The following is a 45956-nucleotide window of genomic DNA, read 5'->3' on the forward strand; positions in this document are numbered from 1 at the left end:
CTAGTAGAAAAAGGAGCTGATGTAAATATAGAAGATGACCATGGAGATACTGCTTTAGATATGGCAGAGAATCTTAAACTTAGAAAAATTGCAGGTATTCTAAAAAAAGCTCAAAGAAATAGAAACTAAATTTTGATGATTAAACTTGTAACTTTATGGTTAATTTAGTATAATAAAGTTATGAGAAATATTAATGTTTTAAATGACTATTTTATACGCTATTTATTTTTGCATGCAGTTAATTAAAATATAGATTTAAATTTCATTAATTTTGCAGTATTTAGATGTTTAAACTTTGAAACTTTTGAGAAAATAGAAATAATTAATTCTTTGCCAAATGCGGACAGATGTCGCAGTCGCCTTAACATATCAGCAAACTATGATGAAAAAGAATAAATAGCACAAAAGATATAAAAGCAACAACATAAACAGGTATAACCATCTTAATAGAAATAAAATCTATAGAAAGTGAAGAGATATAATAAATATTCTTGAAAAATAGTATATTGTATAAAAAATTTAATCTATTTTTGAAAAAGTTTATCACTAAAAATACTACAAAATTATTATTTTTTAGTATACTTTATTATCTTTCCATTACCAGATGCTTCGCAAGAGGAAGAATCATTAAAAGTTAAATTTATGCTTCCTATTCCAGATCCTATAAACCCCACACTAAATAATTCTCTTTCATCATTGCCGTCCCAACCGAGAACCAAAGTTCTTGCTCCAATTTCATCAGAATAAACTTCTCCATTAGAAGTTACTACAAAAGTTTTAAAATCAGCATTAAGATCACTAGTTTCCCAAGTACCAACTAATTCTGAAAGTTTAAAAGTTTTAGGATTTTGATTAGCATTGCAGCTGACAAAAATCAAAGAAACTGAAAATAATAATACAATTAAATTTTTTCTTGATTTAAACATAAAATCTCCATTTTTTAATAAATATATTTTATTAGTTTAATATAATACAATATTTATTTCAAATAAAAAATATTATTATTGTTTTTTAATAATCTTGATCCATCATTAAAGCATCTTGCATGTAAATCTATAATAGCAAATATTATTTAAATATAAGAGTAATTTAATATATTGACTTTTTTTATATTTTTATATAATCTACTTCAATGATTAAATACTATATTTTTTTAACAATAATGATAGCAGTAAATACACTATACCCTATAGTTATAGTAGAAGAAAAAGTGAATAAGAAAAGCATGTATCTATGGCAGAATTTAGAGTATACTCTAATATATACAGGAGATGCAGATAAATTTAAAGCAGAGGGTATAAATACAAATGCCATAAGCGATTTTGAAGTTCTTAATGAAAGAGTGGAAATAGAAACTATACATAAAGATAATGAAATCCCAACTATGAATTATAAAATAATATACACTATGAAGCCTTTAAGAAATGGAAAATTGAAAATACCTGAGTTGGAAGCTAGATATTATAATGTAGAAAGAGGAAATAGTTTAGTACCTAAAGAGCAGATGATAAATGAATATAATATAAGAGTATTCAGTTCATGGTTCTTATTAATAATGATAGGACAATGGGTTGTAATAATTCTTATAGCACTTTTAATTTATAAGTTTATAAGAGATCAGTATAAATTAAATAAAAAAAACTTTGAAAATAAAAAAAATCATAATCAAAATATATAATAGAACTATGAGGGATAATATATGACAGATAATTTAAATAACAGCGAAAATGGTATAAGTAATGAAGTAGCTAATGCCAGCAGGGATTTACAGGCCATATCGGAAGCCTCTAAAATGGCCCTTGATGTAGTAAATGCTATAAAAAATGAAATAAAAAAAGTAATAATCGGTCAGGAAAACATGCTCGATAAACTTCTATTAGGAATTATATGCGATGGGCATGTATTATTAGAAGGAGTACCCGGACTTGCAAAAACATTAACTGTAAAATCATTGGCAAGTACAATAGATGCAAGCTATAAAAGAATACAGTTTACACCGGATTTGCTTCCTGCAGATATAGTAGGTACTGAAATTTATGATATAAAAAATTCAGTATTTCTTCCTAAACAAGGACCTATATTTTCTAATATAATATTAGCAGATGAAATAAACCGTTCGCCTGCTAAAGTACAGTCAGCACTTTTAGAGGCTATGGGAGAACATCAGGTTACTATAGGAGATAAAACATATAAACTTCCTGATGTATTTTTGGTATTGGCAACTCAGAACCCTATAGAACAGGAGGGAACATATCCTCTTCCTGAAGCTCAGGTTGACAGATTTATGCTTAAAGTCATAGTAAAATACCCTACTAAAAGCGAAGAAAAAACCATAATAAAAAACATGTCATCTTCCAAACCTGCAGAATTAAAGCCTATAACAACTATAGAAACTATAGAAAAATTAAGAAAATTAGCCAATCAAATTCATATAGAAGAAAGGCTGATTGATTATATAGTGAACATTATAGATGCGACAAGAAATCCTAAAGATTATAAACTTCAAAGCGAATACATAGAATACGGAGCTTCACCAAGAGCAGGAATATATTTGACTAAAGCGGCAAAAGCAAATGCTATGATGCAGGGCAGAGGATTTGTAATGCCTGAAGATATAAGAGCTGTTGCCTATGAGATATTAAGACACAGAATAAGCGTAAGCTATGAGGCACAGGCTGAAAATGTAACAAGCGATATGATAATAGAAAGCCTGCTTGCCAATATAAATGTACCTTAAAATATTAGTTTATAAAAATGAGTGATTATTAAAGCCTGATTATTAAGTTAATCTGGCTTTTTTATTGTATATGATTAATATAATATAAAAATTGTGAGCGTCTGCTAAGTTTACTTTGCAGACATTTTCAGCGAACAATTTTTATTAGCAATAATAGAAAGCCTGCTTGCAAATATAAATGTCCCTTAAAATATTAGTTTATAAAGAATGATTGATTATTAAAGCCTGATTATTAACTTAATCCGGCTTTTTTTATTGATATGATTAATTGTAATGATAAAAATTGTGAGCGTCTGCTAAGTTTACTTTGCAGACATTTTCAGCGAACAATTTTTATTAGCAATAATAAAAAGCCTGCTTGCAAATATAAATGTACCTTAAAATATTAATTTATAAAAAAATGATTGATTGTTAAAAAGCCTGATTATTAAGTTAATCGGGCTTTTTTATTATAAAAATCTTTATTAAATAATAATTTCATTATTGTAAGTTATATCATGCTTTATAATATCTAGAGCATCAAAATTAAATGGATAGATTTTTAAAAGTACATTATTAATTATTCTATTTTGTTTAAATAATCTTCTTAGATTTGTATTGTCTTTTATCTTATTTGTACTGTTATCTTGTTTTAAATTATTATTAGAATTAATATTATTTTTATATACTAGATAAAACTTTATATTTTCTATATCATTAGAATAGGCTAAAAAAATAGACCTTATTCTTAAATATGCACCTAAAAACTGTTTATGAAGTTCTTTTAAATCTTCATCATGAATATCATTTTTTAATTCTATTATATGCAAATCAAACTTACCATTTTTATTTTTATTTATAATCACTGCATCAGCACATTTATTCATTCTTAAATGATTAAATTTTTTATTACCTTCTATATCCGAACTGCAAATAGATTTAGAGCTTAATTTTATACGGCATTCCATTTCTGATTTTTCATCTTTTATAGTAAAAATATCTTCTATCACATCAATTTTGCACATATTATTATCAAATAAATATCTTTGATTATCTATAAAAGCTGTATTATAAAGTTTATCAAAATCGTCCATAATCATTAATCTTCATTTATTGCATCATATTCTAAAGAAGCATTATTTATATATTTATGAAATGTTTCTATATAAAATCCTGTTTCTCTGTCGCCTTTCAATTCCTTTATAGTTGTAATATCATTATCATCAGTATCAAATTGATATATCCTAATTTTGCCTATATCTATAGTGTCATCTTCTGTATATGAATACTCTTTTAATATTTGATTTTTTTTATTATCATCTTTCATACTATGAAGAACTGCCATATTATTTATATGTTCCAATATTGTGTCGCTATGAGTGGATATGATGACATTTCTTTTTTTATTAACTAAGTTTATTAATACACGAGCTAATTGTTTCTGCAATTTTAAATGCAATGATAATTCAGGCTCCTCAATAAATAAATCACCAAATATATTGTAATATTTCAAAAATAAATATAATGGTGCTACTTCTGTAATAACAGCAGAACATAAATGCATAGGCACTTTCAAATCGCTATTACTAGGCTGATAATACATAGCATTTGTTTCTTTATTGATATTAATTTTGCCTTTTAATATATTGTTTTCAAGTATTTCTATTATATCTTTAAAGTCTTCGTTTTCCTCATAATTATAAGATAAATCTATTAAACTATTAATAAAATCTATAATAGGTTTCTGAAATAGAGTTTTTTCTTTTTTCTCTCCAATGCTGAATTGCTGCATATTTGATATTTTTGATAATTCTTTATAAGTTAATAAAAAACCAGTTCTTGATGTTGGTAAAAATTTTAATGCAAAAGAAGAAGAATTATTTTCTAATATATTAGAAAATATATTTCTCATTATAAAAATATGATCAATACTATCATCATTCTCTATTTCTGATATAGAAAAAGAATGTAATTTACGAATAAATAGAGATTTTTTAGTAATAAAAATATTAAATAAATAATTTGAATAATCAAAATATATACTTTCTAAATTTATTACATGCTCATTATCATTAAAAATAAATTTTAAAATTTCTGTTTTATATTTATCTAATAATTTATTTGAAATATTATAGAATATATTAAGTTCATTTTTTGATAGTAAATGATTATTTTCAGTATCTGAAAAAATCTTAAATATATCTTTACCACGATTTATATTCTTATTAATTAAGATATACTTTTCTATTATATCATGCATTTCTCTATATTCTTCCAAGCTGTAAATGAATTCTTTATCTTGAAACATAATATCTGCAATATCTTTACTATATTTCATCAATCCGTATATCAATGTCATCAAATAGCTTTTTCCGCTGTTATTATCACCTACAAAAAGTATAAAATTAGAAAGTTCTATTTCTGCCTCTTTTATCTTACCGAAATTTTTAATTATTAGCTTGGAATATGACATTTTCAAAATACCTTTTTTAATTTGTATTATTTTATAACAGAATTTTATCTTTAACAAGTATTTTAGTATCAAAACAGCATTAAACAACTTAACATAATATTTTTTATATAAATTCTATAAAGCAATTTTTGTAATTACCGAATATATAGTATCAATAAATTTATAAAATTAGGGAGTGTATTATATGGTACGTTCTTTATGGACAGCAGCAAGCGGTATGAACGGTATGCAATTTAAAACTGACACTATCGCAAATAACCTTGCCAATGTTAACACTATAGGATATAAAAAAGTAAGAGCTGATTTTGAAGATTTAATATATCAAAACTTAAAAATACAAGGCACACCAGCTACAGAAGATACAGTAAGACCTGTAGGGCTTCAAACAGGTTTGGGAGTAAAAAGTGCTTCTACACAAAAAATGTTTGATCAAGGTTCTTTACAGGCAACAGGAAATAAACTTGATTTGGCATTGGAAGGAGAAGGTTTCTTTCAAGTATTAATGCCGGACGGAAGCGTTTCATATACTAGAGACGGATCTTTCAAAATTGATGCTAATGGTCAAATGGTTACTTCAAACGGATACAGACTAGTTCCAGAAATAGTATTCCCAGAAAACTTTTTGGTAGAGCAAATATCTATATCAAGAGAAGGTGTTGTATCTGTAAAAATAGGCGATGAAAATGATCCTGTAGAAATAGGACAAATCACACTTCATAGATTTATCAATCAGCCAGGACTTCTTTCTATAGGCGATAACTTATATAAAGAAACCATAGCAAGCGGACCTGCTTTTGAAGGTGAGCCCGGTGCTAACGGATTTCCTAGAATACATCAAGGCTTCGTAGAAATGTCTAATGTTAAAGTTGTTGATGAAATGGTTGATATGATAGTAGCACAAAGAGCTTATGAGATGAACTCTAAAGCAGTACAAACTAGCGATAATTTGCTTGCTACTGTTGTAAACTTAAAAAGATAATTAAAATAATATAACATAACTAGTAATATATAAGAGGCTTTAAAAGGCCTCTTTTCTGTATATAGCACCATAAGAACTTTCATCTTTCACATAAAGGCTAACCATAGTATTATATTCATATTTTATCTTCTCAGCATAAGATTCACCATATACATCATAAGCATTTCCGGCATTATAATATCTAAGGGACTTTACTATATCTCCGTCAAATTTATCCAAAATTTTATTTATAAATCTTACTCCAAGTATAATATTATCTCTTGGATCATATCTATTTAAACTAGGATCAACATCCTCATTTGCAATAGGAGTTATTTGACAGTATCCATAAGCATTCTTCCTTGAAAGTGCTGTAGGTATGAAGCTGCTTTCCACTTTAATTAAAGCAACCATTAACAAAGGATCAACATCATAGTTACTGCAAACATCAAAAACATCTTTTATAAACCAAAAATCCTGATTATAATGATTAGATACATTTTTAATTAATGTTACCCAATCATTAGAAGGAAAAGAGTAATCATTGATATTGAAACTATGTGTCTCCAAATTTAGATTGCAAATAAATAAAACTAATATTATAACCGTTCTCTTCATAAACCTCCTGTTAAATTAAAACATCCTATTTTTAATTATAAATTAGCTAATAATCAAAAAACATAAACTATATTTTAAATATTAACATTTTTTTTTAAAATGTCAGTTAAAAAACATATTTTTTTTACATTGCAAAATATTAAAATATATATAATATAACCTATATATTCCTATAATGTAACACAGCCTTCAAAAGAATATCTAGCCTCACCTTTCATAAATACGGTATTATTTTCATATCTTAATATTAAATCACCTCCTAAAAGATGATTAAGTATAATATTATCAGTTCTTTTGCTTATAAATCCGGCAGCACATACGGCTGAAGCACCTGTACCGCAAGCTAGAGTTTCTCCGCTTCCTCTCTCCCAAGTTCTCTGCTTAACCTCTCCCCTATTTATTATCTCTACAAATTCAACATTAGTTCTGTTAGGGAATATACTATTATTTTCTATATAACTTCCTACAGAATGTATATCTAAATTATCAATGTCGTCTATAAATATTACTGCATGAGGATTTCCCATAGATACAGCAGTAAAATAATATGTTTTACCATTAAATATTATAGGCTCATCAATAATAGGATTTTTATCTATAGTTGTAGGTATTTTAAGCCCATCAAATATAGGAGAACTCATATTAATTTCAACTTTATCAACTTCATCATTTTTTATAAATAATTCAGCATCCAATATTCCTCTTAATGTTTCTATTTTAAGAGGATTATTTTTGCTTATACCCTTATCATAAACATATTTAGCTACACATCTTATACCATTACCGCACATCTCAGATTCACTTCCATCAGCATTAAACATTCTCATTTTAGCATCAGCTTTATCGCTTGGCATTATAAGTATTATACCATCAGCCCCTATAGAATAATGTCTATTGCTTAGTATAGGAGAATATTTAGAAGCATCTTCAGTAGTAAATTTCTCTTTAAAGCAATCTACATAAATATAATCATTTCCTATTCCATGCATTTTAGTAAAAGATAAAGTCATAATAAACCCTTAAAACATTTTTTATATTATTTTTATATTCTATAATATAATTTAAATTAAGTAAACATTTCATAAAAAATACAGCTAATACCTTCATAATAGAGATATTAGCTGCAGGGATTAAAATTTGATAATTTATTTTATATTTATTTATATATGCAAAGTTTTATATTTATTTTATGTCTTTCTCATCAAAGCCCAATGCCTTAAGAACCCCAAGTCCGTAAGCTTTATCAACATTCATACAATTTTTTATATGTCTTAATTGTACTTCCTTAGTAACTCCGTTCATATCTCTTGCAGTATTTTCAAATAATACTTGCTTTTGAGCATCTGTCATAAGATTGAATAAAGCTCTAGCATCAGTGTAATAATCATCATCATCTTCTCTATGATCATATCTATATGCATCGCCGTAAATTTTTAGAGGAGGCTCAGAATATTCTCTCTGTTCCTTCCATTCTCCCTGAGAGTTTGGCTCATATTCTACTTTAGAACCATTAGACTCTACACGCATATATCCATCTCTATGATAAGTGTTAGGCTTAAATTTTGGAGCATTTACAGGTATGCTTGAATAGTTAACTCCAAGTCTATATCTTTGTGTATCAGTATATGAGAATAATCTTCCTTGAAGCATTCTGTCTGGTGAAAACCCTATACCCGGAACTATTGTAGAAGGACTAAATGCTGACTGTTCTACCTCGGCAAAATAATTTTCAGGATTTCTATTTAATTCTAAAACTCCAACATCAATTAAAGGATATTCTTTTTGAGACCAAGTTTTTGTCAAGTCAAACGGATTTCTTTTACTTGCATTAGCCTGCTCTTCTGTCATTATCTGAATTTTCATATTCCATCTAGGAAAATCTCCTCTTTCTATAGCTTCAAATAAATCTTTCTGAGAACTTTCTCTGTCTTTTGCTATTATTGCTTCAGCTTCAGCATCTGTTAAATTTTTAATGCCCTGCTGAGTTTTGAAATGAAATTTTACCCAATATCTCTTACCTTCTTTATTTATAAAACTATAAGCATGACTGCTGAAACCATGCATATATCTGTAACTATAAGGTATGCCTCTGTCGCTCATATCTATAGTTATTTGGTGAATAGCTTCAGGTAAAGAAGTAAGAAAATCCCATTTATTCTGAGCACTTCTCATATTAGTTTTTGGATCTCTCTTTACAGCATGGTTTAAATCCGGAAATTTTAAAGGATCTCTGAAATAAAATACAGGAGTGTTATTTCCAACTAAATCCCAGTTTCCTTCTTCAGTATAAAATTTAATAGCAAAACCTCTTATATCCCTTTCAGCATCTGCAGCCCCTCTCTCCCCTGCCACTGTAGAAAATCTTACAAATAAATCAGTTTTCTTTCCAACTTCAGAAAATATTTTTGCTTTGGTATATTTAGTTATGTCATGAGTTACAGTAAATGTACCATAAGCACCTGAACCTTTAGCATGCATTCTTCTTTCAGGTATAACTTCTCTGTCAAAATGTGCCATCTTTTCCATAAACCATACATCTTGTAAAAGCATAGGACCTCTTGCACCTGCTGTAATAGAATTCTGATTATTTTCAACTGGAGCACCGAATTCAGTTGTTAATTTTTTATCAGACATATTAAAAACTCCTTAATAGTATTTATTATCAATAAATATATTATACTAAATAATATATTTTATTTCAAGTCTATTTATAAAAATTATTATAAAATATTGATAAAAAATATTAAATAATAAAAAATTTTAATAAGTATTGACTAATAATTAATAAAAATATATACTTAATAATAAATATTATTAATAAGGATTATATATTATGAACAATGATAAAAAAGAAACAGTTATACTTTTTAATATGGGAGGAGCTAACAGCATAAAAGATGTAGATACATTTTTAATCAATATGTTTAATGATTATCATATATTAAATATAAAAAATAGTTTTATGAGAAGCATTATAGCAAAAAAGATAGTAAATAGGATTAAGCCCAATGTAATAAAACACTATGAAGCAATAGGAGGAAAATCACCAATAAATGAATATACAGAAAAACTAGTTAATAAACTCAATGAATTGGACAGTTCAAAAGACTATAAATATGCTATGAATTACAGCAGCCCTTTATCTTATGATGTATTAAAAGAATTAAAACATAATAATGTTACAGAAATCACATTACTTAGCATGTATCCTCAGTATTCAGAAGTTACTGTAAAATCATCATTAGAAAGTATTTATAAGGCTATGAAAAAATTAAAATATAATCCCAAAATAAATATAATAGACAGATACTATGACAATGAATATTATAATAATGCTATAGTAGAATTAATAAAAAAAAGCATGATAGGAAAAGATATTAACGAATATATATTAATATTTTCTGCTCATTCAATACCTAAAATGTATATTGATAAAGGAGATCCCTATAGATATGAATGCAATTGCAATGCAGAAATATTAAAAGAGAAACTTTATAAAGAAGGATTACATTTTAAAGATATTGTACTTTCTTATCAGTCAAAGATAGGAAAATTAGAATGGCTTTCTCCTGCTACAATAGATACGATAAAAAAATACAGCGGTGAAAAATTAATAATATACCCTTTGGCATTTACTATAGACAATTCCGAGACAATTTATGAGATAGATATAGAATACAGAAAAGATGCTATCAACAAATACAATATTAAAGATTTTATATTATGCCCTTGTTTAAATGACAGCACATACTTTGCCAAAATGATTATTGAATTATCAAATATTAACAAAGAAGTTAATATGTATGATAAAATTATTTAATAACATAGCACTTTTTTATATTTTTTTAGTTTTATATAATAGACTTGTTTCAAAACTAATTTTTTATAATTTTGTGGGGACTAGCCCTGCGAATCACACAGTCGTGCCACACCCCCACTTCTTTTGCCGACGCTCTGCGTGCCGTAGGCAAGGCACCTACTCGGTGGTGACACATACGAAGTACGCCTCGCTGTGCGTGCCGACGAAGTCCACCTCGCGAAGCGTGCCTAAGGCAGGTGTCGGCAGGCGAGAAGCAGGCAAAGCCCGCCTACGGCGAAAGACTGCATATTTACATACTAAAATAATAAGTTATAAAACATGTAAAACATTATTTTATAATTGATAATTACTAATTTTTTTATATATAATTTTGTCAAGTAGTTTTGAAACAAGTCTAATGATATGTAATTTTATAGTAAATAAAAATATTATAATATAATTATAGATAAAACATTTTTACTTTTAAATTATATATGGTATAATTTCATAAAATTAAAAATATAGTTCGTTGGAGAAGTTTATGTTAAAATTGAAAACAATTTATTATGCTGCTATTATGTTATTTATAATGGGGGTAAGTATGTTTGCTGCTGTTGCTATTGATAGAACTAGTCCTATAGGAGAAAACACAAGCAGATATAATTATGAAGCAATAACAATAACATTCAATCAGCAGATGGTTGCTTTGCAGTCTATAAAAGAAGTAACCAATGAATATTTCAGTTTTAATGTAGATGTTAAAGGAAGTTATAGATGGCTTTCTATTAATACTTTGGCTTTTTATCCTAGTGAGCCTTTGCCTGATAATACGGCTATTGAAGTTACATTAAAAAGAGGAATAAAAAGCGAACTTACAGGAGAAGTATTAGAAAATGATTATACTTGGAGTTTTAATACTTTAAGACCTATAATGCAGAAAAGTTCTCCTTATGATAGGCAGTCAGATTTGGCTACTGATGTCAATATAGTTGTTTATTATAATATGCCCATATATCTTGAAAGTGCCAAAGAAAATATAGAATTAATTTCAAGCAATACCTACAGAAATATAGATTTTGATGTAAGATATGCAAGACTAGAAGATTTAAGAGAATGGGAAACTAATTCATACGAACTTGAACAGGTACTAGTTATAAAGCCTAAAACTGCTTTGGATAAAAACGATAAAATAACAGTATATATAGATAAAGGGCTTTCCGCAATTAATGGAAATTTGGGAACAGCAAATAATGACAGTTTTACTTTTTCTACACATGATGAATTCTATTTTAACGGAGATAGTGAACAGACAATAACAGCCTCATACTCTCCAGACGCACCTATAATTAATTTCTCTACAAGAGTTGAATGGGCAGATTTAATAAGAAATATTGAAATCACTCCAGCAATTCAGCTTCCTACAGAAGAAGATATACAGCAAAACTCTTGGAGTGCTAAAACCTTTTCACTTTATTCTTTAAGGTTTAATCCTAATGTTACATATAACATAAAAATAAACGGAAGTCTTAAAGATGCTTACGGACAAACTCTAGGAGAAGAGCAAAATATCACATTAAATGTTACAGACTATAACCCAAGCCTTTCTATACCTTCTGGAATGGGGGTTGTAGAATCTTATGAAGGAATAAAACTTCCAGTACAGGTAATGAACCCTAATACTATTAATATACAAAGCAGATATGTTGATAAAGAAAATATTATACCATTTTTATTTGTAAATAAAGAAGTATACAGATATGATGAAAGTGCTGAGTTTAGAAATTATACAAATCAATATAAAAACTTATTAGGATATAATAACACTACAGAGTACACTCCAGATGTTGAAAGAAACAGATACATCACAACAGCACTTTATTTAACTAATTATATGAATAATAAACAGTATGGACTTTTATCAATAGAGTTTAAAAGTAAGACTGGATATCAAAGTCAGTATGACTATTCATCATCTTCACAGATACAAATTACATCTATGGGAGTAACAGGAAAATTCTCAGGTGATTCAAATACAATATTCGTAACAGATTTAAAAACAGGAATGCCTATTGAAGGAGCTACTGTAGAAATAAGAGATGACTTTAATAGAGTATTAGAAAAAGCAATTACCGATGAAAATGGAATAGCTACTACTAAAGGATTTAGAACTTTAGGTATAAACAGAGTAAGCAGATGGTCATCACCAAGACAATGGGCTATAGTTACAAAAGGAGATGATGTATCTTTCATAAATAGTGATTGGGGTACAGGTGTTTCACCTTGGAGAATGGATATAAGCTATAATGATGCTCCTCCTACTAAAGATTATAACGGATCTATGTTTACAGAAAGAGGTATTTATAAACCTGGTGAAGAAGTACATATAAAAGGTGTTATAAGAGAAAATAAAACAGGCAGTTGGCAGATACCTAATGATTTAAAAAACGGAACATTTACAATAAACAATTCAAGAGGGGAAGAGATACATAAAGGAACAATTACTTTAAATGAATATGGTTCTTATTTGATAGATTTCACACTTCCAGCCGATGCTCCTACTGGTTATTATAATGTAAATGCTGAGTTTAAAAGCGAATCAAATAATGACAGAGAAGAAAATACTTCGTACAGTTTATCTCAAAGTTTCAGAGTAGAAGAGTTTAAAGCTTTAGAATATGAAAGCAGATTATGGGTTGAAGATAAAAATTATTATTTAGGTGATACTATGCCTATAAAAATGTCTGGCTGGTATTTATTCGGTGAGCCTATGATATCAAATCAGGTAGACTATAATATATCTATGAATGAAACTTTCTTCACTCCGCCTAATAATGCAGGATTCAGATTTACAAAATTAAGCTGGTTTGAAGATGAGTATTATAATAATTATTATTCTATGATAGCAAACGGCACCGCTTCATTAGATGAAAACGGAGAATATGCTTATGCTCCTACTGTAGATGCAAGCCGTTCAATACATGCAGCTTATGTTACTATAGAGTCAACCGTATCAGGAGAGGATTCTCAAAGAGTAAGCACAACTAAAAGCGTATTAGTTCATGGAAGCGATTATTATATAGGTATAAAAAGACAAGGCTATTTCTTAGAAACTGACAAGCCTACACAATTAGAGTTTATAGCAGCAGACCCAGAAGGCAGCAGACTTGAAGGCAAACAAATAGAAGTACAAGTTATAAGAAGACATTGGGAATCAGTAAGAAAGGCTATAACAGGCGGAAGATTTGAATGGGAATCTAAACAAATTGATGATGTTGTTGAAACTACTACAGTTACAACAGCTAAAGATCCTGTTGCTTTTAGTTTTACTCCTGCAAACTCCGGACTTTATATAGTATTAGCAAGGGCAAAAGATTCTAAAAACAGAGAAGTAGCTTCTGATGAATATATGTATGTTATAGGTAAGGATTATGCTCCTTGGGCTATGTTTGATGATGATTTGCTAGAGCTTATAACAGAAAAAGAAGAGTATCAGCCTTATGAAACAGCTAGAATAATGGTAAAATCTCCTTATGAATCTGCTACGGCTTTGGTAACAGTTGAAAGGGAATATGTAATAGATTCTTTTGTAACAAATATAGAAGGCTCTACTGCTTTAATAGAAGTACCTATAAAACCAGAATATTTGCCTAATATTTATGTAGGTGTTTCACTTGTTAAAGGAAGAGTTGAAAATGAGGCTTATACTAATTATGCAACTGATGAAGGAAAACCATCATTTAAAATAGGTTATGCAGGACTTTCAGTTTCTCCGCGTGAAAAAGAGCTTAATGTAAAAATAACAAAATCTGCTGACAGTTTAGAGCCTCGCGATGAGATGACAGTTGATTTATATGTTGAAACAAAAGAAAGTAAGCCTATGGAAACAGAGATAATGTTAAGCGTTGTTGATGTTGGAGTATTAAATTTAATAGGATACAAAACTCCTAATTGGTTTAATACATTCTACGGAAAAAGACCTTTGAGTGTTGCAAGTGCCGATACAAGAATACATTTGATAGGTCAGCGTAACTATGGAGAGAAAGGAGATACACCGGGCGGAGACGGTATGAGAGCTAATGCTGCACTTATGGCTAAAGCTGAAGCTATGGGTATGGACGTATTCAGCATAAGAAAAAATTTCCTTACTACTGCATTCTATCAAGGAAGAGTAAAAACCGATGCTGAGGGTAAAGCTACCGTTACATTTAATTTACCAGATAATATTACATCATTTAGAATAATGGCTTCTGCTATAAATAAAGACGGTTATTTCGGAGCTTCTGATGATGTTGTTGTAGTTAAGAAAAATATTATGCTTATGCCTACACTTCCAGAGTTCGCTTATGTTGAAGATAAATTAAAAGCTGGTACTTTGGTTTATAACTATTCTGATAAAGATTTAGAAATAGAAGTTCAGGCTGTTGCTTCTAATGCTATGATAGAAAATGATGTTCAGAAAATAACAGTTCCTAAAGGCGGAAATGCTGATGTAAGATTTGATATTATAGCTACAAACAGAGGAGAGGCTAAAGTTACAATACTTGCTAAAGGCGGAGAATATACTGATGCTGTAGAGAAATCATTTGAAGTTAATGTACCTATGACTACAGAGTCAGTTGCCGTATTCTCAAGCACTACAAACAATAATACTGACTTGATGATAAGAGTACCTAATATTACAGAAGCGTATAAAGGTGCTGGAAGTTTGGAAGTTTATATGTCGCCTAGTGCATTTAGTGAGCTTTCTGGAGGAATTAATTATCTTATTAATTATCCTTATCTTTGTTTGGAGCAGCAGTTATCAAGAGTTTATCCTATAATAACTAGCAAAAGATTATTAGTAGACATGAAACTTACTGATATAGCAGAGGCAGAATTAGATAAAACAGTAACTGATTTCTTGAAAACTATGCCTACATATCAAAGTCCTAATGGAGGATTCTCATACTGGCCTAGCAAAACTTGGATATCACCATGGCTTACTGCTTATGCTGCTGATGCTATGATTAAGGCTAAAAAAGAGGGGTACACTGTTGATGAAAACTCTTTACAGATAGCATTAGAATATATAAACAATTATGCTAAAAGCGGAAATGCTGAAAAACCTAGCTTCTGGAATGATGAATACATTAATTTATCTTCTATAGCTTATATTGCTGCAGTTCTTGCTGAGGGTGGATACAATAATAATGATGTAAAAGCCATAATAGACAGAATATATCCACAAGTTAATAATATACCTTTCTATGGACAGGTGCAGTTAATGAGGGCTATGTATTATAACAAATACGACAATAATGCATTTACTAATGTAAGGCAGTATATACTTAATACTATTAAAGAAGACCCTACTACTGCACATTATGAGCTTGAAGTAAGATATGCTAATCTTTATTGGATACACTCTTCATCAGTGAGAGATACTTCCGTTGCTTTATATGCATTAATAGAAACAGGATATGATAATGCTATTAATGAGAAAGTGGTTCGATGGCTTGTTCAGTCAAGAAAAAACGGCAGATATTTAAATACTCAGGATAATGTTTCAGTATTTGCCGCTATGAATATGTATTATAAAAAATATGAAAATGTCAGTCCTAATTTCAAAGCAGAGTTTATATATCAGGGACAAACTTTACTTGCAGAAACATTCGGTTCAAGAACTCAGCCTAGCCTAACAAAAAATTATGCCTTAGATGAGTTTATGAATGACAGATTAAGCAATTTAAATACTAGAAGTGCTTTAGCAAATATTAAAAGAAACGGAGACGGAAGACTTTATTACGGAGTAAGACTTACTTATGCACCTCGTGATTTGGCTATCAATAGAGATGCTGGAATAAAAGTTGTAAGAGAGTATCAAACTAAAGACGGTAAAGTATTAGATCTTACAAAAGATAGATTCAAACAAGGCGAGGAATATGTTGTTGTAGTAAAAGTTACAGTTCCTTATGAGAGACATTTTGTAGTAGTTGACACTCCTATTGCTTCTGGTATGAGAATATTAAACTCTTCATTTGCTACAGAAAGCAGCGAAGTTAAAAACATTACAGGCAATCAAGGTACAAGCTGGTGGGGCGGATTTAATCATACAGAAAACTATAATGACAAAATATTATTATTTGCTGATATTCTTGACAAGGGAGAGCATGTATACAAATATGTAGTTAGAGCAGCCACACCTGGAGAATATTTACTTCCCGCTACTAAAGCCGAAGAGATGTACAATCCAGAAGTATTTGGTTATGACGGACAGTATAAAGTAATAATTGAGGCTAAATAATTTAATATCTTAAATTGTTAGAATAAAATTTTAAAGGCAATATCTTTTTTAAGGTATTGCCTTTTATTTATTTTTAGCATAATATAAATAATATATTTTGTATAAATATAATTTTAATATTTAAATTTTTATAAAAATAAATATATAATGTTAAATATTATTTATTGGGGATTAAATGGAATTAAAAAAAGGTAAAAAAGAAATTTTATATTGATTATAATATTAATAACATTTACTTTTGGTATATATTATTTATATTGGGTTTATCAAGTTACTTATGAAATAAAAGATATTACAAACGATGAAAATTTAAATTCCGAAAAAGAAACACTTTTAAATATAATACCTTTTTATCCTATATTTTGGCTTAATAAAATCGGAAAAATTGTATATATAAAAATACCTAATATAATCGGGGAAAAAATATAGAAGATAAAACAAATATATTAGTAATATTGGGGTTATTAAATCCAATATTACTTATTATAAATCCAATATCTCTTATACTCATAGTTTGGACTATTGGGGTTTTAATATTTCCTACAATATCAGTTATAATATTACAAAATAGATTAAATAGTATATGGAATAAAATAGAAGTTAAAAATGAGGATAATAATGGTATTATACCTATTAATAGAATAATATTTTCTCATATAATAACTTTGGGGATTTATAATTTATACTGGATATACTGTACAGTAAAAAATATAAGAGAATTTACTAATATTAATAGACTTTCTCCGGGATTAGAGGTAATATTAAATATATTTATACAATTTTATCGTATTTTTTGGCTTTATCGTTACGGGACAATTATTTATAAAGATCTTCCTTCTAAAGTAAATATGGATGGACTGATAATCAAACAAATTTCTTATTAATTATTAACTTGATAGAATTAATATTTATATTTATAGTTGGTGCATTATCTTCTGGGTATTATATTGCTTTATTACCAATTATGATAATAAGTATTATAATATCTATAATTACTGCTGCTACTTTACAGAAAAAACTAAATTCTATATTTCTTAAACAAGATACTAAATCTTTTGTTGAATATATATAAATATATTATATTATTTAAAATTTTTAGTATGCGGTAAATTTATTTAGGCTTATAATCTGTTAAACGCGCGCAGAATGAAATTATAAATATATATTTAATTTTGAACTCTAATTTTTATTATATTATAAATTTGGTTAACCGTGCGTGCAGTAAAGTTTTAAATTTTAAAAAAACTTGGGTGGGTGCTGTAAATTACTGAATCAATCCTAAATATAATAAACATTATAATATCAAAGTAAAATTATAAACATATATTGATTATGAATTCTAATTTTTATTATATTTTAAATTTAGTTAACCGTGCGTGCAGTAAAGTTTTAAATTTTAAAAAAACTTGGGTGGGTGCTGTAAATTACTGAATCAATCCTAAATATAATAAACATTATAATATCAAAGTAAAATTATAAAAAATAAAGGGTGGGATATGTAAATAATTTTTTGAGCTTAATTACATTTCCCGCCCTATATATTTAAAACTTTTATCAGTCATTTTTACTTTTTATTTCTTTAAAATCTTTACTGTGATTACAAAGCCCTCCCAAGTTCTATTTAAGTTTATAGTATATTAAACGCACGCAGAATGAAATTATAAATATATATTTAATTTTGAACTCTAATTTTTATTATATTATAAAATTTGCTTAACCGTGCGTGAAGAGATTTTTTAAATTCAAAAAATTATATCATAATTCATAAAAAATTCCTTGATTAATATATAATTAGCTATATAATATTTGCATCTAAAAATTAATATTGAGTATTTTCCAAAGGCTGCAATATGATAACAGAAAATAATATTACATTAAATGATCATAATAATCACTTTATAATAAGCGGAGAATTAGCACTAATTTTAGTTGTCATTATGAATAGTTTTGGGGTCGTTTTGATGCTTTACTCAGGCTCTGGAATATCTGCTATATCAAGTGTTCCTTATGCATTTTCTGAAGTTATAAAAAATATATCGCTTGGAACTTTTACTTATATTTTTCAAACTCTACTCGTATTAGTACTTATGATCTTAAGAAAAAAATTTGTAGGTGAATATTTATTTAGTTTTGCCGTAGGATTCTTTTTCGGTAAATTTATAGATATACATAGTTTATGGATAAATCATTTACCTTTGAGTTTAACATATAGAATTATATATTTTATAATAAGTTATATCATACTCAGTTTTGGCATAGCTCTATCTAATAGATGCGGACTTCCCATAATACCTACAGATCTATTTCCAAGAGAATTATCAAATATAATAAAAGTGCCTTATTCTAAAATAAAAATAATATTTGATGTAAGCTCTCTTTTAACAACAGCATTAATAACATTCATTTTTTTAGGTCATATAAAAGGACTTGGAATAGGTACTGTGCTTGCAGCTTTTACAATGGGTAAATCAATATCTTTTATAGGAAGCCTCATTGATAAAAAGATAGAATTTGTACCATATATAAAAAAATTATTACATAAATAAAATATGTAATAATTTTATGTTAAATTTTAAAATTTTTCATTTTCATCATTAGATATGATTTTAACTTCAGCATTCAAAGTAATACCTTTGTGATTATAAACTTCTTCTCTTACCTTTCTCATAAGATTTAAAATATCTCTTCCTGAAGCATTGTTGTAATTAATTATAAAATTGGCATGATAAGGTGAAACCATAGCCCCTCCTACCCTAACATTTCGCATATTAATAGAATCTATAACCTTACCCGCTATCATATTAGTTTCATAATCATTTAAAAATGTACTTCCGGCAGAAGGATATTTAAATTGATTCTTATTTTTTCTGTCATTATAAAATTTTTTCATTTCAGGCTTAATTATTTTTTTTGCTCCCTTATTCAATTTAAATCTTACATCAATAATTATATAGTTTTTATACTGAAAAACACTTTTTTTATAAGCATATTTACAATCATCAATACCAATATGCATATATTCTATATTATCATCTATTATTCCCACACTATCTATAAACTCAGATACAGAATGCTCATAACATCTGGCATTCATATAAGCAGCACCGCCTATAGTACCGGGAAGTCCGTATAAAAACTCTAAACCTGTAAATGCATTTTTATAAGCATATTTAACAACATCAAAAACTTTAGCTCCAGAATATGCTAAAATATTATGAGATGTATGCTCTATACGAGAGAAAAATCCGGTATAAATAATAGGAAACTCTATAACTTTATCCAAAAATAGTATATTGCTTCCGCCTCCTAAAATCATATACCTTTTATTATTATCATTAAGATATTTAATCAAATCTATAAAACCATTAATAGTTTCAGGTATATAAAATTCTAAAGCCTTAGCATTAACCCTAAAAGTATTAAATTTTTTTAAAGAAACATTTTTTTTACTTAAAACACCATTAAAAGATTTAGCCATTAAATCAACCTCTAATATAATTATAACATATTAATAAAAATTAATAAAAATATAAAAAATAATTTTTATAAAATATACCAAATAGGTTTTGAATCAATTTTTGTATTAAAAAACATATCTTTGATATCCGCATCCTTATTTATATTCCAAGCATTCAAATCCTGATTAAAATTCAAAGCATTCTTAAACATACAAGCCATATATCTAGCATTAGAAACATTCCAATTATTTAAAGGCTGATTAAAATTCTCTGCCCCATAAAACATATAAGATAAATCAATAACTTTAGAAACATTCCAATCATTAATATTTATGTTGAAATTTTTTATATTATGAAACATAGATTTCATTGTTACAACATTAGAAGTATTCCACTTTTCTATGCCAGAAAAATCTATCCTCACATTATAATTCTCATATTCGCTATATGAACCATCAAAACATGCATAATTAGGCTTATCAAAAAGCATAGACATGTCCGTTATTAATGAAGTGTCTATATCTCCTAAATAGATATTATTATTTTCTATTAAACTTCTTAATTCTATTTTATTCTTTGGTTTATATTTACTCATAACTTAATTATTATCATCATTTCCTGAAGAATTATTTTCAGTATTTTCATTAACTTCTTCTACACTTTCTTTATTATTAGCAGATTCTTTGGCATTATTATTTTCTTCTTTTGAACTATCTTCATTATTTTGATGCATAAAACTCTCATCTCTTTTGAACACATAAATCTCTCTGAACTTCATCTCTTGTTTAAGAAGAATTTCTTTTTCTTTAACAAGTTCAAGCATAGCCAAAAAAAATGTAACAAGCTGCCTTTTAGTAACTCCGTCTTTAAATAAAGTAATGAAAGGAAAAAAAGCCGTCTCAGATAATTTTATTCTTATCATATCAATAGCATTATCTATATGGAAATTAGACATTCCGGAAAGAACAGCCAAATCCGTTTCCGGTACAAACTGCACTTTTGTGAATGCATAAACCAAATCATAAAGCGTAATATCCTTCCAAGCTATTTCATTGTCATCAGTATTCACAGTTTTAAAGAATTTCACTCTTTCGGTATCTTTCCTTTCAAATATAGAATCCGATGTATCTTGCATTTTATCAAGCTCTTCTGAAACCATTTTATATCTTTGAAATTCCAGCATCTGCTCAACTATTTCAAATTTAAGTCTGTCTGTAAACTTGTCATCATCCATATCATGAGGAAGAAGCATTTTTGATTTATAAAGATGAAACTCTGAAGCAACAACCAAAAAGTCCCCCGTAGAATCCAAATTTAAAGCAGCCTGAGCTTTCAAATATTCTACAAACTGATCTATAATTTCAAGTATAGACACTTCATATATACTTTTCTCGCTTCTTTTAAGCATATCAAAAAGTATAGACAAAGGTCCTTCATAATCTATACTAGATAATGAAACGGTAAACTCTTTATAATCAGTCTTACTGTTTTCTGATTCTTCACTAGCTGAAGCATTTGTGTTTATATTATTATTATTTTCTTGCTTTGTTTCGTTTATATTCTCTTCCATAATGAATTATAATATATTATAAAAATATAAAAATTCAAGTATATAATTTTCAATTAACATACTTGTTTCAAAAGTAAAGGTGAGTTTGTATGCCAAAAAGTCGTGGTATAGGGTTTGCAGACTAGTACTCTCAATTATAAATAAAATTAGTTTTTTAACAACTCTATTGACAATAAATGAAATTCTAATATTATTTAAATGTATTAAAATAATTTATAAGGGGTAACATAATGAAAAAAATTAATATAGGTTTTATAGGTGCAGGAAATATTGCCAAAAAAATGGCTCAAACTATTTCAAAAATTAAAGAAGCACAATCTTATGCAGTAAGTGCAAGAGATATAAAAAGAAGCAAGGCTTTTGCCAAAAAATACGGATTCAAAAAATTTTACGGCTCTTATGAAGAAATGTTAAAAGATGAAAATGTAGATTTGGTATATATAGCTACTCCCCATTCTCATCATTATGAACATATAAAATTATGCTTAGAAAATAATAAACATGTTATATGTGAAAAGGCTTTTACTGTTAATGTTAAACAGGCAAGAGAAGTTTTAATACTTGCTAAAAAGAAAAAACTTTTACTTGCTGAAGCTATTTGGACTAGATATATGCCTAGCAGACAAATAATCAATGATACTATAAAAAGCGGAATTATAGGGAAAGTAACTTCATTAACTGCGAATCTAGGTTATGTTATAAACAAAGTACCTAGATTAATAGAGCCTGAACTTGCAGGCGGTGCTTTGCTTGATGTGGGTGTTTATACTATTAATTTTGCTTTGATGGTATTTGGCAATAAAATAAAAAAAATAGATTCTTCATGCATAAAAACTAAAAAAGGAGTAGATGAGCAGAACGCTATTACATTAACTTTTGAAGATGATAAAATGGCTATACTAAACTCTACAATGTCAGCATTAACTAATAGAGAAGGTGTTATTAATGGAGATAAAGGCTATATAGTTGTAAAAAATATAAATAATCCTGAAAGCATAACAGTTTATTCTCTTGATAGAAAAGCTATAAAAACTATTAAAGTTCCTAAACAAATAACAGGCTATGAATATCAAATAATTTCCTGTATCAATGCTATTAATAATAAAAAATTAGAATGCCCAGAAATGCCTCATGAAGATATTTTAAGAGTGATGAATATAATGGATACTTTGAGAAGAAGCTGGAAAATAAAATACCCTTTTGAAAAATAAATTATAAAATAAAAGCCGCTAATATTTGTATATTAACGGCTTATATATATTTCTTTAATTAATATCATAAACATATACGCTTTCTGCTATATCTTCATCATCTATTTTTAAAGTGTTTTTTGTACCGGAATCTTTAAAACCATTTTTCTCATAAAATTTTTTAGCTTCTTCATTTTTATCAAAAACACAAAGACATATATTAGTGTATCCAGACTCTTTCATATATTTTACAGCCTGCTCTAATAATAACTTACCTATTCCGGAGCCTTGATATATAGGGTGAACATATAATGATATTATCTCTCCATACCCTTCCATACTGCATCTGCTCTTTCCATGTGATATAACCGCTATAGGCTTTCCATCAATATATGCTAAATGTGCCTCTCTTGTTTTATTATTAATACCGTCTTCAAACTCCTCGCACCAATCATCTAAATATATTCTTTTAAGATATGAATCAGGTATAATATTTTTATAAGCATCTTTCCAGCATATAGCATGAAGCTTACTTATATCAAAAACATCTTCTAATCCGGCTTTCTTTATAGTTATATCCATTTAATTATACCTCAGCATTTTAATAATAATTATTACTATTAAATAAATTATATATCTATAATAAGTTATTTTCAATTATTTATTATTATTTTTAATAAAAAATTATAAACTGCTGAGATTCCTTAAAGCATTACTTATCAAATCTTCTGTAGTCATATTATCTTTATTTTCTATTGCCGACAAAGCCTTAACAGCTTCATTATTTGAAAAACCTAATGATATCAAAGCCTTTATAACATCGCTTTCATTATCATTACTAATAACAGATGATGAAATATTAATATCGATCTTTTCTATTTTATCCCTAAGCTCAAATAAAAGTTTTTCTGCCTTCTTAACTCCCATACCCGATACTTTTTTAAGTAAATTTATATCCTTATTAAAAAGTATATGCATCAAATCATTTATGGAATAAGTAGAAAGAACTTCCATAGCCAATTTAGGACCTACTCCTGAAGCAGACATCAGAGTAGTAAACATATTTTTTTCTTCTCTAGTCAAAAAACCATAAAGTATCATAGCATCTTCTCTGTGTATGAGTTTGGTATAAAGTCTTATATTATCATCATTTTTTACATCTAATTTTTTTGATACTATAATCTCATAACCAACACCATTACAAAGAAGAGCTATGACACCTTCAGATATTATTTGAACTTTACCTTCTATAAAAGCGAACATTATAAACTAGGTTCGTATTCCAATTCTTTTATAGCTTCAAACATTTTATCAGTACCTACTTTAGACTCATCATATTCCACTTCAGCACAAGCATTTTCTAAACTTACATTAACTTTGCTTATACCGTCTAAAGCACTTAATTCCTCTGTAACTGCCTTAACACAATTCTGACAGCCCATACCTTTTATTTTTATAGTAATATTTTTCATTTACTACTCCTTTGTTATAATTATCTAACAATTATATACTACGCAAGGGTATTTTTCAATTATTTTTTCATTTTTTTTCAATTTTTTTAACATCTTCTTCTTTATATAAATTAAATACAACTGTCATCTCTGTACCGACATTCTCTTCACTTTTAATATGTATATCCGCATTGTAATAATTGCATATATTTTTTACTATTGTAAGTCCAAGACCTGTACCATGAACTTTTAAATATTTATTGTTTTTAACTCTGAAAAATCTCTCAAAAACTCTATTCAAATACTGCGGAGCTATGCCGCATCCCGTATCCTTCACTGAAAATATAGCTTTATCTGCATTCTTCTTTAGATATATCTTTACTTTACCTTCATCATCAGTATATTTTATAGCATTATCAACTAAATTATTAACAACTTCAGTAATTTTTTCTTTATTAGCCATTATAACAGCTGATTCTATATCTAATTGTACATCTATATTTCTCTGTTCTGCTTTTATTCTATTGCTCTCAAATACATCAAGAACAATATCCTTAATATCTATTTCTTCATCAATAGTCTCTTTCCAATTAGCCTCTATACGGCTTAATGTAAGCATATCAATAACAAGGTCTTTCATTCTTAAAGCCTCATTATTAATCCTTTTAATAAAATCAGCCTGATTCTTTCCTCCGCCTGTAGCAATAAGAAGTTCAGAATATCCTATTATAGAAGTAAGAGGGGTTTTTAATTCATGAGAAGCATTTATAAAGAAATCCTGCTTTTCTATCTCAACCTTTCTTATATCTGTAACATCTTCAAATTTTATTAATGCCGATATATTTTCATTGTTCCTTATGGGGATAATACTTATTTCTATATCCATAGTATGTTCTTTGACATCAAATTTTGAAAATCTACTGAACTCTATGGCATTGTCTATTTTTTCTATTACATAATCATCTTTTATAATCTCATTAAGTTTTTTTATATTACTGTCAGAAATTTCAAGCAAATCCAATGCATATTGATTAATAAAAAATATCTCTTTATTTTTATTAACAGCAATAATACCCTGTGCTATATTCTCAAGTACATAATTAAGTTTTTCTCTCTCTGTCTGATACCCTGTAATATTTTCATTCAAACTCACAGCTAATTCATTTATATCATAAAGAATAGTATTTATATCATTATATCCCGTTAAATTTTTAGGCGTTGTTGATTTATTATTGTATATATTATCAAGAGTTTCTTTTATCATATAGAAAGGAATCATAATATTACGGCTCATCAAAGGAAGAACCAAAGCCATAACTATAATAACTACACCTATAACCATAACAGCTGTAAATAAAAAACTTATTAAATATTTATTAACAGACTCTATAGGAATAGAAACCCTAAGTATATAATCTCTCTTGTCATCAGCTTTAATTTTTTTGGACACATACATATAAGGAGTTTTCTGACTAATAGAAGTATTAATAGAAAAAGCCGGTTTATTTTCTATGCTATGCAATGCCGCTATAACATCGCTTCTATTGGTATGATTTCCCATAGGATTTTTGGAAGTATCTGTCATAGTATCAGCTATTACAACTCCATTTGTAGATATTATACTGATCCTTAATTCTTCTTTATCCGACTGCAGTACAAATTTTCTAAAAGCATCTTCAGTTTGTACATCGTATAAATCAATTTCTTTTTCAAGCATTTCAATAATATTTACTATCATAACCTGACTGTATACGATATTATTATACTGCACAGTAAACAGTATACCTATAAACATTAAAGCACTTGAAAGTATCAAAATGAGTAATGATTTATAAAATATATTCTTGATCATCTTTTATTAAAATTATTGTACATCTGTTAATTTATATCCCATACCTCTAATGGTTATAATGTTTTCTTTAGTTAAATCAAGTTTTTGCCTTATTGACTTTATATGCATATCAATGGTTCTTGTTTCCATAGTATGATCAACGCCCCATACTTCTTCAAGCATAGTTTCTCTATCAACTACATTATTAGCATTTTCCATCAATAGCTTAAGCAAATCGAATTCTTTCTGCGTTAAAATAACCTGCCTGTCTCCTACAAAAACATTTCTCTTCTTAACAACAAGTTTTATATCACCAAAAGTAAGCTCTTCTGCATCCAATCTTACATCTTTCTTTCTTAAATTTGCCTTAATTCTTGCAAGAAGCTCAAGTACAGAAAAAGGTTTAGGCATATAATCATCTGCACCCAAATTTAGACCTGTAACAATGTTTATTTCGCTGGTTTTAGCTGTAAGCATTATTACTTTAATAGGAAGATGGGCATAATCTGTTCTAATAATCTTTAATATTTCTGTACCTTCTATGTCAGGAAGCATTATATCAAGCAATACCAAATTAGGAGTTTGTTTTTTCAATGCCTCAAGCATATCATTGCCATTAGAAAAACATTCTATAGTATATCCTGCCTCTTCAACAGTATATTTAATAAGATCTCTGATATTATCATCATCTTCTACTGAGTAAATAAGTTCTTTATTCATAAAATACTACCAAAATTAAAATAATTTATTGTCAAATTAAACACTTTTTATATCATAAATATAATAAAAAAATATTTTTTGTCAAAAATATTTATTTAGACTAAAATAACTAATTTATTATGAAATATAAAACTTTGATATTCTACATTATGTAAAAAAATAGGAATTTAAATATTGACTTATAATATTTTTATATTAAAATCATTTATATATGAAACAAGAAATAACACCTATATTAGAAAATTATTTAGAGACTATCTACAACCTTGAAGTAGAAAAAAATTTTAAAGAAGCTATTAGAATAACAGATATAGCTGATTTAGTAGGACGCTCCAAAGCTAGTGTTAATACGGCTATTAAAACTTTGTCAAAATTAGGGCATATAAAACATGAGCATTACGGAGATATAGAGCTTACTGAAAGCGGAAGAGCTATAGGAAAAGATATTGCTGAAAGGCATGCTATATTCTACTACTTCCTTACAAAAGTATTAAATGTAGATGAAAAAATAGCTGATGAAGAAGCATGTTTAATAGAACATGCTATGAGCAAAGATACTGTACATAAGTTTAAAGAGTTTCTTTGCGGATACTGCAAAAAAGAAAATATTTTTAATAAAGAAAATTAAATAAGCAGTTTATAATCAGTATTTATAATCTAATTTAATATAAACTTATATTGTATAATAAAAATAATTTTTATAAAAAAATAACAAAGACTAAATTATACATTTTTATAAATTTAGTCTTTGTTTTAATATTTTTAATAATTTAATTAATTATAGTATTTCATCTTTTATCATATCATCAAAAGTCTGTCTTTTTCTTATGATATAATGTTTTTTATCATCAATCATAACTTGAGGTATGAGAAGTCTTGAATTATAATTGCTTGACATACTAAATCCATAAGCTCCGGCATCAAGTAAAGCCACATAATCACCCTGCTCTAAAACACTGCATTTTCTCTCATAAGCAAAAAAATCTGAACTTTCGCATATAGGACCAACAAAATCATAATTTGAAATATTATCTTTTTTAACTAATGGATATATTTCATTATAAGCATCATACATAGCTACCCTTACATAATCATTCATGCCGCCGTTTAATATAGCATATTTTCTTCCGAGTTCTTCTTTGATATATTCAACTTTCATTATTAAAGCACCGGATTCTGCTACAAAATACCTTCCAGGCTCTGTTGTAACTCTTAAATTCATTTCTTTCAATAAACTAATGCTTTTAGATTTAAATTTATCAAAATCAAATCCAGGATTACCCCTATTGTATCTTACTCCGTATCCTCCGCCTATATCAATATCAGTAATATTAAAACCAATACTCTTAATTTCAGCAATAAAATCTTTCATCACTGAAATGGCTCTGTAAAAAGGATCGGCATCTGTCATTTGCGAGCCTATATGCATTGATAATGATTCTATTTCTATATTATCCAAAGATTTTAATAATTCAGAATTCTCTTTTATAGTTTTTATACTTATACCAAATTTATTTCCGCTAACTCCTGTAGTAATCTTCTCATGAGTATGAGCATCAACATTAGGATTAACTCTTATCGAACATTTAACTCTTTTTTTAAGCTCCTTGGCTATATTATTAATTCTTACAGCTTCAGGAATAGATTCTATATTAAAACGTTTTATATTAAGCTCTATTGATTTTCTTATCTCTTCTTCTGTTTTGGCAACTCCAGAAAATACTATATTCTCAGCCTTTCCTCCCGCTTTTATATATTTCAAAGTCTCTCCTATAGATACAACATCAGCACCTATACCCTCTTCAGCCATAATTTTTAATATAGATAAATTATTTTCTGCCTTAACCGCATAAACTATCAAAGCATCATTTAAAGGTGAAAATACTTCTTTTAAAAATCTTATTTTACTTAAAATATCATTCTTTGAATAAATATAAAAAGGTGTACCATAAACCTCAGCAATATCCCTAATATCAATATTTTCGCACATCAATATATTATTTTTATACGCAATCATTATTCTTTTCCCCTAATTTTTTATTTAAATTTTTTAATTCAATATATCTGTTATATTTACAGACATAATTCCTTCATCTGCTAAAAGCGGTAAATTATCTTCTAATACTTTTAATGTTTCTTCACTTTGATAATGCCCTATTCCAATCGCTATGCCGTACTCTTTAGACATTTTTATTAACTCCCTCCATTGCTTCATTATAGAAGAATAATCTCTTTCATTATCCAAAAATACAGACCTCCTAGCTGTCTTTACTCCATATTTTAAAGCCATATCGTATATCAAACTACCGGACACTGTATAAGAATCTATAAAATATTTATCATTATTCTTAGCATAATTAAGCATATAAGAAACTATGCTCTCATCACAGCTTGCAATCGAACCCGTATGATTATTCATTCCCTTTGCATAAGGAACCTTTGAAAATGAATAATCTAATAGTCTAAATACTTCATCTTCATTCATTGATTTTCTTATCAAAGTCTTTTCTCCGAAATAATCGCTACCCTCCATAGGTATATGCAAAATAACATTAACATTATTACTATATGCCGCATAAGAAAAATCTGTACTATGATAAGAATCAGGAAGCACCGCAAAAGTTATATTATATTCATTAGCTAAAGAAAAATATCTTTGAGAATTATCTAAAGTATTTCCGCTGTCATCTATAATAATACTTATACAATTACTATGTTCATTTATTTTATTTAAAATAGGTTTTGCAATATCAGGAGAGTTTATATCTGCTAAATGAAATATATCATTTGAAGGTTTTTCTTTTATATTTTTTTGCAAAATCGTGTTGTCATTTGAGATATTAGAAACATTATCTGCATATTCAAAACTAATATTATAATTCTCTTTAACCTTTATAAAAGTAAAGGCAAATATAAAAAGTATAATAACTGATAGTGCAAATATAAATATATTTTTCATAAAAATATTAATATAAAAAAATAATATGTTAATAATATCTTATATAGTAATAAAAGTCAATTACTTATGAACCATATAATCAATACTTACAACAGCATGTTCATGACATTTAGGACACTTTGGAGAAAGTTTTTTAAAAAGTTTTTGTATGAAAGATTCTTTTTTTGATTCTGCATTAATTTCAACTATTTTATCTCCATTTTCATATTTTTCTATATCTTTAAAATCAAGCGATACAAAAGAAAGTTCTGAAGGTGCATTTAATTTTTTATCTGAAGTAAAAAAATATCCGCAGTTTCTGCATCTATAATGAAAAGGCGGCCTATCAGGAAACATAAATTAACTCCTATAACAAAATTATATATCTAATACCAATAATTTATCCTGCTCAGTATCAAAATGATCTGACATATAAACAGCATAATTATCTTTTTTTATGACACTTCCTGCTTTTACTCTATTATGCCCTACAACCTGATTATATCCTGTCCATGCATCCTCATATAAATCTCCCGTATCAGCCCATAATATTCCAGCAAATTCACTGCCTCCCCCCCTTCTGAAAGAAGCTATATTGCAGTCATCTTTATTATTTTTATAAACTAAACTCACTATATCATAAACATTATCAATATTAATATCTTTTATATCATATTTATGCTTTATATATTCAATCCAGCCATTTGTAATTCCTGCATGAGTAAATATATAATTATTTTCTATGTATATAGGACTAAAAATATCAGAATTATTATTAAATATTTCATGCATCTCTTCAGCATAACTTTTTCTATATCTGCTAGCTGTAGGATATCCCACTATATACTGAAAGTCATGATTGCCTATAAGAAGAACAATTTTATCATTATGATTCTTTTTAAACTCTATTACTTCTTTTAAATTATTAACTATTTCTTCATCTGTAAAAGTAACCCAACTGTCATCGCTGTAATCTCCCATAAAAATTATCTTATCAAAATTATCAAATCTTCCTTCAATAAGTTTTTTCCAACAGTTTTTTCCATGCAAATCTCCTATAACTGCAAACCTCATTTTATTAAATCCTCCTTGCAAGTTTTAATATATTCTGATAATCAATACTTGAATTATTTTTTCCTGAAACTACAGAAACATAAATACTCTCAAATTCTTTTTGCAAATAATCTTTAAACTCTTTTAGATTATCACTATACTCCTCTATATTAGATTTATTATTAATGTATAAAGAAGGTTCATAATCGCCTCTTATCCTATCAATGATATTATCTATAATACTTTCTTTTATTTCATAAATCTTTCCTATAGTCTGTACTATATTTATTATTCTATACATATTACTATTTGAATTAATATTTTCCGCATTATCCATCATATAAATATTAATAGAATAATCCGCTGATTTTCTTTTATCTTCAATAACATAATCCAAAGTCTTTATAGATTCCTCAACAAAATTATTAATGACTATCGTATCATATTCTTCATGCAAATCTTCTATACCTATAATTTTTTCTATAAATAATTTATAAAACTGATCTGATAAATATTTTTTTATATCATTAAAAAACATATATATATCAAAAAATTTCATATCTTTTCCTTTTACTACGCTTATTAGATATGAAATAAAATTCTTTTTTCTGCTCTCTTTTATAGATATCTCATAATGAGATGATAAATGCTTTATTATATCGCATATATTATTATTAATAATATCAATAATTTTTGTTTTATCATTATCTTTAATATACAAAATATTATTATCCGAATTTAGACTTTCTAAATGCAGAGAATCCCTTTTTTCTTTTAGAAGTTTTATCTTTTCTTCTATATTGATTTTTACTATTTCTTTTTTGTCATCAGGTGTTAAAGATAATATTTCTTTTTCTATATATCTATTATGTTCGGCTTCTTCTTCTTTCCTTAACTTTTCTTTTTCCTTTTCTAATTCTTCTATTTTTTCTAAAGTATAAAATTTATTTTTGCACAAAAACTCCTCTATATTTTTAATATTATTTTCTCTCTCATCACCGTAAACATAAAGTATAAATCTATCTCCATATCTTATATTGACAGCAGATACTCTCACAAAAGACTTGGCATTGACTCTTTTTCCATTCTGATTTTCTATTTCAATCTTATCATCTATAGTCTTAAAATAATCTACAATAGGATAAATCTCTTTGACATCTTTCAGCGTATCATTTCTGCATTCAAATTCTTTAGATATAAAATCATTATTCTCCATATAGTATCCTGTGTAATTTTATTTAATTATATAAATACAATTATATACAAATATAAAAACAAATCAATTAGTTATGTATAAAAACATATTAAAAACTATATAGAATATCTACATAGATATACCTATATAGGATATATAAAATATCTATATTAAGTTAGAATAATTTAATTAATTATCAATGACATAAATAAAATAACTTTAAACAATTTTATCTTTTAATATTTTTAAACTTAAAAATTTCATTAAAAATGCTATATTTATTTTAAATACATACATAAGAGCGAATATTATACGAATCATACATAAAAACCCTTGAAATTCTAAATGATATTGTTTATAATAATAGAAAATAAAATAACAGAGAAAAATAGAAAAAAATATGATTGATTTTAATTTAAAAGATATTAGAGAAAAAATTTTGAAGCTAACACAAAGTCAATTTGCTAAAATGTTAGGTGTGCGTCAGGATTATATTTCAAGATTGGAAAGAAATGCAAATAATATAACTCTTGACCTTTTGGATAAGCTTGCAGAAAATACCGGACTTACTATTGATGAACTTACAAAATATAAAAAGAATTCTTTTGAAAGTGAAAATCCATATCTTTATGAGAATCTTATTAATGTACAAGTCATCATAGATAAACTCAATGAAGAAATAAGTGCGACAGATAAAAAGAATAATGAAAAAATATCTGAACTGACTTCTGATATTTATAATAAAATCAGTGAAACTTTTGATATTGTTGTTTATGGAAGATACAGTTCCGGAAAAACTTCATTTATAAATGCAATATTTGATAAGAATATTGACACGAATCCTTATTCTGAAGAAACAAATAACGATGAATATTATTTGAATGATGATTCCAAACTGTTTAGAATTATTGAGTACAAGGAAAATCTTCTTAATACTAGAATATACAATAATCAAAATATGTTTATTTATTTATGTGATATAAATGCTTTCTCTCAGGAAGATATCACAAATATAAATGCTTTAGCAAATTTTATAGATGATTTCAGCAATATATCTATAATATTCTCCAAAGCTAATATATTTGATGAAAATGAATTAGACAGTGTTATTGATAAAAAATTTCAAGTATTAAAAAACTTCATAGAATCTTCTAATAATATAAAGAAAATAGATTATTCTCTGCTAAGAAAAAGATTTTTCCCATTTTCAATTAATAACACTAACTTAGTTAAGCAGATTAAAGATGACTTTGCTGAAAATATAAAATATGCTTACTATAACAAAATATTAACAAATATTAATTTCATTACAGAAATAATAGACAATAAAAATGATTTCCAAGAAAATGATAAATTAGAAGTTAATTTAAATAAAATAAAAATATCAGTTAAAGAATCATTTAATGAAATATATAGAAACACTCTTAATATAGACAGTATAATTCAATCTATTGATGATAATAATGTATATAGAAAAAAAGATGATATAAAAGTATTATGCAACAGTATAAACTTAAATCTTGATACACAATTATACAATATGCTTGCTCTTACAAAAGAAGATTTTGAAAGCAAAGAGCCGAACAAAATAAAAACAAATTTAATAAATACTTCTATAGGAATTTTATCTTCATTTGAATTATTAAAAAACAGTTCAATGAAAATAATAAATATTATAGGTGTATCTCTATCATTTCTTCCTAGTGTAGTATTTATATTATCAGGATTTATGTCTTTCTCAGGAAATTGGAAAAAAACACTTTCTAAAAAAGTTATTAAAGCTTATGAGAAAGAAAATGTAGTATCTAAATATAATAAAACTATAGATGAATATTTTAATAATTATTTGACAAATCTAAAAGAAATAGATACTAAAACAAAAGAAACTCTGAAATATCAAGAAGATGTTAAAATGTATAAAAATATAAAATCTATATTGAACAATTTTGCTTCTTATATAGAAACAGAAAAAAATAAAAAGTAGATAAAAACAATATAAAATAAAAAAGGGCAGGTATTATTTTAATACTTGCTCTTTTTTATTATATTAAATTTTTCGTATTGAACTTTTATTAGACTTGTTTCAAAACTACCTGACAATATTAATTATAAAAATTATTTAATTTAAAAATGACAGAGATGATGTTTTACATGTTGTACAAATTATAATTTTAATATATAAATATACAGTCCTTTTGCTTCTCGCCGTAGGCGTACTTCGTATGGGTCACTACCGAGTAGGTGCCTAGGCGGCAAAAGAAGTGGGGGTGTGGCACGACTGTGTGCTTCGCAGGGCTAGTCCCCACAAATTATAAATAAAATTACTTTTGAAACAAGTCTATTATATATTAAAACTATTTAGCTATTAGTATTCTCATTGCTGTAAACAGTCCAGCTGCTGTCTGGAAGCTGATAATATGAGTTATCTATAAGTTTCTGTACATTTCTTCTATAAAGAGCAGTTTCAACCTCTTTTATATTAGCCATACTTAGTTTAGGATCTGATAATATTAAATATTCGGCTATAGTTCTTCTATCGGTATTTTCTTTTTCCATTATTTCTTTTATATATTTTATTCTCTCTTCACTGTATGAGGTCTTTGGTTTGGATACATCAAATGCTATATATGATAAATATCCGCCGTTATTTTCACCTATATAATAATTAGTTTTATATAAATTTATTTCATCTTGATTGAACATGCTTCTTATTAAAGCTTCTTTATATCCCTGAGATAATTCATCAGAAACATTCGTACTTACCATTATAAGATTTAAATCCTCCTCACTAGAAAGAGTAGATATTTGATATGCACTTTCATCTATCTGCCTGTATCTTCCCAAAACCTGAGCTTCTATTAAAGTTTTTCCTCCAAGCACTCTCATCTCAGGTTCCTGTACCACTATAAGTTTTGAACAGCTTGTAATAAATATCATAACAATTAAAACAAATATCATATTATACAATTTCATAAAACGAATATCTCCTCCATTTTCTATATTATTATTAATTTCCACCCTCTAAATATGATATAACATCAGAGAAAGGCATAGGTTCAAGTCCGAATTTATCGCCTTCAAATGCTATAAGCTGCTGCTTCTGCTGATTAGGCTTATCTAAGTTTTGATCTCTAAAATAGAATGTAGTAAACACTTTATTTGCAGATATACTAAACTCCACTGAATTAGGATCATAACCGAATTGTACTATATTTTCAACTGTAGATATACCGGGGTTAATAGGTCTTATCATCTCTATTAAGAATTTAGAAAACTCTGTAGACATTTTACTTATACCTACAAAAAATGTTGTAGGTTTAATATTATTTAAAGGACTTACCCCAACTCCGGCGATATCGGCTGTAAGATTAACCAATAATTTTTCATCATTAATTTTTTCTCTGTTTTCAGGAGCAAGCAAATATTTAAAGTTTATATCACTAGCTAAAACACGCATATCATATTTAATAGTACTTGTATTAAAGCTGCCCAAATCTACATTAAGCCAAGGCAAATGTATAGCTCCCCTTCTTGGTGCTGTATTATTTGATATTGAAGTTAAAAACAAATTATCATCAAATTTTTCACCGCCTATATATAAAGATGATTTCAAATCCTGTATAGTAAGTCCATGTCCCTGAACTTTAACATAAGAAGAAAAATCTCTTATTCTAATGCTGTCATCTATAAACGGAGGTATTTTTAAATATACTCTTAACTGCTCAAAAAATACATTTGGAATCTGCTCTATAAGAGGAGTGTATCTAGTTGCTGTTGCAGCTACCTCATTATCTGTAGGAGTCAAATCAAAATGATAATCTATATTCGAAGTTAATCCTTTTAATACTATCGACATTTTATCGGGTGAATCCATATTAGCAAAGAATCCATCTGTTTTAAAAATACCATCTGCTATATTATTTTTCAAATTACCATTAACATTGAATAACCCTCCTATTTCAATACCAAAAGGAAGGTATAAACTTTCAGTATCTAAACCAACATTATAATTTAAATTAGCATTTTTTATAACAGGTGTGAAGTATCCGTCAAGATGCACTAATAATTTATTAGCCGGACTTTGTAAATTAAATTGCCTAATATTAGCATATAGATTATCTCCAAAACTAACATCGGTATCTATTTTCATAGTAACATCTTGAAGCTTATATTGTTTTTCTGTTACATAAAATGTACTGAAATTTGTAACTGTTGCAAATTTATCCTCTAATGACAAATCATATCCCAAAGCACTAGTCATTTTTATATCATCTTCAAAAGGAAGACTGTCAAGAATCTCAGCAAATTTAGTAGACAGCCAATTTTTCATAGCATAAGGAGCTATTCTAAAAGTTGATATATTAACAAAACCTCTTTTTAATCCTAAACCTTCTAAATCAATATTAGATCTAAAATTAAGAAAATTATCCAAATCTAAATTAAGCTCTGAAACCTTAACATTCTGACTAATCAAATCAGCATTAGCAAGAACATTAAGTTTAGCTGTAGCAGTAGAAGAAACTTCACCGCTTAAATTATAAGAGAAATTTCTAATGATACCGTTTACTGTAGTATTTATATCATTTATCATGTCTCCAAAAACATGAACATCTAAATTAAGAGAACCTCTTGCAAGCCCTCCTGAAAAATTAGCAATAGGCAATGATGTTACACTTATATTCAAATCTGTAGGCTCATCAAACTTCACAGCCCCATTAACCTTTATATCAGAATTAATATATTTTGAAGATATATTATCAATATAAAGAATCGTATCGCTTTTCTTACTAGGATCATTAATAGCAGGTACAATTCCTAATGCCCCATTTAAAGATGATAAAAGCCTTAATGATATATCTGTGTTATTTAATCTATACAATTTCAATGCTGTTACTCTATCGATAGTAGTATTATGCTCCAATTTTATATCTTCATTTGAAATGTTATTAGGATTTAAAGTAAAATTTAATTTTGTTTTTGAATTAAGATTATTTACAACTATGGTGTCTCCCATAGAAAAATTTATTTTATCTAATACAAGATTTATTGTATTAGTTAAATTATTTATAGTACCAATGCTTTTATCAGCATCAACATTAACCATACCGCTCATACTAATACCTAAAGAAGGTACGAACATAGATGCTAAACTATTTACCTTATCTAAATTAAGTCTTGCATATAAAGTATCTAAATTAACGCCTATATTTCCGCTGAATATTTGATTGGCAGATGCTATAACTTTTAATATCTCATCATTTAAAAGCTCTGAAGATAAATTCTCTATAGATACACTCTGATTTCTTATATTATATCTAGCAAGAAAATGTGCTGCAAACTGCATATCATCTCGTTTTTTGCCATTGTAGCTGAAATTAGGATCATCTATCTCAAAATCGAATGTTATTATTATTTCATCTTTATTTTCTGTACCATTTTCATTCTTAGGATAGGATATATCTAAATTAAATAAAGGATTATCATTAAAGAAAATACTACTGTCATTATAAGCCAAACTATTACTTATAAAACTTTTTAAATAAATATCTTTTAAAGCCTCCGGAGCAGATATTCCCATTACTTGAGACAATGAAAACCTTTTTGTATGCAAATCTAAATGAAGATTATAATTACTTAAACTTGCTATAAGTCCATTATTAGGTACATTAGTTAAAAATGATTTACTGTCTGCTTTAAATGCTAAATTATTTATTCTGATGTTTTCTACATCAGCTTTTAATTTTAAAAAATCAAGTTTGCTGAAATCGAAAGGCTCTTTATTTGTATCTTCCACTTTAGGTTCAGATGGAGGCATATCCGGTAAATTCCAATTTCCGCTTTCATCTGTAAACATATAGACATATAAATTATCTATAGTTAAATCCTGAACATGAAGCTTTAAAAAGAATAAAGAAAAAAGAGAAAATTTTAATCTAAAATTATCTATCTTTATATTTTCTTCATTATTAAAATTAGCTGAATTATAAAGAATAACATTGCTCATCTCTATTTTTGGAAATAATAATCCGTATTTGAAATCCCCTATTTCCAATTTTCTATCAGTAGCAGAGTATACTATATTTTCAATAAGATTTTTCACTCTTTCATTATTAAAATATATTCTAGCTCCTGCAATACCTATAATAATCAAAAAAAGAAGTATTAGAGGTATATATCTCTTTTTGAATCTTCTTTTTTTCTGATTATTTTCTTGTTCTGATGATGTCTCAGTTTTTTCTTTTTTATTAAAAAATTTCTTCATAATAAACTTCTATAACAATATATTTTACCTGTTTATAAAACAATTTTACACTTATAAAGATAGTATATTATAAAATATACTCTTTATCAATAGCAAATAAATATTTAAAAGCCATTATCATAATATGTACTATCTTCATAATATGTATTATCCTGACTATTATCATAATAATAATCATCATTATACCTGTATATATCTTCATTGGTATTTTCAGCATCATTGGTTTCTTCTTCATTACTGTAATAATAATATTCAGAATTATAATCTTCCGGTCTTATAATTATAATATTATTAGTATTATTGAAATTACTTTCCAAATTTTCTTCAAACTGCTCTTCAGGAATATTATTATCATTTAAATAATTATTACTATAATTATAATAATCTGTTTCATAGGTATTTGTATTATTATAGAAATCATATCCGTAATTATAATCACCGCTTATCTCATTTGATATGCTCATATTAAATTCATAGTTTCTAGCCTTTGAAATTCCTTTCTTCCAGCCTTCTTTAGTCAAATCTCTTTCGAATATAAGATAATACCTTCCCTGAGATAAACTTATCTCATACTCATCATCTGTCTGCGGCATAGTAACAATTTTACCCAATGTATCATTAGAAATACTTATATTAATAGCCTGAGAATCTATCAGAAAATAAGAAAGTTTAACACTTGACTTAATAGGTATGCTGAAGCTGTAATAATCTCTGTCATAAGAATAATCTATAGCGCCTTTGTATGTTTGATTAAACTCTATAGTCTGAGCCTCTGAATATTTATTATTAGGTTCATGTTCTGTGTATTTATCATAAGGCTTGGCTATAATACTTACTCTGTATGGTATATTATTAACAGCATTAGTAGAAGCCAATATAAAATAATATGACATATAAGGATATAGTATGAGTTTATCAACTACTTCTCCATCTCCTACATTATTAATATCCTTCATAGTTATCCAATTTCCTTTCTGATCATATAATCTTATGCTCGCATCTATTGCAGGAACTCCTGAAAGTTCTATAGAAATGGAATAAGTATTAAAAGAGCTATTAGTTATTTTATAGGCATCTACTTCCATATTTTTCAAATCACCTGTTTTTAAAGTCGGATTATATACTTGACCATAGTATCCTTCTATTGTATAGAGTCTGTTATCGCTATTAACATCTATAATCTGAGATGCAGAAATTTTATCATTAGGCTCTTTCTCATCACTTTCTTTATAATCTCTTTTTTTAATGATAAACATGTAATCAAGATTTTCTTTTACAGTATCTTTAGGAGCTATTGATATATAATACTTATTTTCTTCTGTATTATTTTGAGAAGTTTCAAAATATATATTCTTCATAACTTGAGTAGTATATATCATTTCTTCTTCTTTTTTATTTTGATTATTATTGCTTATTACTGTTTCATTAGTATCAATATCATTTTTAATAGAATTTGTATCAGTATATGGTATTTCATCAGGTTCATTTATTACTTTTATAATATTAGTATTATAATCATATATAGTCATTATAACTGGAGAATATGTAGAATTTGAAACATAAAAATCTATAATGCTTGCCTTTCCATCAAAAGTAAAATAATAATAATCTGTATTATCGCCTTCCAGCTGTCCTATTATACCATCTTTATTAATTTCCTGAGCGGTTTCAAAAGTATTATTGCCTCCAGATTTCTTTTCCAATTTATATTGAGAAGAACTGCAGGATAATAAAATCATCATATTAATAATTAATACAAAACCAATTTTATTCATTTTATCTCCACTTATAAAAACAATATATATAAAAATTATACATCATTCTATAATAAAAAGATACTTAATATTTTTATATATTGAAAAAAATATTAATAGAAGCTATTGACATTTTTTTTATATATGTTATTATTGTTTTACGTTTTCAAATTAATATGGGTAGGTGGCCGAGCAGTCAATGGCAGCAGACTGTAAATCTGCCGACGTGAGTCTACGGGGGTGCGAATCCCTCCCTGCCCACATTCTTTTTACGAATATTTATCTTAAAATGAGGTGTTGCTTTGGCTATAGAATTTAATAATGAATACATATCTATAGTTATGGAAGCTAACCTATCCACTTCCGAGGAAATAAAATCTTTTATAGAAGATTCTAATGAAGCATGCAATATAAGAATGCCTGTAGTAGTATTAGATATGAAGAATGTTAAAGAAATTAACAGTGCCGGTATATCTAAAATACTTAAACTTTATAAAAATCTTCAGTCTCTAAAAGTTAAATTATTTATGACCAATTTAGATGAATCCATAAAACCTACTATAAAAAGTTTAATGATGTTTAGTTTAATAAAATATTTTGATGACCCTAAAGATTTCATTATATAATATAATTATTTAAAAAATACTTAATGAAATTATATATAAAATTTTATAATTTATTAATTACGAAAATAATGTTTTATAGATTATTATTTTAATATATAAATATACAGTCTGTAGCATATATGTTCTATACTGCTTATCTAATACATGCCTGCACACTATTCGCTATGGGACTTATTTGTCATGATTCAATACCTAGTACTTCTTAGGTACAAACAGAAAGCCATAGTTCTATAGGGAACCACCGAGTAAATACTTATTGAGAAAAATAAGCGAGGTTTTACTATATTGGTACACTTACTAGTACGACTGTGTAATTCACAATTCTAGTTACCTCAATCATAAATAAAATTAGTTTTTAAACAAGTCTATTTATAAATATTATGCAATAATAATAAAAATTAAATATATACTTTTTAGCAATTTTGATATAAAATAAACCGCATTAAAAATAAGAGGATATAAAAATGGAACTTTTAGCACCTGCTGGAAATAAAGAAAAATTAGAAGTAGCGTATCATTACGGAGCTGATGCTGCATATATAGGAGGAGCCTTATTTAATTTAAGGCATCAAAGCAAAAATACAACTATAGATGAACTTGCTGAATGTGCACAGTTAGCTAAAAAATTAAATAAAAAAATATATTTAACTTTAAATGCTTTTTTGCATGAATATGATAAAAATAACTTAAAAGCATATTTAAAAGAAATACAGAATTTAAATATAGATGCATTTATAGTATCTGATTTAGGAGTATTAGGTATAGTTAAAGAAACAATACCGGAAGCTAATATTCATATAAGCACTCAGGCTTCTGTTACAAATAGTTATTCTTGTAAAATGTATGAAAGTTTAGGGGCTAGCAGAATAATATTAGCTAGAGAACTTTCTTTAGATGAGATAAAAGAGATTAGGGCTAATACCGATTTAGAATTAGAAAGTTTTGTTCATGGGGCTGTATGCATGTCATATTCCGGAAGATGTTTATTATCAAATTTCTTAAATAATAGAGATGCCAACGGCGGAGAATGCTCTCAGGTTTGCAGATGGAATTTCAAAACATATATAGAAGAAAAAACAAGACCCGGAGAGTTTATGGAAATTGAAGAAGGAGAAAATCATTCTACAATATTAAGCAGCAAAGATTTACAAATGGCTGAATATCTGCATTTACTACAGAAAGCAGGTATTGATTCTATAAAAATAGAAGGCAGAATGAAAAGCGTATATTATGTAGCTAATACAGTCAGAGTTTATAGAATGTTATTAGATCTTCTTGAAAGAATCGGTTATGATTCATATCCTGAGGCTATAAAAAAAGAACCTATTGCCAGCTATTTGAAAGAGCTTGAAACTATAAGCAGAAGAGAAAGCGACACAGGATTCTATTTCGGAAGGGATAATATAAAACCTACTCTCAAAGGGTATCTCAAAGGCAGAAGACTTATGGGTATGATTGCTGATGATAGTGAGGAATATGCAAAAATTACTGTGTATAACACTATAAAAAAAGGAGATGATTTAATATATATAGGCAGGGATTTCATAAAACATAATGATAATAGATTTAAACTATTTATAAAAACAGAAGAAAATGAATTTGTAGAGACAGATAGTATTAGAAATATAGATAATGCCTATATTAAATCAGGAGTACATGATTTCAAAAAATACGACATTATCACTATAGAAGAAGATTAATAAGAAGATTAAATTATGATACTAGGTGTTGACTTCGGAAGAAAAAAAACAGGTACTGCTTTTATGGATATGGATATAAAAATTCCTTTTCCATGCAGGCTCATAAAAGAAAGCAATGCTAGAAAAGTAAAACGGGCATTGATGGATATAATAGAAGAAAAAAATATTGATACTGTTGTTTTTGGTCTGCCTTTATCCGATGAAGGAAAAGAAAGTGAATGGTGTTCAGAAATAAGAAGATTTTCTGAGTTTCTTTTAAAAAGTGTGAAAGTTGATATTGTATTTGTTGATGAATACGGTACTTCAAAAGAGGCAGATTTTATATTAAGAGGAAAAAAGAAAAAAGTTAAAGATAAAGCTAATGATTTAATTGCTGCTGCTTTAATATTAGAAAATTATTTGAATGTTCTTAATATGAATAATAAAAATCAATAATATAACTATTTACTATTTTTATATTAAGTAGTTATATATATTAACAAAAATATAAAAGGTAATAAAAATATGAATAATAATATAACTAAAAAATATATAACATTATCATCTATAATCGCAGTTTTAATAATAATATTAATTGCTGTAACATTTATGAAAAACAGAGGATATTCACTGCCCAAATTAAAACAAATAAACTCAAATATATCTGAAATAACTATAAAAAGAGGGGCAAATGAAACTATATCTATAAAATACAATGATAATAAATGGACTGTAAATGATAAATATAATGCTGATAATAATTTGATAAATACAATTACTAATGCTTTGAGCAGCATACAGCCTATAGAAATAGTTTCAAGGGGAGATGATAACAGCATTTCAAAATATAAATTAACAGATGAAGAAGCATTAACAGTTTCAGCATTAGACAGTTCATCGAAAGAAGTAAGAAATATAAAATTCGGCATGAAATCCGCTTTCGGAAATAGCGTATATGCCAAAATAAATAATGACAATAATATATATCTTCTTGGAAATACTTCTTCAAATCCTAAAGATATATTCGATAAAACAGAAAATGACCTTATAAACAAAACTATATCTCAAGTGCGAAATGATGATATAGAACAGATAACTATAGAATACAATAATAATTCATATACATTGGCAAAAAACACTAATGACACTAATAATACTTGGATAAAAAATTGGAATAATAATACTGTAAAAGCAAATGATGTTTATACAAGCATATTTACTTTGGCAAATTTAAATGCTGACGGTTTAATAACTAATGCTGATACAAGTAAAAACTTACCATTATATAAAATCAATATACAGGCTTTGAATGGTAATGTATCTTATGAAGTATTAAATAAACTCGATGACAATAATTATGAAATAGTAAGCCATAATGATAATAATAGATACTATATGACAGAAAGTTCATTTAATACATTTATAGAAGCAGTAAATTATATAATTAATTGATTATAATATAATTGAAAATAATAAAAATAATAAAATAATAAGGGGCTTTAATAAGCTCCTTTTTTATATAGAAAATAAAAATCACATAGTGAAAGATTCGCCCAAATAAACTTTACGGGCTAATGGATTATTGATTATTTCATCTGGAGTGCCTTTTACCAATATTTGTCCGTTACCCATTATATACGCCCTGTCAGTAATTCTTAAAGTTTCTCGTACATTGTGATCGGTAATCAGTATTCCTAATCCCTTTTCTTTTAAAGAAGCTATGATGTTCTGTATATCTATAACGGCAATAGGGTCAACTCCGGCAAAAGGTTCATCTAATAATATGAATTTAGGATTAACAGTCAAAGCTCTTGCTATTTCGCATCTTCTTCTCTCACCGCCTGAAAGAGTATATCCGTTCTGTTTTCTTACATGAGTAATATTAAACTCTTCCAGAAGCATATCTGTTATATCCATTCTATCCTTAGCAGACAATGCTTTGTTATATTCTAATATGCTAAGCAGATTGTCCTCAACAGACATCTTACGAAAAATAGAAGCCTCCTGAGGTAAATATCCTATTCCTAAAGTGGCTCTTTCATGCATATGGAGTTTTGTAATATCAAGATCATTGAGATATACATTTCCTGCAGTTGCTGTAACGAATCCTACAGTAATATAGAAACTAGTAGTCTTTCCAGCCCCATTAGGTCCTAAAAGCCCTACAACCTCACCCTGCTTCACATTATAAGAAATATCGCCTATTATCTTACGCTTTCCATAATATTTAGTGAGATTAACAGCACGAATCTCATAGGGGTTTGATTTATCATAATTAAAAAAATTATCAGCAGTTATAGGAGCAGAGGGCATATTATTTGTATTATCTTTTTTTTGAAAATATTAAGAAATTTACTAAACATATACCCTCTCTTTATTATTATTATTAATTATTATTGTACATTTATATCGAGTCCGCTTGAATGCTTTTCAGTATTCAAAGTATTCATAGCCTTATCAAATGTATAAAGGTTTCTGCCTTCTAGATTACCGCCGCCGAGCATTTTAATTTTTGCCATAATATCATGGAACAATTCTTCTTCTTCAAGCTGTTCTTGTATAAACCAATCTAAGAACCTAGATGTAATATAATCTTTATTCTCCATAGCTTTTCCGAGTAATTCATTTATGCATGAAGTGATATATTCTTCATGTTTTAATACAGTTTCAAATAAATGCTCTACAGAATTAAATTCGCTTTGAGGAGCATGCATATCACTAATAACAGCTTGTCCGCCCACTTTATTGATGAAATCTCTAAATTTCTCAAAATGCTCTAATTCTTCTTTATAGTGTCCGTATAGGAAGCTGCTGCATCCTTTCAAACTTTTCTTATCGCACCAACCTGCCATATTAAAATAAAAACTAGCAGAATATAATTCTTTATTTAACTGCACATTTAACAATTTAATAATATCCTCTTTTATTATGGACATAATAAACTCCTTTTTAATATTTTATAACCTTCAAGTATTCTATAATATGTTTTAAAATTATCAAGAAAAAAATATAATATTCTTTATAATTTCACAAGCCTACGAGCCGTTACCGCACACCAAGCAGCACGGTATCGCCTAACTTTTAAGATAGCACAATGTAAGTGCGGCATCGTACCTTTCATTATACAGCAAAATATTAAAATAAAAAGATATAACATTCTATAATGCAAACATATAAATAAAAAGTAATCCCTAAATAATATAATAGTGAGCCGAAACCGTATTACAGCTTTAGATGGAATACATTTATAGGTTTCGGCGAACATAACAATAATAAAATTATTTTTTATTTACTTTTTTACTAAAAAGTAAATAGCCTTTTTTGGTTCTTTTTTGGTCTAAGCAAAAAAGAACGAAGAAAAAAGATTTTATATACTAAAAAG

Annotated in this window: 39 protein-coding genes, 1 tRNA gene and 1 pseudogene (1 of these 41 cut by a window edge); 17 read left to right on the top strand and 24 right to left on the bottom strand. The window is 27.2% G+C overall.

The window, feature by feature from the left end; translation table 11 throughout:
• Positions 1-129 carry the 3' portion of an ankyrin repeat domain-containing protein gene (locus A966_RS12370; protein ID WP_008726138.1) on the top strand. The gene continues 2031 nt to the left of window position 1, outside the view, so 129 of the gene's 2160 nt are visible here — the last part of the coding sequence; its start codon lies beyond the left edge, outside the window; its stop codon occupies positions 127-129.
• A gap of 437 nt (positions 130-566) precedes the next feature.
• On the opposite strand, the gene A966_RS12375 is transcribed toward A966_RS12370, so the two are convergent.
• Positions 567-926, bottom strand: a complete 360-nt coding sequence (locus A966_RS12375; RefSeq protein WP_008726139.1) for an MKRN2 opposite strand family protein — start codon at positions 924-926, stop codon at positions 567-569.
• A gap of 236 nt (positions 927-1162) precedes the next feature.
• Between A966_RS12375 and A966_RS12380 the strand changes: the two genes are divergently transcribed.
• Entirely contained in the window at positions 1163-1678 is a 516-nt protein-coding gene (locus tag A966_RS12380; protein ID WP_039955675.1) for a BatD family protein, read from the top strand.
• A 21-nt stretch (positions 1679-1699) separates the two neighbouring features.
• Positions 1700-2737 carry an AAA family ATPase gene (locus A966_RS12385; protein WP_008726141.1) on the top strand — a complete coding sequence of 346 codons (1038 nt, stop codon included), beginning with the start codon at positions 1700-1702 and terminating at the stop codon, positions 2735-2737.
• 464 nt (positions 2738-3201) lie between these two features.
• Here the strand turns inward: A966_RS12385 and A966_RS12390 are convergent, their stop codons facing one another.
• Positions 3202-3810: a hypothetical protein gene (locus A966_RS12390; protein ID WP_008726142.1), complete on the bottom strand. Its 609-nt coding sequence runs from the start codon at positions 3808-3810 to the stop codon at positions 3202-3204.
• A gap of 5 nt (positions 3811-3815) precedes the next feature.
• A complete protein-coding gene (locus tag A966_RS12395) occupies positions 3816-5189 on the bottom strand; it encodes an AAA family ATPase (RefSeq protein ID WP_008726143.1) in 1374 nt (457 codons plus the stop codon).
• A gap of 184 nt (positions 5190-5373) precedes the next feature.
• Here A966_RS12395 and flgG point away from each other — a divergent pair, with 184 nt between their 5' ends.
• The gene (gene flgG, locus A966_RS12400) at positions 5374-6168 is read left to right on the top strand and encodes a flagellar basal-body rod protein FlgG (protein WP_008726144.1); all 795 of its coding nucleotides are present in this window, start codon (positions 5374-5376) and stop codon (positions 6166-6168) included.
• Between the two features lie 39 nt (positions 6169-6207).
• Here the strand turns inward: flgG and A966_RS12405 are convergent, their stop codons facing one another.
• From A966_RS12405 to A966_RS12415, 3 genes are all read right to left on the bottom strand, one after another.
• The gene (locus tag A966_RS12405; protein ID WP_008726145.1) at positions 6208-6765 is read right to left on the bottom strand and encodes a lytic transglycosylase domain-containing protein; all 558 of its coding nucleotides are present in this window, start codon (positions 6763-6765) and stop codon (positions 6208-6210) included.
• Positions 6766-6935: 170 nt separating this feature from the next.
• Positions 6936-7775, bottom strand: a complete 840-nt coding sequence (gene dapF, locus A966_RS12410; RefSeq protein ID WP_008726146.1) for a diaminopimelate epimerase — start codon at positions 7773-7775, stop codon at positions 6936-6938.
• Positions 7776-7947: 172 nt separating this feature from the next.
• A complete protein-coding gene (locus A966_RS12415) occupies positions 7948-9399 on the bottom strand; it encodes a catalase (RefSeq protein WP_008726147.1) in 1452 nt (483 codons plus the stop codon).
• A 199-nt stretch (positions 9400-9598) separates the two neighbouring features.
• On the opposite strand from A966_RS12415, the gene hemH reads away from it, so the two are divergent.
• The 5 genes from hemH to A966_RS12445 all read left to right on the top strand — a co-directional run bounded on the left by hemH (position 9599) and on the right by A966_RS12445 (position 19393).
• Entirely contained in the window at positions 9599-10585 is a 987-nt protein-coding gene (gene hemH, locus A966_RS12420) for a ferrochelatase (protein ID WP_008726148.1), read from the top strand.
• A 520-nt stretch (positions 10586-11105) separates the two neighbouring features.
• Positions 11106-16847: an Ig-like domain-containing alpha-2-macroglobulin family protein gene (locus A966_RS12425; protein ID WP_008726149.1), complete on the top strand. Its 5742-nt coding sequence runs from the start codon at positions 11106-11108 to the stop codon at positions 16845-16847.
• 210 nt (positions 16848-17057) lie between these two features.
• Entirely contained in the window at positions 17058-17276 is a 219-nt protein-coding gene (locus tag A966_RS14040) for a DUF4234 domain-containing protein (protein WP_008726150.1), read from the top strand.
• A gap of 26 nt (positions 17277-17302) precedes the next feature.
• Positions 17303-17731 carry a DUF4234 domain-containing protein gene (locus A966_RS13170; RefSeq protein WP_008726151.1) on the top strand — a complete coding sequence of 143 codons (429 nt, stop codon included), beginning with the start codon at positions 17303-17305 and terminating at the stop codon, positions 17729-17731.
• Between the two features lie 966 nt (positions 17732-18697).
• Entirely contained in the window at positions 18698-19393 is a 696-nt protein-coding gene (locus tag A966_RS12445; protein WP_008726153.1) for a DUF6198 family protein, read from the top strand.
• A 26-nt stretch (positions 19394-19419) separates the two neighbouring features.
• Here A966_RS12445 and murB read toward each other — a convergent pair whose 3' ends face one another.
• From murB to A966_RS12460, 3 genes are all read right to left on the bottom strand, one after another.
• A complete protein-coding gene (murB, locus tag A966_RS12450; protein ID WP_008726154.1) occupies positions 19420-20325 on the bottom strand; it encodes a UDP-N-acetylmuramate dehydrogenase in 906 nt (301 codons plus the stop codon).
• Positions 20326-20390: 65 nt separating this feature from the next.
• The gene (locus A966_RS12455; RefSeq protein ID WP_008726156.1) at positions 20391-20900 is read right to left on the bottom strand and encodes a BspA family leucine-rich repeat surface protein; all 510 of its coding nucleotides are present in this window, start codon (positions 20898-20900) and stop codon (positions 20391-20393) included.
• Between the two features lie 3 nt (positions 20901-20903).
• Entirely contained in the window at positions 20904-21875 is a 972-nt protein-coding gene (locus A966_RS12460; RefSeq protein WP_008726157.1) for a segregation and condensation protein A, read from the bottom strand.
• A gap of 230 nt (positions 21876-22105) precedes the next feature.
• Here A966_RS12460 and A966_RS12465 point away from each other — a divergent pair, with 230 nt between their 5' ends.
• Complete coding sequence (locus tag A966_RS12465) at positions 22106-23086, top strand: Gfo/Idh/MocA family protein (protein ID WP_008726158.1); 981 nt, start codon at positions 22106-22108, stop codon at positions 23084-23086.
• Between the two features lie 54 nt (positions 23087-23140).
• Here A966_RS12465 and A966_RS12470 read toward each other — a convergent pair whose 3' ends face one another.
• The 5 genes from A966_RS12470 to A966_RS12490 all read right to left on the bottom strand — a co-directional run bounded on the left by A966_RS12470 (position 23141) and on the right by A966_RS12490 (position 27067).
• On the bottom strand, positions 23141-23647 hold the full coding sequence (locus A966_RS12470; protein WP_008726160.1) for a GNAT family N-acetyltransferase: 507 nt from the start codon (positions 23645-23647) through the stop codon (positions 23141-23143).
• Positions 23648-23749: 102 nt separating this feature from the next.
• Positions 23750-24328, bottom strand: coding sequence for a Holliday junction branch migration protein RuvA (gene ruvA, locus A966_RS12475; protein WP_008726161.1), 579 nt, complete (start codon positions 24326-24328; stop codon positions 23750-23752).
• Entirely contained in the window at positions 24328-24537 is a 210-nt protein-coding gene (locus tag A966_RS12480; protein WP_008726163.1) for a heavy-metal-associated domain-containing protein, read from the bottom strand. The genes ruvA and A966_RS12480 overlap by 1 nt, the downstream gene beginning before the upstream one ends.
• 67 nt (positions 24538-24604) lie before the next feature.
• Entirely contained in the window at positions 24605-26368 is a 1764-nt protein-coding gene (locus A966_RS12485; RefSeq protein ID WP_039955677.1) for a sensor histidine kinase, read from the bottom strand.
• Positions 26369-26380: 12 nt separating this feature from the next.
• Entirely contained in the window at positions 26381-27067 is a 687-nt protein-coding gene (locus tag A966_RS12490; protein WP_008726166.1) for a response regulator transcription factor, read from the bottom strand.
• A gap of 211 nt (positions 27068-27278) precedes the next feature.
• Between A966_RS12490 and A966_RS12495 the strand changes: the two genes are divergently transcribed.
• Positions 27279-27695, top strand: coding sequence for a metal-dependent transcriptional regulator (locus A966_RS12495; protein WP_008726169.1), 417 nt, complete (start codon positions 27279-27281; stop codon positions 27693-27695).
• 150 nt (positions 27696-27845) lie between these two features.
• On the opposite strand, the gene lysA is transcribed toward A966_RS12495, so the two are convergent.
• The 5 genes from lysA to A966_RS12520 are packed head-to-tail and all read right to left on the bottom strand — an operon-like array spanning position 27846 to position 32274.
• Positions 27846-29084 carry a diaminopimelate decarboxylase gene (gene lysA, locus A966_RS12500; protein ID WP_008726171.1) on the bottom strand — a complete coding sequence of 413 codons (1239 nt, stop codon included), beginning with the start codon at positions 29082-29084 and terminating at the stop codon, positions 27846-27848.
• 33 nt (positions 29085-29117) lie between these two features.
• The gene (locus A966_RS12505; RefSeq protein WP_008726173.1) at positions 29118-30026 is read right to left on the bottom strand and encodes a divergent polysaccharide deacetylase family protein; all 909 of its coding nucleotides are present in this window, start codon (positions 30024-30026) and stop codon (positions 29118-29120) included.
• Positions 30027-30086: 60 nt separating this feature from the next.
• Positions 30087-30362, bottom strand: coding sequence for a hypothetical protein (locus A966_RS12510; RefSeq protein WP_008726176.1), 276 nt, complete (start codon positions 30360-30362; stop codon positions 30087-30089).
• A 21-nt stretch (positions 30363-30383) separates the two neighbouring features.
• Positions 30384-31079: a metallophosphoesterase gene (locus A966_RS12515; RefSeq protein WP_008726178.1), complete on the bottom strand. Its 696-nt coding sequence runs from the start codon at positions 31077-31079 to the stop codon at positions 30384-30386.
• A gap of 4 nt (positions 31080-31083) precedes the next feature.
• Complete coding sequence (locus A966_RS12520) at positions 31084-32274, bottom strand: HPr family phosphocarrier protein (protein ID WP_008726181.1); 1191 nt, start codon at positions 32272-32274, stop codon at positions 31084-31086.
• A 379-nt stretch (positions 32275-32653) separates the two neighbouring features.
• Here A966_RS12520 and A966_RS12525 point away from each other — a divergent pair, with 379 nt between their 5' ends.
• Positions 32654-34237: a helix-turn-helix domain-containing protein gene (locus A966_RS12525; protein ID WP_008726183.1), complete on the top strand. Its 1584-nt coding sequence runs from the start codon at positions 32654-32656 to the stop codon at positions 34235-34237.
• Positions 34238-34611: 374 nt separating this feature from the next.
• On the opposite strand, the gene A966_RS12530 is transcribed toward A966_RS12525, so the two are convergent.
• The 3 genes from A966_RS12530 to A966_RS12540 form a co-directional block, all read right to left on the bottom strand.
• Positions 34612-35226 carry a hypothetical protein gene (locus tag A966_RS12530; RefSeq protein ID WP_008726185.1) on the bottom strand — a complete coding sequence of 205 codons (615 nt, stop codon included), beginning with the start codon at positions 35224-35226 and terminating at the stop codon, positions 34612-34614.
• Between the two features lie 34 nt (positions 35227-35260).
• Positions 35261-38515 carry an AsmA family protein gene (locus tag A966_RS12535; protein WP_008726187.1) on the bottom strand — a complete coding sequence of 1085 codons (3255 nt, stop codon included), beginning with the start codon at positions 38513-38515 and terminating at the stop codon, positions 35261-35263.
• A gap of 104 nt (positions 38516-38619) precedes the next feature.
• Complete coding sequence (locus A966_RS12540; protein ID WP_008726190.1) at positions 38620-40290, bottom strand: hypothetical protein; 1671 nt, start codon at positions 40288-40290, stop codon at positions 38620-38622.
• 157 nt (positions 40291-40447) lie between these two features.
• Between A966_RS12540 and A966_RS12545 the strand changes: the two genes are divergently transcribed.
• From A966_RS12545 to A966_RS12565, 5 genes are all read left to right on the top strand, one after another.
• Positions 40448-40530, top strand: a tRNA-Tyr gene (locus A966_RS12545).
• 41 nt (positions 40531-40571) lie between these two features.
• Positions 40572-40895 (top strand): STAS domain-containing protein, encoded by a 324-nt coding sequence (locus tag A966_RS12550; protein ID WP_008726192.1) that lies wholly within the window; start codon positions 40572-40574, stop codon positions 40893-40895.
• A 464-nt stretch (positions 40896-41359) separates the two neighbouring features.
• Entirely contained in the window at positions 41360-42595 is a 1236-nt protein-coding gene (locus A966_RS12555) for a peptidase U32 family protein (RefSeq protein ID WP_008726194.1), read from the top strand.
• Positions 42596-42610: 15 nt separating this feature from the next.
• A complete protein-coding gene (gene ruvX, locus A966_RS12560; RefSeq protein ID WP_008726196.1) occupies positions 42611-43030 on the top strand; it encodes a Holliday junction resolvase RuvX in 420 nt (139 codons plus the stop codon).
• Between the two features lie 69 nt (positions 43031-43099).
• Entirely contained in the window at positions 43100-44026 is a 927-nt protein-coding gene (locus tag A966_RS12565) for a DUF4340 domain-containing protein (protein ID WP_008726198.1), read from the top strand.
• An 81-nt stretch (positions 44027-44107) separates the two neighbouring features.
• Here A966_RS12565 and lptB read toward each other — a convergent pair.
• Positions 44108-44937: pseudogene (gene lptB / locus A966_RS12570) on the bottom strand (LPS export ABC transporter ATP-binding protein).
• 30 nt (positions 44938-44967) lie between these two features.
• Entirely contained in the window at positions 44968-45510 is a 543-nt protein-coding gene (locus A966_RS12575) for a ferritin (protein ID WP_008726202.1), read from the bottom strand.
• Between the last annotated feature and the right edge of the window lie 446 nt (positions 45511-45956).

It is taken from the genome of Brachyspira hampsonii 30446 (assembly GCF_000316195.1).
GTDB classification, from domain to species: domain Bacteria; phylum Spirochaetota; class Brachyspiria; order Brachyspirales; family Brachyspiraceae; genus Brachyspira; species Brachyspira hampsonii_C.

Excerpts from the sequence above, each read along its gene's own strand:
- A966_RS12375 (WP_008726139.1), bottom strand. The coding sequence starts at position 926 with ATGTTTAAATCAAGAAAAAATTTAATTGTATTATTATTTTCAGTTTCT.
- A966_RS12380 (WP_039955675.1), top strand. The coding sequence starts at position 1,163 with ATGATAGCAGTAAATACACTATACCCTATAGTTATAGTAGAAGAAAAA.
- A966_RS12385 (WP_008726141.1), top strand. The coding sequence starts at position 1,700 with ATGACAGATAATTTAAATAACAGCGAAAATGGTATAAGTAATGAAGTA.
- A966_RS12390 (WP_008726142.1), bottom strand. The coding sequence starts at position 3,810 with ATGGACGATTTTGATAAACTTTATAATACAGCTTTTATAGATAATCAA.
- A966_RS12395 (WP_008726143.1), bottom strand. The coding sequence starts at position 5,189 with ATGTCATATTCCAAGCTAATAATTAAAAATTTCGGTAAGATAAAAGAG.
- flgG (WP_008726144.1), top strand. The coding sequence starts at position 5,374 with ATGGTACGTTCTTTATGGACAGCAGCAAGCGGTATGAACGGTATGCAA.
- A966_RS12405 (WP_008726145.1), bottom strand. The coding sequence starts at position 6,765 with ATGAAGAGAACGGTTATAATATTAGTTTTATTTATTTGCAATCTAAAT.
- dapF (WP_008726146.1), bottom strand. The coding sequence starts at position 7,775 with ATGACTTTATCTTTTACTAAAATGCATGGAATAGGAAATGATTATATT.
- A966_RS12415 (WP_008726147.1), bottom strand. The coding sequence starts at position 9,399 with ATGTCTGATAAAAAATTAACAACTGAATTCGGTGCTCCAGTTGAAAAT.
- hemH (WP_008726148.1), top strand. The coding sequence starts at position 9,599 with ATGAACAATGATAAAAAAGAAACAGTTATACTTTTTAATATGGGAGGA.
- A966_RS12425 (WP_008726149.1), top strand. The coding sequence starts at position 11,106 with ATGTTAAAATTGAAAACAATTTATTATGCTGCTATTATGTTATTTATA.
- A966_RS12445 (WP_008726153.1), top strand. The coding sequence starts at position 18,698 with ATGATAACAGAAAATAATATTACATTAAATGATCATAATAATCACTTT.
- murB (WP_008726154.1), bottom strand. The coding sequence starts at position 20,325 with ATGGCTAAATCTTTTAATGGTGTTTTAAGTAAAAAAAATGTTTCTTTA.
- A966_RS12455 (WP_008726156.1), bottom strand. The coding sequence starts at position 20,900 with ATGAGTAAATATAAACCAAAGAATAAAATAGAATTAAGAAGTTTAATA.
- A966_RS12460 (WP_008726157.1), bottom strand. The coding sequence starts at position 21,875 with ATGGAAGAGAATATAAACGAAACAAAGCAAGAAAATAATAATAATATA.
- A966_RS12465 (WP_008726158.1), top strand. The coding sequence starts at position 22,106 with ATGAAAAAAATTAATATAGGTTTTATAGGTGCAGGAAATATTGCCAAA.
- A966_RS12470 (WP_008726160.1), bottom strand. The coding sequence starts at position 23,647 with ATGGATATAACTATAAAGAAAGCCGGATTAGAAGATGTTTTTGATATA.
- ruvA (WP_008726161.1), bottom strand. The coding sequence starts at position 24,328 with ATGTTCGCTTTTATAGAAGGTAAAGTTCAAATAATATCTGAAGGTGTC.
- A966_RS12480 (WP_008726163.1), bottom strand. The coding sequence starts at position 24,537 with ATGAAAAATATTACTATAAAAATAAAAGGTATGGGCTGTCAGAATTGT.
- A966_RS12485 (WP_039955677.1), bottom strand. The coding sequence starts at position 26,368 with ATGATCAAGAATATATTTTATAAATCATTACTCATTTTGATACTTTCA.
- A966_RS12490 (WP_008726166.1), bottom strand. The coding sequence starts at position 27,067 with ATGAATAAAGAACTTATTTACTCAGTAGAAGATGATGATAATATCAGA.
- A966_RS12495 (WP_008726169.1), top strand. The coding sequence starts at position 27,279 with ATGAAACAAGAAATAACACCTATATTAGAAAATTATTTAGAGACTATC.
- lysA (WP_008726171.1), bottom strand. The coding sequence starts at position 29,084 with ATGATTGCGTATAAAAATAATATATTGATGTGCGAAAATATTGATATT.
- A966_RS12505 (WP_008726173.1), bottom strand. The coding sequence starts at position 30,026 with ATGAAAAATATATTTATATTTGCACTATCAGTTATTATACTTTTTATA.
- A966_RS12510 (WP_008726176.1), bottom strand. The coding sequence starts at position 30,362 with ATGTTTCCTGATAGGCCGCCTTTTCATTATAGATGCAGAAACTGCGGA.
- A966_RS12515 (WP_008726178.1), bottom strand. The coding sequence starts at position 31,079 with ATGAGGTTTGCAGTTATAGGAGATTTGCATGGAAAAAACTGTTGGAAA.
- A966_RS12520 (WP_008726181.1), bottom strand. The coding sequence starts at position 32,274 with ATGGAGAATAATGATTTTATATCTAAAGAATTTGAATGCAGAAATGAT.
- A966_RS12525 (WP_008726183.1), top strand. The coding sequence starts at position 32,654 with ATGATTGATTTTAATTTAAAAGATATTAGAGAAAAAATTTTGAAGCTA.
- A966_RS12530 (WP_008726185.1), bottom strand. The coding sequence starts at position 35,226 with ATGAAATTGTATAATATGATATTTGTTTTAATTGTTATGATATTTATT.
- A966_RS12535 (WP_008726187.1), bottom strand. The coding sequence starts at position 38,515 with ATGAAGAAATTTTTTAATAAAAAAGAAAAAACTGAGACATCATCAGAA.
- A966_RS12540 (WP_008726190.1), bottom strand. The coding sequence starts at position 40,290 with ATGAATAAAATTGGTTTTGTATTAATTATTAATATGATGATTTTATTA.
- A966_RS12555 (WP_008726194.1), top strand. The coding sequence starts at position 41,360 with ATGGAACTTTTAGCACCTGCTGGAAATAAAGAAAAATTAGAAGTAGCG.
- ruvX (WP_008726196.1), top strand. The coding sequence starts at position 42,611 with ATGATACTAGGTGTTGACTTCGGAAGAAAAAAAACAGGTACTGCTTTT.
- A966_RS12565 (WP_008726198.1), top strand. The coding sequence starts at position 43,100 with ATGAATAATAATATAACTAAAAAATATATAACATTATCATCTATAATC.
- A966_RS12575 (WP_008726202.1), bottom strand. The coding sequence starts at position 45,510 with ATGTCCATAATAAAAGAGGATATTATTAAATTGTTAAATGTGCAGTTA.